Below are 57450 nucleotides of genomic sequence, written 5' to 3' on the forward strand. Positions count from 1 at the left end.
GACGCCGTCGAAGGCCATCCGGTCGGCCTTTACCGTTGCCGTGTTGGGCAACAGGCCCATCACCGCTAGCATCGCCACCGACTTGCCGGAACCGGACTCGCCGACGATCGCCAGCACTTCGCGCGGCTCTATCGACAGGTCGATGCCTTGCACGGCCATGAACGGTCCGGCCGCGGTGTCGAAGGAAACGGTGAGGTTCTTGATCTCGAGCAGAGGCATGCTCACGACCTCTTCAGCTTGGGGTCGAGCGCGTCGCGCAGGCCGTCGCCGATCAGGTTGATGGCGAAGACGGTGATCAGGATGGCGAGACCCGGGAAAGTAACCACCCACCAGGCACGCAGGATGAACTCGCGCGCTTCGGCCAGCATCGTTCCCCATTCCGGCGTCGGCGGCTGCGCGCCCATGCCGAGGAAGCCAAGGGCGGCTGCCTCGAGAATGGCGTTGGAGAAGGACAGCGTCGCCTGCACGATCAGCGGCGCGATGCAGTTGGGCAGGATGGTGACCAGCATCAGCCTGAGATGGCTGGCCCCGGCGACCTTGGCCGAGACGACATATTCGCGGGTCTTCTCGGCCATCACGGCGGCACGGGTGAGCCGGGCGAAATGCGGCTGCAGCACGAAGGCGATGGCGATCATGGCGTTGACGAGGCCGGGGCCAAGCACCGCGACCAGCACCAGGGCCAATAGCAGCGACGGGAAGGCCAGGATGATGTCCATGATGCGCATGATCAGCGTGTCGACCCAGCCGCGGCAGTAGCCGGCGAGCAGGCCGAGAATGACGCCTGAGATCAGCGCTGACGTGACGACGACGAAGCCGATGGCGAGCGAGAAGCGCGAGCCGTAGATCAGCCGCGACAGCATATCGCGGCCGACAGCGTCGGTGCCGAGCAGGAACTGCGCGTTGCCGCCTTCCTGCCAGGCCGGCGGCGTCAGGAAGAAGTCGCGGAACTGATCGTCCGGCGAATGAGGCGCCAGCAGCGGCGCGAAGATGGCGATCAGGATCAGCAGCGCAAAGACAAAGAGCCCGATCACCGCGCCCTTGTTGACGGAGAAGTAATGCCAGAACTCGCCGAACATCTGCAGCCTGGCGTCCTGCGGCTTGACGACGGTCGCGGCTTCGATGGTGGCTGGGCCTTCATTGCTCATGTCAGTTGGCCCGGATGCGTGGGTTGATGACGGCGTAGAGCACGTCGACGATGAGGTTGACCGACATGACGATCAGCGCGATCAAAAGCAACCCGCCCTGCACGGTGAAATAGTCGCGCTTGGAAATGGCGTCGATCATCCATTTGCCGATGCCGGGCCAGGAGAAGATGCTCTCGGTCAGGATGGCGCCGGTCAAAAGCGTGCCGACCTGCAGACCGATGGTGGTGACGACCGGGATCAGCGCGTTGCGGAAGGCATGCAGGCCGATGACGCGGCGCGGCGCCAGGCCCTTGGCGCGCGCGGTGCGGACATAGTCCTCACCCAGCACTTCGAGCATCGCCGAGCGCGTCTGCCTGGCGATGACTGCGAGCGGGATAGTGCCGAGCACGATCGTGGGCAGGACGAGGTGCGACAGTGCCGAGCGGAATGCGCCCTTCTGCCCCGAGATCAGCGAATCGATGGTCATGAAGCCGGTCACCGGCTTGAAGAAATAGAGAAGGTCGATGCGGCCGGAAACCGGCGTCCAGTGCAACGTGCCGGAGAACACGATGATCAGCAGCAGACCCCACCAGAAGATCGGCATGGAATAGCCCGCCAGCGCCGTGCCCATCGTCAGCTGATCGAACCAGGAGCCGCGGCGGATGGCGGCGAAGATGCCGGCGGCGACACCCAGGACAACGGCAAAGATCATGGCGAAGATGGCGAGTTCGACCGTTGCCGGGAAGCGCACCAGGAAATCCTTGAGCACCGGCGTCTTAGTTGAAAACGAGGTGCCGAAATCGCCGCTCAGGACATTCGTCAGATAGGTCAGGTATTGTTGCCAAATCGGCAGATCGAAACCGAACTGGTGCATCAGCGCCGTGTGGCGTTCGGGCGACAGGCCGCGTTCGCCCGCAAGCACCAGCACCGGATCACCGGGCAGGATGCGCACGAAGCCAAAGGCGAGGATGGTTATCCCGATGAAGGTCGGGATGATGAGGGCGAGCTTGCCGAGGATATAACGCAGCATGGCGGGCGAGTGGGGGCGTCACCACATGGTGGCGCCCCCGTTTCGCAACCTTATTCGGCGATATCGACGCCGTCGAAGCGGTGGATACCGAGCGGATCCATCGCAAAGCCGGTGACGGTCTTCTGCATCGGCATGAACACCTTGGAGTGAGCGAGCGTCGCCCAGGGTGCCTGTTCCTTGAAGATGACCTGTGCCTGTTCATAGAGCTTGGTGCGCTCGGCCTGGTCCGAAACGGTCTTGGCCTTGTTGATGAGCGCATCGAAGTCCTTGTTGCACCATTCCGCGCGGTTGTTCGAACCGACGGAAGCGCAGCTCAGGAGCACGCCGAGGAAGTTGTCCGGATCGCCATTGTCGCCGGTCCAGCCGACGATGACGGCGCCGTCGTGATCGACCGCGGAAGCGCGCTTGAGGTATTCACCCCAATCGTAGCTGACGATCTCGACGGTGACGCCGACCTTGGCGAAGTCCGCCTGGATCAGCTCGGCGGTGCGACGCGCATTCGGCATGTAGGGGCGCGACACCGGCATGGCCCAGACGTTCATCTTGAGGTCCTTGACGCCGGCTTCTTCAAGCAGCTTCTTGGCTGCATCCGGATCGTAAGGATCGTCCTTCACTTCCTTGTTGTAGGACCACATGGTCGGCGGGATCGGATTGATCGCCACCTGGCCGGCGCCCTGGAAGACGGCATCGATGATGGCCTTCTTGTTGATGGCCATGTTGAGCGCCTTGCGAACGCGCACGTCGTCGAACGGCTTCTGCTGGGTGTTGTACATCAGCGCGCCGACATTGAGGCCTTCCTGCTCCTCGACCTTCAGGTTCGCATCGGCCTGCAGGCCGGCGATGTCGGCCGGTGCCGGGTACGACATGATGTTGCATTCGCCGGCCTTGAGCTTCTGCGCGCGCACCGCCGGATCGGTGGTGATGGCGAAGACCAGATCGTCGATCTTCTGCTTGCCGCCCCAATAGTCCGGGTTGGCCTTGTAGCGGATGGCGGCGTCGGTCTGGTAGTCGACGAAGATGAACGGGCCGGTGCCGATCGGCTTCTGGTTGAACAGCTCAGGCGTCTTGTCGGCCTGCAGCTTGTCGGCATATTCCTTGGAGACGACCGAGGCGAAATCCATGCCCAGCGTCGGAATGAAGGTGATCGCCGGCTCCTTGAGGGTGAACTTCACCGTCAGGTCATCGACCTTCTCGACCTTGGTAATGTTGTCGCCGAACTGGTCATTGTAATACTGGTAGGCAATGCCCGGAATGTACTGGAACCAGGGGCCGTTCTTGTCGACCTGGCGTTCGAACGAGAACACCACGTCGTCGGCGTTGAAGTCGCGCGTCGGGGTGAAATAGTCGGTTGCGGCGAACTTGACGCCCTTGCGCAGCTTGAAGACATATTCCTTGCCATCGTCGGAGATCGTCCAGCTCTCGGCCAGGCCCGGCGAGGTCGTCGTCTTGCCGTGATCGAATTCGACAAGGCGGTTGAAGACGGTGCGCGATGACGCGTCGAACGTCTGGCCTGCGGTATACGGCGCCGGATCGAAACCTTCCGGCGAAGCTTCCGCGCAGTAGACCAGAGTTTTCGCATTGGCCATGCCGCTCAGGACGCTTGCAGCCAGCAACGCGGCTGCAAAGGTCAGCTTCTTATTCATTGAGCACTCCCTGATGTTCTTCCAAGCCCCTCTATCAGGCTCGCGAAGCGCGCATATAAGCACCGTTTTTCCGGCTTTGGAACACCCCGTTTGCTTACCCCGCGGGAAGCAGGAAAAAAATCCGCTATTCTGCCAAATTGCAGAAAAAATTAGCAGTTTCTTCCATTCACGAGATTATTAACAACCGAATTTTTTTATTGATCGCCAAGCTGACGATATAAATGTTCCCGGCGCTTCCGAGCGGCCGAGGGATGCGCCAGGACACCGCCTGGGAGCGCTGGCGGCGGCAAAGACTTTCGACGGCAAATCTTTCGCCATGTTGCCGCAAGGGCAAGACTTGCACGGTCACCAACGGAGGCAATACATAGGGTGTAGCGGCCGCAGCGGAGGGCGTCCTTGTCAATTCAGGGGCGAGCGCGGCGCGGATGAACAAGACTTGTCCAGGGAGGAACGGTTGGCAAAAGCATCAAGGACGACGGCGCCGGTGAAAGCGGGAGCCAAGGCGCCGTCGAAAGCAGCCGGTACTGCCAAGCCGAAAGCACCCGTTTCCAAAGCCGCCACGCCGAAGGCGGCCGCGGCGCCCGTAAGGGCAAGCACAAGGCCAGTGGTGAAAGCCCCGGCCAAGGCTGCGGCCGGAAAGACGGCGTCGGGAAATAAAGCGGGGGCGGCAAAGCCCGCTGCCAGGCCGGCATCGAAAGCCGCCGCGGCGATGAAGACCCCACCGGCGGCAAGGCCGGCCGACGCCACCGCCAACCGATTGCCGAAAACGCTGACGGCGCTGGCCGCCGGCTTGCCGGAAAAGCCGTGGCTCAAGAGCTATCCGAAAAACGTGCAGGCCGAGATCGGCGCCCTGCCCTACAGCTCGATCGGCGATTTCCTCGTCGCCGCCTGCAAGCAGTTTTCCGCGCAGCCGGCCTTCACCTGCATGGACAAGTCCATCAGCTACACCGATGTCGAGCGGCTGTCGGCGGCCTTCGGCGCCTACCTGCAATCGAAAGGCCTGCAGAAAGGCGCGCGCGTCGCGCTGATGATGCCGAACGTGCTGCAATATCCGGTGGCGATGATGGCGATCTTGCGAGCGGGTTATGTGGTGGTGAACATCAATCCGCTCTACACGCCGCGCGAGCTCGAACACCAGTTGAAGGATTCCGGTGCGCAAGCCATCGTCATCCTGGAGAACTTCGCCAACACCTTGCAGGCGGTGATCGCCAGGACCACGGTCAAGCATGTGGTGGTCGCCGCGATGGGCGACATGCTTGGCGGCCTGAAGGGCACGATCATCAATTTCGTCGTGCGCCGCGTGAAGAAGATGGTGCCGGCATGGTCCTTGCCCGGCCATGTCAAGTTCAATGCCGCCATGAAGGCCGGCGCCGGCATGGGCTTCAAGCCGGCCAAGGTGGAAGCCGACGATGTCGCCTTCCTGCAATATACGGGCGGCACCACGGGCGTGTCGAAGGGCGCCACACTGCTGCACAGAAACGTGCTCGCCAACGTCGCGCAGAACGCGCAGTGGATGGAGGACGCCTACACGATCAAGCCGAAACCGGCGCACCCCAACTTTATCTGCGCGCTGCCGCTCTATCATATTTTCGCGCTGACCGTGAACGCGCTGATGGGCATGCAGCAAGGCGCCCGCAATGTGCTCATTCCCAATCCGCGCGACATTCCCGGCTTCGTCAAGGAATTGCAGAAGTATCCGGTGCACATCTTTCCCGGCCTCAACACGCTGTTCAACGCGCTGCTCAACAATGAGGATTTCCGCAAGCTCGACTTCAAGCCGCTGGTGCTGACGCTGGGCGGCGGCATGGCGGTGCAGAAGGGCGTCGCCGAACGCTGGAAGACGCTGACCGGTTGTTCGGTCACCGAAGGCTACGGCCTCTCGGAAACCTCGCCGGTGGCCACCGCCAACAAGTTCACCGCCGGCGACTTCACCGGCACCATCGGCTTGCCGCTGCCCTCGACCGAGATCGCCATCCGCGACGACGACGGCAACAATTTGCCGCTCGGCGAGGTCGGCGAGGTCTGCATCCGAGGACCGCAAGTGATGGCGGGCTACTGGAACCGGCCCGATGAGACCGCCAAGGTGATGACCAAGGATGGCTACTTCAAATCCGGCGACATGGGCTTCATGGACGAACGCGGCTACACCAAGATCGTCGACCGCAAGAAGGACATGATCCTCGTCTCGGGCTTCAATGTCTATCCGAACGAGCTCGAGGAAGTCGTGGCGATGCATCCGGGCGTGCTCGAAGTGGCGGCGGTCGGCGTGCCGGACGAGCATTCGGGCGAGGTGCCGAAACTGTTCGTGGTCAAGAAGGATCCGGCGCTGACCGCCGAAGCAATCACCGCCTTTTGCCGTGAGAACCTGACCGGCTACAAGCGGCCCAAATACATCGAATTCCGCACCGAGCTGCCGAAGACGCCGGTCGGCAAGATCCTGCGGCGAGCGCTGCGCGAATGATTGCAGCCGGCGGCGCGGACGCCGTAAATGCACCTTGCCGTCCTGACCCGGCAGAATTCATCAGGACGAACATGCGCCTCGCCCCGGTGCCGTCGGTGCCTGAGATCCAGCTTTATACACCGCATCCGGCCAGTGGCCTGAGACGGCTCATAGATCCGCACCAAAGCGCTGGCGACGATGACGACACGATCGAGGCGGACAACGATGGACCCGAGCCGCAGCCGCCTTACTGGGCTTATGTGTGGGCCGGCGGCGCGGTGATTGCGCGCCACATACTGGATCATCCGAAAACGGTAGCCGGCCGCCGCGTGCTCGACCTCGGCGCCGGTTCGGGTCTTGTCGGCATTGCCGCCGCCAAGGCTGGCGCACGCGAAGTCATCGCCGCAGAGATCGACCGCAACGGCGTTGCCGCGCTCGCTCTAAACGCGGCGGCCAACGGTGTCGCCATCACCGTGATCGGAGACGACATCACCAGGGGTCCGCCGCCGGCCGTCGACCTCGTGCTTGCAGGCGATGTCTTCTACAGCCAAGGCGTCGCCGACCGCGTCATGCCTTTTTTCGAACGCTGCCTGAATGCCGGCATCGAGGTCCTGGTCGGCGATCCTAGCCGCGCCTATCTGCCACGATCACGGCTGCGCCTGCTCGCCGAACATAAGGTGCCGGATTTCGGCCAGGCGAAAGACAGCGCGCTGCAGCCAAGCGGCGTCTTTCGCTTCGAAGGCTGACGAGGCGGCCGCGTCTACCGACGGGATCAGATCGTCTCCTTGACCCGCGCCGAGAGAAAATCCGGCAGATCGGCAACGGAATCCAGGATGGCGTCGGCAATGCCGGCCAGCGATTCGCGGGTTCCGGTGCCGGAGAGCACGCCGACCGCCAGCCCGCAGCCGCCGGCACGCGCCATTTCGAGGTCGTGGCGGTTGTCGCCGACCATGGCGATTTCCGCCGGCCTGAGGCCGGTGAGATCGCTGAAGGCCAGGATCGTGTCGGGCGCCGGCTTCGGATTGGCCACCGCGTCGTAGCCATAGGCCGCGTCGAACAATTGGGCGACGCCGAGCGTGACAAGCGTCTTTTCCGCGCCGCTGGTCGAATCGTTGGTGGCGACGCCAAGCCGGTAGGACTTCCTGTGCAGTGCCGTCAGCGTGTCGACGATGCCCGGCAGCGCCACGGCCATCGCCGAGCCTTGCACCGAGGTGATCTCGTTGAAGCGGGCGACCGCCAGCATCTGATCCTCGTTGGAGAGGCGCGGAAACCACAATTCGACGACGTCGAGATTGGTGCCGGAGGCAAATATCGAGTCAGGCTTAAAGCGCTTGTTGGCGAAATCGAAGCCGGCGGCGGCCAGCAGCCTGTCGGCTTTCCAGCGATCGCCTTCGGACGCATCCATGGCCATGAAGTCGGCAACGCCGAGCCAGGTGGCGTTGAAGTCGACAAGCGTGCCGTCCTTGTCGAACAATATTCCCTTGATGTCTGCCAAGCTTTTCACTCCGAGCCACGCAAATGGTGGATGAATCCCACAAGGCCTGCGGTCGATGCGTCCCGCTTGGCGGCACTTTCCTTGCCCTCTACGACAGGCAGAAGGCCGGTGGCCAGTTCCTTGCCGAGTTCGACGCCCCACTGGTCGAAGGAGTTGATGTTGAACAGCGTGCCCTCGACGAAGACGCGGTGCTCGTAGAGCGCGATCAGCCGGCCGAAGGTGCGCGGGTCGAGTTTGCGGTAAAGGATGGTCACCGAGGGGCGATTGCCGGAGAAGACGCGGTGCGGGGCTATCTTGTCGACCTCGGCCGGCTTCATGCCCTTGGCCAGCATCTGGGCGCGGGCTTCGTCCAGCGTGCGGCCCTTCATCAGCGCTTCCGACTGCGCCAGGCAGTTGGCGAGCAGCAGATCGTGCTGGTGCTTGAGATCGGGCTCGTGGCCGACGGCCGCGGCGAGGAACTCGACCGGGATGAAATCGGTGCCCTGGTGCAGCAGCTGGAAGAAGGCATGCTGGCCGTTGGTGCCGGGTTCGCCCCAGACAAGCGGTCCGGTCGGCGTCGTTGCCGCCGTGCCTTCGAGGGTGACGCTCTTGCCGTTCGATTCCATGTCGAGCTGCTGCAGATAGGCGGGCAATCTGGACAGGCGCTGGTCGTAAGGGATGACGGCGCGCGCCGGGTAACCGCAGATGACGCGATGCCACCAGCCGACCAGCCCCAGCAGCGCCGGCAGGTTCTCCTGCACCGGTGCGGTACGGAAATGCTCGTCCATCTCATGCGCGCCATCGAGGAAGGCGCGAAAATTCCGCGGGCCGACAGCGATCATCACCGGCAGGCCGATGGCGCCCCAGAGCGAATAGCGGCCGCCGACCCAATCCCAGAAGCCGAAGACGCGATCGGGCGCGATGCCGAACTTGGCGACCAGATCGAGCGCAGTGGACACGGCGGCGAAGTGCTTGCCGACCGCTTCCTTGCCGAGCGCCTTCTGCACCCAGTCGCGCGCCGTCTGCGCATTGGTCATCGTCTCGACGGTGGTGAAGGTCTTGGAAGCGATGATGAAAAGCGTGGTCTCGGCGGACAGCCCCTTCAGCGTGTCGTGGATATGGGCGCCGTCGATGTTGGAAACGTAATGCGCGCGCGGCCCGTCATGATAGGGCGCCAGCGCCAGCGTCGCCATGGCCGGGCCGAGATCGGAACCGCCGATGCCTATGTTGACGATGTCGGTGATCTTCTTGCCGGTGGCGCCGGCCGCCTTGCCGGAGCGCACGGCATCGGCAAAGGCGCCCATGGCGTCGAGCACGGCGATGACGTCAGCCTTGACATCCTGGCCATCGACGGTGACGCCCTTGCCGGTCAGGTTGCGCAGCGCCGTGTGCAGCACGGCACGGTCCTCGGTGACGTTGATCTTCTTGCCGGCGAACATGGCGGCGCGACGAGCTTCGAGATCGGCGGCCAGGGCGAGCTTTTCCAGCAGTTCCATGGCGGTCGCATCGACCGCGCATTTCGACCAGTCGAGCAGCAGATCGCCATCGGTGGCGGAGAATTCCACGAACCGCTTGGGATCGGCGGCGAAGGCCTGGCGCATGCTGGCGGGCGCTGCAGCGCGGTGATCGCGCAAGGCGGCGAGCTGTTTTTGAAAGGACGATTGATCCACTGCCAAACTCCGAGACCTCGAGCCATCATTACGGACCGGATGTTTCCGGCGCGTGTCGTCGCGACAATCTATCGGGCCGAACTCCACCCGTTTCAATGCGCAGCGATGACGCACAGAGTCACGCAACTATGCCGCGGCGCAGCATCAAAATGGCGTGAAGGATCACTGGCATAAATCCCAACGATCAGAAAAATTGATTGGCGCAACCCGTTGTGCCACGGTTACGTTCGGCTGGTCCAGCCAAGCGAAAAAGGCTGGCCATCGAGGAAATCTCCCATGCCACAGCGAAACGACACGGCGATATGGTCCGGCCTGTTCCGGATTTCGGCTGAATCCGGCCAAACCCTGCAAGCGCAGATCCGCCAAGCCATCGTGGCCGCCATTCTGGACCGCCAGATCGCCGCTTCGATGCCGCTTCCTTCCTGCCGGATCCTGGCCGAAAAACTTGGCGTGGCGCGCGGAACCGTGGTGCTGGCGTTCCAGCAGCTCGTCGACCAGGGTTTCCTGGTGGCGCGCGAGCGGCGTGGACATTTCGTCAATCCCGATGTGCTGGCGACACCGGCCAAGCCGCACCAGAAGGCGCCCGACCAGGCCAACGAGATCGACTGGAAGGCACGCCGCAAGATCTTCGCCAGCGACATGCCGCCGCCGGCCAAGCACGAGAACTGGATCAAGTCGTCCTACCCCTTCGTCTACGGCCAGTTCGATCCGGCGCTGTTCCCTACCGCCGAATGGCGCGAGTGCAACCGCATGGCGCTGGCGGTGTTGGAAATCCGCAACTGGGCGTCCGACATGGTCGACCGTGACGATCCGCTGCTGATCGAGCAGATCCAGGCGCGGCTCCTGCCCCGGCGCGGCATCTTCGCCAATCCCGACGAGATCATCGTCACGTTGGGCGCCCAGAACGCGCTCTACATGCTGGCGACGCTGCTGATGTCCAAAGGCTCCAAGGTGGCGATGGAGGACCCCGGCTACCCCGACGCCCGCTCGATCTTCCGCCTTGCGGGCGCGGAGATACAGCCGGTGCCGGTCGACCAGTCCGGCATCGTAACCGCTTCTATTCCCAATGATTCCGGCTTCGTCTTCGTCACGCCCAGCCATCATTGCCCGACCATGGTGCCGTTGTCGGCTGAGCGGCGGCAGGATCTTCTGGCGCGGGCCAACCGCTACAACCAGATCATCATCGAGGATGGCTATGACAGCCAGCTTCTCGACGAGGCACCGCAGCAAGCGCTGAAGAGCCTCGATCGCTCCGGCCGCGTGGTCTATGTCGGCTCGATGTCCAAGACGCTGGCTCCCGGCCTGCGGCTCGGCTACATCGTGGCGTCCGCGGGACTGATCGCGGAACTCAGGGCGCTGCGCCGCTTCATGCTGCGTCATCCGCCGGCGAACAACCAGCGCGCCGTCGCGCTGTTCCTGTCGCTCGGCCACCACGAGGCGCTGGTGCGGCGGCTGTCGTCGGCCTTCGACGAACGGCGCAAGCGGCTGGTCCATGCGATTTCCGCCTTCCTGCCGGAATGGCGCTCGACCGATTCGGCCGGCGGCACGTCGCTGTGGCTCGAAGGGCCGCGCGGCACCGATTCGCGCGGGCTGGCCGAGGCAGCGGCCTCGCGCAGCGTCATCATCGAGCCAGGCGACCGTTTCTTCGATCGCACTGAAAAGCCTTCGCGTTTCATGCGGCTGGGCATCTCGTCGATCGCACTGCAGCACATCGAGCCAGGCATTCGCGAACTGGCCACGGCCGCCGGACGCAGACCCGCAGCCGCCTGATCCATCGTTGATCTCTCGTGACCGGAGCCGCTCGCAGCGGCTCCGGTATTTTAGTTCTGGCACATGGAACTGGGCCAGCTGGCCCATAGGATGGGCCAGTGCCGGCGGCATAGTCGGCGTCAGGGGAAGAAGCAGGCCGATGGTGGACCAACCGCCACGAGTTCCTGCCGACGAAGGTGGAGTGCTTCCATGCCAGTGGCTGTCGAACAGCAGGACACGCCGGCGAACCGTCGTCCACAACGCTCCGGTCTTCGCGAAACAGGACATGCCATGCGATCATCTCCCCTAGTGGAGGATACCAGACCACAGCACAAGGCCATCGAGGGCGGCGGCTACGGGCCGCTGCGCGGGGATGACCGCGAGCGTATCCACGAAGGCGTGCTGACGCTTCTGGAGACAGTGGGTTTCGCCAACGCCATTCCTTCCTGCATAAAGGTACTGACCAAGGTGGGGGCGGTCCATGGCGACGATGGCCGGGTCCGCTTTCCGCGCGCGCTCGTGCTCGACACCATCAAGCGGGCGGCACGACATTTCACACTTCATGGCCAGGCCCCCAGGCACGACATGGTGGTCCAGGGCAAGCGCGTGCACTACGGCACGGCAGGCATCGCCGTGCACCTGGTGGATATCGAAAAGCGCGAGTACCGCGAGTCCAAGCTGCAGGATATTTATGATGCCGCCCGCATCGTCGATGGGCTGGACAACATCCATTTCTTCCAGCGGCCGATGGTGGCGCGCGACATCGCCGATCCGCTCGAGATGGATTTCAACACGCTTTATGCCTGTGTGATGGGAACATCGAAGCACGTCGGAACATCCTTCACCGTGCGTGAGAACGTGAAGCCTGCGCTTGAAATGCTGTACGCCATCGCCGGCGGCGAGGAGAATTTCCGCGCCCGGCCATTCGTTTCCAACTCCAACTCATTCGTCGTGCCGCCGATGAAATTCGCCGAGGATGCCTGCGGCGTGCTTGAGGCCTGCGTTGAAGGCGGCATCCCGATCCTGCTGCTGTCGACCGGCCAGTCCGGCACCACGGCACCCGCGGCGATGGCCGGCGCCGTCGTGCAGGCGGTGGCCGAAGTGCTGGCCGGCCTGGTCTATGTCAACGCGCTCAAGCCCGGCCATCCGGCGATCTTCGGCGCCTGGCCGTTCATGTCGGACCTGCGCACCGGCGCCATGGCGGGCGGGTCGGCCGAGCAGTCGGTGGCAACGGCGGCCTGTGCCCAGATGGCGCAATTCTACGACCTGCCCGGCGGCTCCGCCGCCGGCATGACTGATTCGAAATTGCCCGATATTCAGTCCGGCTACGAAAAAGGCATCACCAATGTGATGGCCGGCCTCTCCGGCCTCAACCTCGTCTACGAGGCGGCCGGCATGCATGCCTCGCTGCTCGGCTTCTGCCTGGAGAGCCTGGTCATCGACAACGACATGCTCGGTCATTGCCTGGGCTGCGCGCGTGGCATCGACGTGACCGACGAGGCCCTGTCGATCGACAGCATCGCCGAGGTCTGCCTCAAGGGTCCGGGCCACTATCTCGACAACGAACAAACGCTCAAGCTGATGCAGACCGAGCACTTCTATCCCGCCCTCGGCGATCGTTCCTCGCCGAAGGAATGGAACGAAAAGGGCCGGCCTGATATATTGCTGCGTGCGATCACCGAGAAGAAACGCATTCTTGCCGAACGATTTCCGCGCCATGTGCCAAAACAGGTCGACGACAGATTGCGTGCCCGTTTCGGCAACCTGATCCACCTGCCGCGCACGCAAATGGGCGGCTGACCGGAGACGAGTTCGTGCAGCCATGCAGCCACCACCCAGGATCAACCATCGGGCAGAACGACAAATGAGTGTGCATCCTATCCAGCAAGCCCACACAGACGGCGACGCGATCGATCGGCTGGTGGCATCTCATCGGCCAGGTCACGGCCTGGTGCGTGCCTTCTATCATGACCAGGCAATCTTCGAGCGCGACATGGAACGTGTCTTTCGCCGCCACTGGCACTGCCTGGCCCATGCCAGCGTCATCGCGAACCCGGGCGATTTCGAGCTGTTCAAACTGGGCGACGAGGCGGTCATCCTGACACGCGGCATGGATGGCACCGTGCATGCCATGCTCAATGTCTGCCGCCACCGCGGCGCCGAGGTCTGCACCAAGGAAAAGGGCAACGCGAAGATGTTCGTGTGCCCCTACCACGCCTGGAGCTATTCCAATGACGGCTCATTGCGCGCTGCCCGCCTGATGCCGAAGGATTTCGACCGCTCGGCGCACGGGCTGAAGAAGCTTCATGTCCGCGTCGCCTCCGGGCTGGTCTTCATTTCCTTCGCCGAGACGCCGCTCGATTTCGATCCGATCGAACAGTCGCTGCGCACGAGTTGCGGCCAATATGGCTGGGGCGACGCCAAGGTGGCGTATCGTCAGTCCTATCCGCTCGACGCCAACTGGAAGCTCGCCGTCGAGAACTATGTCGAATGCTACCATTGCGGACCGGCGCATCCGGAATATTCGCAGACGCATGCGCTGGAAAAACCGGCCGAGATGATCGAGCAGCTCAATGCGGCGATGGAGCAGCGCACCTGCGCGCTCGGCATCGAGATCGGCAGCGCCAACCGCTGGCAGAACTCGGCGGCCGGTCAGGAAGCAATCGACACCTTCCGCTACGCGCTCTATGACGGCGTTTCGAGCGGCAGCCAGGACGGCTCTCCGGTGGCCCCGCTGATGGGCCGCTTCACCGACTATGACGGTGGCGTCACTTCCATCCATCTCGGCGGCACGACCTTTCTCGTCTGCTATCCCGATCACGGCATGATCTACCGATTCATCCCGAAAACGGCTGGTACATGCGAGATGGAACTGATCTGGCTGGTGCGCGGCGACGCGGTCGAGGGTCAGGATTACGATCTGGAGAAGCTGACCTGGCTATGGAAGGTCACCACCGACGAAGACAAGAAGATCATCGAGCACACCGCGCGCGGCGTGCGCTCGCACTATTTCGTGCCCGGACCTATCGCGCCGATGGAATACAACGAACTGCGCTACATCGGCTGGTATCTCGAGGAGATCAGCCGGGCCTGAACGGTTCGGCTGCCTTAGGAGGATCAGGCAGATCTTGCCTTTCGCGTCATTCCGCGCTGAGCCCGTATCGGTCGACGACTTCGGGGTTGATGAGCTTGGCATGCAGTGTCATCAGCACGATCTGCGCGTCGAGGCTGTCGCCGGTTTCAAGCGCCGCCTCGATGCGGCGCTCGGCTTCCAGCGTCCGCTGATGGCCATTGGCTTGCTCGAAGGTTTCGGGACCCGCGATGCAATAGCTGCATAATTGTGCCACCGACGCATAGGTACCCCGTGGCGGCTCGTCGGGCCAGCGATCCTTCATGAGATTGACCAGGGTAAGCTTCACGCCCTCCGGCACAAGGGCTGGATGCAGATCCGCGCCGCGCAATGCATCGTCGAGCTGCCTCAAGTCGCCCGAGCGGCCGAACATTCCGAGGAAGCCGAGGGAAGAGCGCCGTCCGGCCATGATGTCTCCTTCCGTTCCAGCCCACTTAGGTGGTGGGCAAGCGAATTACAAAGGCGGTGCTATCTAACCAGCCGCCGCCAGCAAGACCCCTGCAAGGGCGGATAGCGCGAGTGTCGCCAGCATGCCGATCTTCAGCTTCAGGATGGCGATCATGGCGGCACCCGAAAGCAAGGCCGCACGCCAGTCGATCGACGAAAGCACCGGCACATTCATGCCAAGACCCGTCGCATGCACCTCACGGAAGATGACGTGCAAGCCAAACCATAGGGCCAGATTCATAATCACCCCGACAATTGCGGCGGTGATCGCGCCCAGTGCGGCCGACAGTGCCTTGTTGCCGCGCAACGCCTCGATGTAGGGCGCCCCGAGGAATATCCAGAAAAAGCAGGGCGTGAACGTCACCCACAGGGTGAGCAACGCCCCCAGCGATCCGGCAAGCAACGGGTCCAGCGAGCCGGAGTGGCGGAACGCGGCGATGAAGCCGACGAACTGCAGCACCAGGATGAGCGGCCCCGGCGTCGTTTCGGCAAGCCCAAGGCCATCAACCATTTCACCAGGGGCCAGCCAGCCGAAGGACTGGACGGCTGCCTGCGCGACATAGGCAAGCACCGCATAGGCGCCACCGAAGGTGACGACAGCCATGAGACTGAAGAACCGGCCTATCTCGGTCCAGACGCTTGCAGAGCCGGTGAACCACCAGATCAAAAGAACAGGCCCGAGCCAGAGCGGCAGCCAGATGGCGACGGTGCGCGGCGCATGCCATTTGGTCGGTTTGACATGGGCGAGTTCGCCGCGTTCGAACATCAGGTCGACCGCTCCCTTGAAGTCGGCAACATCGTCCTTGCCATGGGCCGAGCCGGAAAACAGGCCGGGAGCAATGCGATCCCCCAGCCATCCCGTCAGGCCGGCGAACAAGACGATGAGCGGAAACGGCACATTCAACGCATAGATGGCGATGAACGCCGCGACCGCGATCGACACCATGACCCGGTTCTTGAGGGCGCGCCGTCCGATCCGGATCACCGCCTCGATGACGATGGCAAGCACCGCCGCCTTCACCCCGAAAAACAGCGCCGCGACGAGTGGCATGTCGCCGTAGAGCATGTAAAGGCTGCTCAAGACGAGCATGACCAGCGCGCCCGGCACGACGAACAGGATGCCGGCGACAAGGCCGCCGATCGTCCTGTGCAGCAGCCAGCCGACATAGATGGCGAGTTGCTGGGCTTCCGGGCCAGGCAGCAACATGCAGTAGTTCAACGCATGCAGGAAGCGCTGTTCACCGATCCAGCGCCGGTCCTCGACCAGCTCCTTGTGCATCAGCGCGATCTGCCCGGCAGGTCCGCCGAAGCTGAGCAATCCGATCCTCGCCCAGACCTTCGTGGCTTCCGCGAAGGTCGGCGCAGCCGGCGGCTCGACGGCCACCGCCTTGTTGTCGGGGACAAGAATGGTCATGACGGCTTACCCGCAGCGGGCCAGTTGTGCGTTTCTTCGGTGGCGTCGCGACACCAGCGGAAGAACGCGTCGTAGAGCAGCATGCCTGCTTCCAGTTGTTCCAGATCGTCGCGGTACATACGCGACAGACCCAGCGAGGCAGCCAGAAAACCGGCCGCCTGGGGCACCAAGTCGAGGCTTGCGGTGTCGGCCGCGCGCACGATTACGGCGAGGCGATCGAGCGCCTCGGATTCCAACCCGAACTCCTCGATCATCGTGTCGAAGGTGCAGCGTTCGCCACGATGGCTCCAGAACACATTGTCGATGTCGAACGGCACGGCCTGAAAGCGGTCGGCAACAGCCAATACTTCGGCGGGCTCGACAAACAGGAACACCGCGTCGGGGTCGAGGAAACGCCGGATCAGCCATGGGCAAGCGATGCGGTCGACCTTCGGGCGCGATCGCGTCACCCAGACGGTGGCGCCCTTTTCATTGCGCGGCGGCATTTTGGCGGTGCGGACCAGAAGTCCCCCGGCATCGCGCCAGGCCTCAAACCCGCTTTCAAGGGATTCGGCTGATATCCCCTCATGGCGCAGCCATGCAACGACGCCTTGCGAGAGCTTTTGCCCCTTCTGGCATACGACGGCCACCGGCTTGCCGGCGAATGCGGCCGCCCAGGTCGAAACGGTTTTGAAATCGCGCCGGCACGAAGCCGGCAACAGGCGCGGGTCGGCGTCGAAATCGTCATCGATGCGAACATCGATAATGACAGGCGCGCCCGGCAGACCGATGAGCCGGGACAGTTGCGATACAGTGATAGCGGTTGTTGACGGCATGGCGTCCACCTCCTGGAAGAGAAGCTTGGACGCGAACGTTGGGCTGACGCCTCACGGGGTCGTCGCGATGCACCCCTTGTCATGATGGTGGATTTGTTGGGCGCGCTTGTCAAGGACGGTGACCGTTCTCGACCTACCCGGCAACACGCTGACCGGAAAACCGACGGCGGCTTGATTTGATCAAGCCGCCATCCGTCGATCCAGAATCAATGATTGTCCCCGGAGCAATCAGTGATTGTCCCCGGAGCAATCAGTGATTGTCTCTGGGAACGCCGCTGGTGTGCGCGACGTCCTGATACTTCACCGCCGGCTTCAGCACCATTCCCTCCGAGAACTGCGCGACCATGCCGCGCTGGATCTCCTGCCAGGGTGTCTGGTGCTTGGGATAGTGGAAGCCACCATTGTTCTGCAGTTCGGCGCGGCGCCGGGTGATCTCGTCGTCGGTAACGAGGATGTCGGCCGTGCCCTTACGCAAGTCGATGCGGACCCTGTCGCCCGTCTTGAGCAGCGCCAGTCCGCCGCCGATCGCCGCTTCCGGCGAGGCGTTGAGGATCGATGGCGAACCCGACGTACCCGACTGGCGGCCGTCCCCGATGCAAGCGAGCGCGTGGATGCCCTTCTTGATGAGATAGGCCGGCGGCTGCATGTTGACGACTTCGGCACCGCCTGGATAGCCGACCGGGCCAGCGCCGCGCATGAACAGGATGGTGTGTTCGTCGATGCCTTGCGCCGGGTCGTCGATGCGGGCGTGGTAATCCTCCGGCCCATCGAAAACCATGGCGTTGCCTTCGAAAGCCTCGGGATCCTTGGGGTTGGAGAGATAGCGTTCGCGGAATTCCGGCGAGATGCCGCTGGTCTTCATGATCGCCGAATCGAACAGATTGCCCCGAAGATTGATGAAGCCGGCATTGGCCTTCAGCGGCTTGGCGACAGAGCGGATGACGTCGGGATTTTCGTTGGCGACGCCCTCGCTATTCTCACCGATCGACTTGCCGTTGACGGTGCGCGCGCCGGGATGCGGCAACAGCCCGCCCTTCATCAGTTCGGCGATGACCGCCGGCACGCCGCCGGCATGGTGGTAGTCCTCGCCAAGGTATTCGCCCGTCGGCTGCAAATTGACCAGTAGCGGCACATTGAGGCCGACCGTCTGCCAGTCGTCATTGTCGAGCTTGACTCCAAGGTGGCGCGCGATGGCGTTGAGGTGGATCGGCGCGTTGGTCGAGCCGCCAATGGCCGAATTGACGACGATAGCGTTCTCGAAAGCTTCTCTCGTCATGATGTCGGACGGCTTCAGATCCTCATGCACCATCTCGACGATGCGCTTTCCGGTCTCATAGGAAATCTGGCCGCGCTCGCGGTAGGGCGCGGGAATCGCGGCCGAGCCCGGCAACTGCATGCCAAGCGCTTCGGCCAGCGAGTTCATCGTGGTGGCGGTGCCCATGGTGTTGCAATAACCGGTGGACGGCGCCGACGAGGCGACGATGTCCATGAACTCGTCATAATCGATCTCGCCGGCCGACAGGCGCTGGCGCGATTCCCAGACGATGGTGCCGGAGCCGGTGCGCTTGCCCTTGTGCCAGCCATTGAGCATCGGCCCGACCGACAGCGCGATCGCCGGGATGTTGACGGTGGCCGCCGCCATCAGTAGCGCCGGCGTCGTCTTGTCGCAACCGATGGTGAGCACGACGCCATCGAGCGGATAGCCGTAGAGCACTTCGACAAGGCTGAGATAGGCAAGGTTGCGGTCAAGTGCCGCGGTGGGGCGCTTGCCGGTCTCCTGGATCGGATGGCAGGGGAATTCGAAAGGAATGCCGCCCATCGAGACGATGCCTTCGCGCACACGCTTGGCGAGTTCGATATGGTGACGGTTGCAAGGCGACAGATCCGAGCCGGTCTGTGCGATGCCGATCAGCGGCTTGCCGGACATCAGTTCGGCGCGCGTCAGGCCGTAATTGAGATAGCGCTCGAGATAGAGCGCCGTCATGCCCGGATTGTCGGGATTGTCGAACCACTCCTGCGAGCGAAATTTTTTCTTGTGGGTGGGGGCGCCTGCCATCATGGTCTCCGTATTTGTAAGACAAATCGATATGGCAACGCGCGGGAGCAGGCAAGAGGGCGTGCGGTCGCAACCGGACTTTGGTGCGATAGACACGCACCAAGCCGTGCGTTACGGGTTCCGACAGTCTTGTCCGGGAGGTTTTCATGGCTTTGGTGATCGAAGGCGAGGAGCGCATTGCCGCACCGCTGCAAAAAGTGTGGGAAGCGCTGAACGATCCCGAGGTCTTGAAGGCGACCATTCCCGGCTGCCAGAGCCTGGAGATGAAGTCGCCGACCGAGATGGCGGCAACCGTGGTGGTGAAGATCGGACCGATCAAGGCGACGTTCAACGGCGAAGTGACGCTGAAGAACCTGAAGCCGCCGCACTCCTACACCATCCAGGGCGAAGGCAAGGGCGGCATTGCCGGCTTCGCCAAGGGTGGCGCCGACGTGACGCTGACGGCAGATGGACCTGACGCCACGGTATTGAACTACGCGGCCAAGGCCGATGTCGGCGGCAAGATCGCCCAGCTCGGCAGCCGCCTGATCGAATCGACCTCGAAGAAACTGGCCGGACAGTTTTTTTCGTCGTTCGGCGAAAAGGTCGGCGGCTGAGCCCTCAAGCGGGCATCACTCGAACACAATACTCGGCACCGCCGCTGCCGCCGCGCCACGCTCTTCATTGACCCGGTCCCAGACCTTCGAAGCGATGTCGCGATAGATTTTCGCCTCGGCGCCGTCAGGCTTCGAGACGACAACCGGCGTGCCGGCATCCGAACTTTCGCGGATGCCCATCTCGAGCGGCACTTCGCCAAGGAAGGTGACGCCGAGGCGCTCGGCCTCGCGGCGCGCGCCGCCATGGCCAAAGATGTCGTAGCGCTTGCCGGTGTCCGGGGCGATGAAATAGCTCATGTTCTCGATGATGCCGAGCAACGGGACGTCGACCTTCTTGAACATGTTGAGGCCTTTTCGCGCGTCGATCAGGGCCAGATCCTGTGGCGTCGAGACGATGACAGCACCAGCCAGCGGCACCTGCTGGGCCATGGTCAGTTGCGCGTCGCCGGTACCGGGCGGCATGTCGACGACGAGCACGTCGAGACGGCCCCATTCGACCTCGCGCAGCATCTGCGTCAGCGCCGACATCACCATCGGGCCGCGCCAGATCATCGGCGTTTCCTCGTCGACGAGGAAGCCCATCGACATCACCTTCAGGCCGTAATTCTCCATCGGTTTCAGGATCTTGCCGTCGACGGTCTGCGGCCGTCCGTGGATGTTGAGCAGCCTGGGCATGGACGGTCCGTAGATGTCGGCATCCAGCACGCCGACGCGCAAGCCGTTGGCGGCGAGGCCGAGCGCGATGTTGACGGCGGTGGTCGACTTGCCGACGCCGCCCTTGCCGGAGGCAACGGCAATGATCGCCTCGATACCGGGCACGCCACGCTTGCCCGAGCTGTGCGAGGCCGGTGCGTGCGGAGTCGCACGCGCCGCGGCGGCAGCGGGCTGAGCCGGCGGCGCGGGCCTGGGTGCGGGGCGCGAGGGAACCGGCGCCTCCATGCCGCCGCCCTTCTTTTCGGCCGTCAGCGCGACGACGGCGCCGGCGACACCGGGGATCGCCTTGACGACACGCTCGGCGGCAGCGCGCAGCGGCTCCATCTCCTGGGCGCGGGCGGCGGGAACGGTAATCGAGAAGAAGACCTTCCCGTCGGCGATGAAAATTTCCGAAACCATGCCGAGGTCGACGATGTTGCCGGTGAAATCCGGCCCGTTGACCGTCTTCAGACGCTCGGTGACGATTTCCTTGGTGACGGACATGGCAGTTTTTCCTTACGCAGCTTGCGCCTGAGATGCAGCTTGCACCTGAGATAATGCAGTTTCCGGACAGAACCAAGCCGTGGAGCAATGGCTGTCTTGGCGTGCCTGAAAAAGCGGCGGGTCCTGTCGGATTTCATCCGCGCCAAACGTCTTCCAGATAATCGAGCGCCGATGCGGCCAACAATCAGGTCAAGCGACAGTCGTCAAACGATCGCGGCGACCTATTTCGGTGACCAGCACGGGCCGACAACCAGGAAAGGAGACCATCATGCTCGCAAACAGCAACGCAACGGCAAATCTGGCGGTAAGCGACCTGGCAAAGGCCAAGGCTTTCTACGAGGGAACGCTTGGCCTGCAACAGGTGCACGATGAGGGCGGCGAACTGATCGTCTACAAAAGTGGCGATACCACCCTCAACGTCTATCATTCCCAATTTGCCGGAACCAATAAGGCGACAGCGGTGACCTGGATGGTTGGCGACGGGATCGGCGATATCGTCAAGGCGCTGAAGTCGAAGGGCGTCGCCTTCGAGCACTATCAGATGCCGGGCCTGACACTGGAGGGCGATATCCACGTCGGTTACGGAATGAAGGTCGCCTGGTTCAAGGATCCAGACGGCAACATCCTGAACCTTGTGGACAGGTAGATTTCCTCACCTCACCTCGCCAGGCCAACCGCGAGGTAGGTGAGCGCCGAAATCAAAGCGGTGGCCGGCAGGGTGACGATCCAGGCAATGACGATATTGCCGGCAATGCCCCAGCGCACGGCCGAGACGCGGCGGGCGGCGCCGACGCCGATGATGGCGCCGGTGATCGTGTGCGTGGTCGATACGGGAACGCCGAGCCAGGTCGCGGCAAACAGCGTGATCGCCCCACCGGTCTCGGCGCAAAAACCCTGCATCGGGTTCAGCCGGGTGATCTTCGAGCCCATGGTGTGGACGATGCGCCAGCCGCCGAACAACGTACCGAGCGCCAGCGCCGTCTGACAGGTGAGCACGACCCACAGCGGCACATAGAAAGTCGCGCCGAGCATGCCTTGCGAATAGAGCAGCACGGCAATGATGCCCATGGTCTTCTGGGCGTCATTGCCGCCGTGCCCGAGGGAATAGAGCGAGGCGGAAAAGAACTGCATGACGCGGAAGGTGCTGTCGACCGCAAACGGTGTCTGGCGCACGAAGAGCCAGGAAACGGCAAGGATCAGGACAAGAGCCAGGATAAAGCCGGTCGCTGGCGACAAGACGATTGCCGCAACCGTCTTGCCAAGCCCTGTCCAGACGATGGCGCCCACGCCTGCCTTTGCCACACCGGCGCCGACCAGACCGCCAATCAGCGCGTGCGAGCTGCTCGACGGGATGCCGGCGATCCAGGTGACGATGTTCCAGACGATGGCGCCGACGAGCGCTGCAAAGATCACCGCCGGGGTGACGATGCTGACGTCGATGATACCCTTGCCCACGGTCTCGGCAACGTGGAGGCCGAAGAACATGAAGGCGATGAAATTGAAGAATGCCGCCCACAGCACCGCATATTGCGGCCGCAGCACGCGGGTGGAAACGATGGTGGCGATGGAATTGGCGGCATCGTGCAGGCCGTTGAGAAAGTCGAAGAACAGTGCGACGGCGACGAGGCCGGCCAGCACGGGAAAGGCAATGGTGGCTTCCATCACCTAGACATTCTCAATGACGATGCCGCTGATCTCGTTGGCGACGTCCTCGAAGCGGTCGACCACCTTTTCCAGCTGGCCATAAATCTCTGAGCCGATCATATAGGCCATCGGATCGCTGCTGCCGTGCTTCCTGAAGAGATCCTTCAGCCCTTGCTCATGCAGGTCGTCGGCCCGGCTTTCGACGCGCATTACCTCTTCGGCGATGGCGTTGAGGCGCACAGTATGCGTCGCGACCTTGCTGAGCAGCGGGATCGCCTCGGCCACCAGCTTGGCGGCGGCGACGATGACGCCACCCATTTCCTGCATCAGCGGATCGAACTCCTTGCGCTCGAACAGCTTCACCGTCTTGACCGTCTTGTGCATCATATCGATGGCATCATCCATCGACTGGATCAGGTCCTTGATGTCGCCGCGATCGAAAGGCGTGATGAAGGAGCGCCGCACCGCCAGCAGGACTTCCGCGGTGATGTGGTCGGCCTCATCTTCGAGATCGATGATTTTCTGGCACCATAGGTCGATATCCCTGCCCTGGAGAAGCTGCTCCAGCGCCTCGGCGCCGCCGACCACGGTGCGGGAATGTCGTTCGAACAGGTCGAAGAAGCGATCTTCGCGCGGCAAAAGCTTGCGGAACCAGCCCAGCATGGTCGATCTCCCAGTTTCATCCACATAGCGCCGCATCGCGCCGCGGGAAACAGGTAGCCGGCTTAAAGGTGTGGATGCCGGGCAATTGTGCGTGGTGCTTGCGGTAGAGCACAATTTCCCCGACCTTGCAGCGAACGACCGGAAAGATCGCATGATCGACAAGCTGGAATTCTTCATCGCGCTCGCCAGGGAGGAGCATTTCGGCCGGGCGGCGGAGGTATGCGGCGTCACCCAACCGACGCTCTCGGCCGGCATCAAGCAGTTGGAAGGCCAGCTTGGCGTCATGCTGGTTCTGCGCGGCTCACGCTTCCAGGGGCTGACGCCGGAGGGAAAACAGGTGCTGGTGTGGGCACGCCGCATCGTCGGCGACACCAGAACCATGCGCGAGGAAATGCGCGCGGCGCGCCACGGACTTTCCGGCCGTATCCGCATCGCCGCCATCCCGACGGCGCTCGCCATGCTGCCGCGGCTGACGACGCCGTTTCGCGAAAAGCATCCCGGCGTCACCTTTTCGGTGCTGTCGCGGACCTCGATCGAGGTGCTGTCGCTGCTCGGCAATTTCGACATCGATGCCGGGATCACCTATCTCGACAACGAGCCGCTGGGGCGGGTGACCAGCGTGCCGCTCTATGACGAGCGCTACCAACTGATCACCGCGATGGGGAATCCCTATTCCGACCGCGACAAAGTGACATGGGCGGAGCTCTCGAGCCTGCCGCTGTGTCTGTTGACGCCGGACATGCAGAACCGCCGCATCATCGATCAGCATCTGGCCGAAGCCGGCGTGCAGGTGCGACCGACGCTGGAATCCAATTCCATGATCGTGCTGTTTTCGCACATCCGCACCGGCAAATGGTCGTCGATCATGCCGCTCAACCTTGCGGAAACATTCGGCTTTTCCGAGCCGATCCGGGCCATTCCGATCATCGAGCCAGATGCCAGCCACACGGTCGGCCTGGTGGCGACACCGCGCGAACCGCACACACCTTTGGTCTCGGCGCTGCTGGACGAGGCAATGGCGCTGGCGGACGATTTCCACGCCAACCGTTCCGCTAGACAGAGTTAGCCAAACGGAACGATAGAAAATTTCTATCGTACAACGAAACCGCTTTATTGATTTCAGAGGTTTTCTCTGGTTTCTTAAGCACTTAGCGATAAAGCGGCACGCGCATGTCGTTGTTCCAAAACAGCTTGATGCTCTTGGCCGATAGTATGGGTCGCTACGATAGGGAGGGCGCTGCATGACAATGCAGCCTGCAAGTACCGAGATTACGTCGCGCACGGCCGCGATCATCCAGGAGATGAAGGGCCTCGAAGGCCCATTGCTGCCGATCCTTCACGGCATCCAGGAAGAGTTCGGCCATGTGCCCAAGGATGCGCTGCCGGTCATCGCCGAGGCGCTGAACATTTCCAGGGCCGAGGTGCACGGCGTCGTCAGCTTTTATCATGATTACCGCAGCCACCCGGCAGGCAGGCATGTGCTGAAGCTCTGCCAGGCGGAATCCTGCCAGTCGATGGGTTCGGACGCCATCGCCGCCAAGCTGAAGCAATTGCTGGGCATCGGCTTCCATGAGACGACCCGCGACGGTTCGGTGACGCTGGAGCCGGTCTATTGTCTCGGCCTGTGCGCCTGTTCGCCCGCCGCAATGCTGGATGGCGAGGTGATCGGGCGGCTCGATGACGAGAAGCTCGACGAGATCGTTGCAGAGGTGCGCTCATGATCCCGCGTATCTACATTCCCGGCGATTCCGGTGCGCTGGCGCTTGGCGCCGAAAAGGTCGCCAAGGCGATCGCCGGCGAACTCGCCGAGCGCGGCATCGAAGCCAAGATCGTGCGCAACGGGTCGCGCGGCGCCTATTTCCTCGAGCCTATGGTCGAAGTCGCGACAGCCAATGGCCGCATCGCCTACGGGCCGGTCAAGCCGTCCGACGTCAAAAGCCTGTTCGACAGCGGCTTCCTCACCGGCGGCCACCACAAGCGCTGGCTGGGCACGCCGGACAAGATCCCCTTCCTGGCCAAGCAGACGCGGCTGACCTTCGCGCGCTGCGGCGTCACGGATCCGCTTTCGCTCGAATCCTACAAGAAGCATGGCGGGTTGAACGGACTGACGAACGCGCTGGCGCTGACGCCTGCCGCCACCGTCGCCCAGGTTACCGAGTCGGGCCTGCGCGGGCGCGGCGGCGCAGGCTTCCCGACCGGCATCAAGTGGAAAACGGTGCTCGATACCGCAGGCGACCGCAAATACATCGTCTGCAACGCCGACGAAGGCGATTCGGGTACCTTCGCCGATCGCATGATCATGGAGGGCGATCCCTTCGTGCTGATCGAAGGCATGACGATCGCCGGTATAGCCACGGGCGCGACGAAGGGCTTCGTCTATGTCCGCTCGGAATATCCGCATGCGGTGGCGGTGATGAACAAGGCCGTCGAGATCGCCCGCAAGGCTGGCGTTCTTGGCGCCAGCGTGCTGGGCTCACCCTACGCTTTCGACATGGAGATCCGGGTCGGCGCCGGCGCCTATGTCTGCGGCGAGGAGACGGCGCTGCTCGATTCGCTCGAGGGCAAACGCGGCATGGTTCGGGCAAAGCCGCCACTGCCGGCGCATAAGGGGCTGTTCGGCAAGCCGACGGTGATCAACAACGTCATCTCGCTGGCCTCGGTGCCTGTCATCATGGACAAGGGTGCGGCCTACTACAAGGATTTCGGCATGGGCCGCTCGCGCGGCACGATCCCGATCCAGATCGCCGGCAACGTCAAATATGCCGGTCTGTTCGAAGCCGCTTTCGGCATGACGCTGGGCGAGATCGTCGACGAGATCGGCGGCGGCACGGCCACGGGGCGCCCCGTCAAGGCCGTGCAGGTCGGCGGGCCGCTCGGCGCCTATTTCCCGCGCGCGCTGTTCGACACGCCATTCGATTATGAAGCCTTCGCCGCCAAGGACGGGCTGATCGGCCATGCCGGCATCGTGGTGTTCGACGACACCGCCGACATGCTGAAACAGGCGCGCTTCGCCATGGAGTTCTGCGCCATCGAAAGCTGTGGCAAATGCACGCCCTGCCGCATCGGCTCGACGCGCGGGGTTGAGACCATCGACAGAATAGTTGCGGGCATTGAGCCGGAGAAGAACCTCGCTCTGGTCACCGATCTCTGCAACACGATGAAGTTTGGTTCGCTCTGCGCGCTGGGCGGCTTCACGCCCTATCCCGTGATGAGCTCGATCACCCATTTCCCCGACGACTTCAAGCCAGCGCCCGTGCGCGTGGCTGCCGAATAGGAGCTGGCAGATGAACATCAAGGCCGACTTCCCCTCCCTCGTCGAAGAGATCGACTACGGAACCCCCCAATCGAAGGCGCAGAAGCAGGTCACGCTGAACGTCGACGGGCGCAGCATCACCGTGCCGGAAGGCACCTCGATCATGCGTGCGGCCATGGAGGGCGGGGTCGAGATCCCGAAGCTTTGCGCCACCGACATGCTGGACTCCTTCGGGTCGTGCCGTGTCTGCCTTGTCGAGATCGAAGGACGTGGCGGCACGCCGGCGTCCTGCACGACGCCCGTCGGCGAAGGCATGATCGTGCGCACGCAGACCGAGCGGCTCGACGCCATTCGCCGAGGCGTCATGGAACTCTACGTCTCCGACCATCCGACCGGCTGGAACGAACAGGCCGGAACCGGCGCCAGCGAGTTCGATGCAGTGGCGAAGTCGATCGGCCTGATCGAGAACCGCTACGGCATCGAAGGTCGCAACCACGTCAAGCCGGAAGGTGGCGTGGCGCCCGGCCATGGCTCGCTGGCGGTCGACTACATCGCCCGCGACGAGTCCAACCCCTATTTCACCTATGATGCCTCGCAATGCATCGTCTGCTCGCGCTGCGTGCGGGCCTGCGAAGAGGTGCAGGGCACCTTCGCGCTGACCATCGAGGGACGAGGCTTCGAATCCCGGGTTTCGGCGGGGATGCACGAGGCGTTCATCGATTCGGAATGCGTGTCCTGCGGCGCCTGCGTCCAGGCCTGTCCAACCGATGCGCTGCGTGAGAAGACGGTGCTTGCCAAGGGCCTGCCGGAGCGCTCCGCCGTCACCACCTGTGCCTATTGCGGCGTCGGCTGCTCATTCAAGGCCGAGGTGAAGGGTGACGAAGTCGTTCGCATGATGCCCTATAAGGAGGGCAAGGCGAACCACGGCCATTCCTGCGTCAAGGGCCGTTTCGCCTATGGCTATGCCACCCACAAGGACCGCGTCCTGTCGCCGATGATCCGGGAAAAGGTCACCGACCCGTGGCGCGAGGTGAGTTGGGAAGAGGCGATCGCCCATACGGCCAAGGAATTCCGCCGCATCCAGTACCAGTATGGACGCACCTCGATCGGCGGCATAACCTCCTCGCGCTGCACCAATGAGGAAACTTACCTAGTCCAGAAGATGGTGCGGCAAGGTTTCCGCAACAACAATGTCGACACCTGCGCACGAGTCTGCCATTCGCCGACGGGCTACGGGCTCGGCCAGACCTATGGCACCTCCGCTGGCACGCAGGATTTCGATTCCGTCGACTTCACCGACGTCGCCGTCATCATCGGCGCCAATCCGGCTTCCGCCCACCCGGTGTTCGCCTCGCGGCTGAAGAAGCGGCTGCGCCAGGGCGCCAAGCTGATCGTGCTCGATCCGCGCCGCACCGAGATGGTCAAGTCGGCCCATATCGAAGCGGATTACCACCTGCCGCTGAAGCCCGGCACCAATGTGGCCGTGCTGACGGCGCTGGCGCATGTGATCGTCACCGAGGGCCTGTTCGACGAAGCCTTCATCCGCGAACGCTGCGACTGGACGGAGTTCCAGGATTGGGCATCGTTCGTCGCCTTGCCGGAAAACAGCCCCGAAACCGTCGGCAAATTGTCCGGCGTCGATCCCGAGCTGATCCGCGGTGCTGCGCGTCTCTACGCCACCGGCGGCAACGGCGCGATCTATTACGGCCTCGGCGTGACGGAACACAGCCAGGGTTCGACCACTGTGATGGCAATCGCCAATCTCGCCATGGCCACCGGCAATATCGGCCGGCCCGGCGTCGGCGTGAACCCGCTGCGCGGCCAGAACAACGTGCAGGGCTCCTGCGACATGGGCTCCTTCCCGCACGAACTGCCCGGCTACCGCCACATCTCCGGCGAAGCCGTGCGCGATATCTATGAGACCTTGTGGGGCGTGAAGCTGGACGACGAACCCGGCCTGCGCATCCCCAACATGCTGGACGCCGCCGTCGACGGCAGCTTCAAGGGCATCTACATCCAGGGCGAAGACATTCTGCAGTCCGATCCCGACACCAAGCATGTCGCCGCCGGCCTTGCCGCGATGGAATGCGTCGTCGTGCACGACCTGTTCCTCAACGAGACCGCAAACTATGCGCATGTCTTCCTGCCGGGCTCGACTTTCCTGGAGAAGGACGGCACCTTCACCAACGCCGAGCGCCGCATCAACATGGTGCGCAAGGTTCTTGAGCCGAAGGCGCGCTACGCCGATTGGGAGGCGACGCAGGAGCTTGCCCGCGCGATCGGGCTGGACTGGAACTATCAGCATCCCTCGGAGATCATGGACGAGATCGCGATGACGACGCCGAGCTTTGCCGGCGTCTCCTTCGAGTTGCTCGACCGCGTAGGATCCGTGCAATGGCCCTGCAACGAGAAGGCGCCGCTCGGCACCCCGATCATGCACATCGATGCGTTCGTGCGCGGCAAGGGCAAGTTCATCCGGACCGAATATGTGGCGACGGACGAAAGGACGGGGCCGCGCTTCCCGCTGCTGCTCACCACCGGCCGCATCCTGTCGCAGTACAATGTCGGCGCGCAGACCAGGCGCACCGACAACAGCATGTGGCACTCGGAGGACCGGCTAGAGATCCACCCGCACGATGCCGAGAACCGCGGCTTGCGCGACGGCGACTGGGTCCGGCTGACGAGCCGCTCGGGCGAAACGACGCTGCGCGCGCTGATCACCGACCGGGTGTCGCCCGGTGTGGTCTACACGACGTTCCACCATCCGGACACGCAGGCCAACGTCATCACCACCGACTTCTCGGACTGGGCGACGAACTGTCCGGAATACAAGGTGACGGCGGTGCAGGTCGGCGCCTCCAACGGACCGTCGGAATGGCAGCGCGACTATGACGAGCAGGCCAAGCAGAGCCGGCGCATCGCGAAGCTGGAAGCGGCGGAATAGCTTTTGGGAACCTCGCTTTCGATAAAATGAGGGCGACGTTGCAATGACGGAGGAACAAAGGTGACTCGAAAGGAAGCCTACGAAATGCTCCTTCGCCTTTGTGAGAAGCAAGGCGCCGATCTGGATCGCTTCCTAAGTGATATTCAGGGACATGCTGCCAAAGAGGATTTCGAAAAGCTTCGGAGCATCGTCGGCAAGATAATGGGCAACGGACACTACGAGGCGTTTGAAGCCATTGCCCATGATGTTCCCGAATTGGCGCCTGTTTGGATGAAGCGAACCTGATGCGTACCCGCCAGCCTCTCAGCCAAATTTCCCGCTTGGCGCATCGCGCCAGCGGCACGGCTGCTGCCGACCGCATGGTGCCGGAAGAGACGCCGGTGGCGTTCTCCTTTGCCGGCACCACCCACGCCGTGATGATGGCGAGCCCGGCCGACTTCGAGGATTTCGCGCTCGGCTTCTCGCTGACCGAAGGCATCATCTCGTTACCGGATGAGATCGAAGCGATCGAGGTCGAGGACCATGGCGCCGGCATCGACATCCAGATCCGGCTGAAGGACCGAGCCAACACTCGTTTTGAAGCGCGGCGGCGAAGGCTCGCCGGCCCGGTCGGCTGCGGGCTCTGCGGCATCGAATCGATCGAGGAAGCAATGCGCTCGGTCGATGCGGTTGGTGCTTCAAAGCTTACGCTTGATGCCGACGACATTGTCCGTTCGGTCAAGCTTCTGTCGAAAGTGCAGCCGCTGCACACCGAGACCGGAGCCGTGCACGCCGCCGGCTTCTATGTACCTGGCAAGGGCATCGTCATGGCGCGCGAAGATGTCGGCCGTCACAATGCGCTCGACAAGCTGGCCGGCGCGCTGGCCAAAGCCCGCATCGACGGCGCATCCGGTGCTGTCGTGGTGACATCCAGGGTTTCGGTTGAAATGGTGCAGAAGACGGCTTCTATCGGCTCGGCCTTCATCATCGCCGTCTCGGCGCCGACCGCACTTGCCATCCGCACGGCGCAAGAGGCCGGCATGACGCTGGTGGCGCTGGTTCGCGGCGACGATTTTGATATTTTCACCCACCCCGACCGGGTGGTTTGCGGAGTTGCCAAGCATGTCGCATGACGAAGAACACATTATGAGCACCGCCGACAAGCTGGTGCGCATGGCAAACCAGATCGCCGATTTCTTCCATTCCAAGCCGCGCGAGGAAGGCATTGCCGGCGTCGCCGAGCACATCAACAAGTTCTGGGAGCCGAGGATGCGGCGGCAGTTCTTCGAAATGCTGGACGACGGCACCGGGAACTTCAACGAGTTGGTGGTGGCCGCCTCCGCCAGGATCAGGCGGCCGATCACGCCGGCTGCGGCCGACCTCAAACTCGGACTCGAGCCCTCCCCTGCCGATGTCGCCGCCTCGCAGGAATAGTCGCCAAGCCGCGCCGGCTTATATTCTCCATCGCTAAAGTTTAGCTGCGGCAATCTGCGCTGTTCTGCTATGGTTTGACGACCAGAAATCGTCAGGCCGGGGTGGAAATCTCGTGAGGCCGATCGAGACGCGATACGCCCGTAGCGGCGATGTGCGGATCGCCTATCAGGTGGTCGGGCAGGGATCGTTCGATCTCGTCTTCGTGCCGGGTTTCATTTCCAACCTCGACCTGCACTGGGAAGACGAGGGCTATACCAGGCTCTTGAAGCGGCTTTCGGCATTCTCGCGGCTGATCCTGTTCGACAAGCGCGGCACCGGTCTTTCCGACCGCGTCGACGCGCATAACCTGCCCAGTCTCGAAATGCGGATGGACGATGTGCGCGCGGTTATGGACGCCGCCGGCAGCGGCCGTGCAGCCCTGCTCGGCTCCTCCGAAGGCGCGCCGATGGCGATGCTGTTCGCCGCCACCTATCCGGAGCGGACGCGAGCTCTGGCGCTCTATGGCGGCTATGCGCATTTCCACAAATGGGTGATGTCGCGCGAACGCCTCGACGCTTTCATCGAGATGGCGGAGACAGCCTGGGGCACCGGCGCCACGCTGCCCCATTTCGCGCCGAGCCGGGTCGACGACGCGCATTTCGCTCAGTGGTGGGCACGTTTCGAACGATTATCGGCGAGCCCGACTTCGGCGGCGGCGCTGTGGCGCATGAACGCCGACGTCGACATCCGCCATATCCTGAGCGTGATCAGCGCGCCGACGCTTGTGATACATCGCCGCAACGATGCGCGGGTCGACCCCGATGCCAGCCGCTTCCTTGCGCAAAAGATTCCCGATGCCCGGCTCGTCGAGATTCCGGGACGCGATCATCCGATCTGGACCGGCGATGTCGATGGGGTGGCCGACTTGATCGAGGAATTCCTGACCGGCGAGCGCGCCGTAGGCGAAGTGGACCGTGTGCTGGCGGCGCTGCTGGTGACACGCATCTACGACACGGCGCGGCTCGGCGACCGCATGTGGAGCGAACGCAGCCAACGCTTTCAGGAAACCTGGCAGCTGCTGGTCGGGCGCCATGGCGGGCGCTCTGTGGGCCTGCAGGGCGAGTTGATGATTTCGCGCTTCGATGGCCCGGCACGCGCCATTCGCTGCGCGGCGGCGCTGCGCGAGGCGGCGCAGGAAATCGGCGTGGCAAGCGCGCAAGGGGCGCATGTCGGCGAGATCGAAGTGCGCGGTCCGCCCGTTGGGATGACGGCGCGGGTGGCGATGCAACTAGCCGCCCATGCCGGCCGCGGCGACATTATCGCGTCGCGTCTGATCGCCGATCTAGCGGCTGGGTCGGGCCTGCATTTCACCGACGCCGGGCGCATCAGCGTCGACGAGTTGGAGGAGCCGTTGGCGCTGGTCCATGCGACGTCCGAACAACACCTGGAACCCGCCTGCCGGCCCAAACCCAAGGCTGCCGAGCCTGCCGCATTGACGGCGCGCGAAACCGAGGTGGTGAGCCTCGTCGCCGACGGCAAGAGCAATGCCGCGATCGCCGCCGAATTGAGGCTGAGCGAACACACGGTCAAGCGCCATGTCGCCAACATACTGCTCAAGCTGGACCTGCCGTCGCGGGCGGCGGCGGCGGCGTTCTCAGTCAGGCACCCTGGCCCGCACGGGCCATGAGAGCCATGGCGCTTTCGGGCGAAGCGGCCAAGGGCGGCTAGGCGCTATCAATTCTCCCATGCAGGCCAGGCGGATGTCGCCGGAAAGGTGCTGCGAACGGAGGAGGAAATGCTGACGTCGAACCAAACACTCAAATCGCTTGTGATAGCGGCAGGCATTGGAGCGCTGTTCGCCATCGCTCCGGCAAAGGCCGAGGATGCGTCCGCGGCGGCGACCTACAAGGACATTGAGGCGACGCTCGGCTCGGTGCCGGACATGTTCAAGACGTTGCCGGATGTGGCCGTCGCCGGCGCCTGGGCCGAGATCAAGGGCGTGCAGCTCAACCCGAAGACGGCGCTTGACGGCAAGACCAAGGAACTGCTGGGCCTCGCCGTCGCAGCACAAATCCCGTGCCAGTATTGCATCTATTTCCACACCGAGGCGGCCAGGCTCAACGGCGCCAGCGACGAGGAGATCAAGGAGGCGGTGGCGATGTCCGCGATCGTGCGCCACTGGTCGACGATGCTCAACGGCAGCCAGGTCGATCTGACGACCTTCAAGAAGCAGGCCGACGACGTGTTCGCGGCCGTCAAGGCGAAGTCGCAGTAAAAACCACAGCCTGGCGACAAGCGCCGGGCAGCACTTCGACCATCAACCGCCCGGAAGACGGGCCAATGGAGAATGACATGCTGACCAAGACCCAAACAGTGGATGGCGCGGCGATCAAGAAGGCCATCGAAACCCGTGACGGCAAGATGCTGTCGAGCTTTTATGCCGAAGACGCGCTGGTGCGGGTGATCGACCGCAACAACCCGCCGAGCAAGCCGCGCGAGATCCGCGGACGCGCCGCGATCACCACATTCTGGGACGACATCTGCAGCCGCGCGATGACCCACAAGGTCGATACCACCATCGCCGACGGCGACAGTCTCGCCTTCACCCAGGCCTGCGCCTATCCGGACGGCACCAAGGTGTTCTGCGCGGCGATGCTGGAGCTGAAGGACGGGCGGATCGCAAGGCAGACCGTCGTGCAGGCCTGGGACGAGTAGGCAACAGCCGGTGGATCAACCGCGGCCTGGGCCGCAAAGCTGGAGGAGAAGACGATGTTCAGCGCCAGATGGCAGATCGACGCCAAATTCGGACACAAGCAGACCGTGCTCGACCTGTTGAAGAAATGGGAACGCGAGATCGGCTCGCAGGTCGGCCTCGCCGAGCTGGAGTTCCAGATCATGACCGGTTCTATCGGCGCGCGGGAGGCGACCGTCGAGTCCCATCACCAGGTCGAAAGCCTGGCCCAGTTGGAGGCGTTCTTCGCCAAGATCGGCAAGATCGACGCGCACGCGAAATGGGGCAAGGAGATCGAGCCCTATGTCGTGTCGGGCACCAGCCTATGGAATATTTATCGCGTTGTGGAGTAGCGACTCTTCTCCCCGTGAACGGGGAGAAGAGAAAATAGCCACGCCCGGCCCTTCGCAGGCGCAGGGCGTTCGAAGCTCGAAAAGCCAAGCAATTGGCTTTTCGTTTGCTACGCGGACCACTTCTCAACCATGCGCCACCATCACATGCCGCACGGCGGTGTAGTCCTCCAGCGCATAGAGCGACATGTCCTTGCCGTAGCCGGACTGCTTCAGCCCGCCATGCGGCATCTCGTTGGTCAGCATGAAGTGGGTGTTGATCCATGTGCAGCCATATTGCAGGCGGGCGGCCGTCGCCATGGCGCGCGAGACATCCTTGGTCCATACCGAGGACGCCAGGCCGTAGTCGCTGTCATTGGCCCAGTTCACCGCCTCGTCGACCTCCGAAAAACGAGTAACCGAGACGACCGGGCCGAACACTTCGCGGCGCACGATTTCGTCTTCCTGCAGCGCGCCGGCAACGACTGTCGGCTGGTAGTAGAAGCCGGAACCCTCGCCCGGCTTGCCGCCGGTGGTGATCTCGATGTGGTTCAGTTCCGAGGCGCGCTCGACGAAGCTGGAGACGCGGTCGCGCTGGCGGCGGGAGATGAGTGGGCCGATCTCGTTTTCGGTGTCGTCGGGACGATTGTACTTGATGGTCGAGACGGCCGAGGAGAGATCGGCGACGAGTTTGTCATAGATCTTCCTGCCGGCGTAGATACGGCAGGCGGCGGTGCAGTCCTGGCCGGCATTGTAATAGCCGAAGGCGCGCAGGCCGTTGACCACGGCGCCAAGATCGGCGTCGTCGAAGACGATGACCGGCGCCTTGCCGCCGAGCTCGAGATGCGTGCGCTTGACCGACTTGGCGGCCGCCTGCAGCACTTTCTTGCCGGTGGCGACATCGCCGGTGATCGAGATCATGTTGACCTTGGGATGGTTGATCAGCGTGTTGCCGACGCTGTCGCCGCGGCCGAGCACGACATTGACCACGCCTTCCGGCAGGATTTCCGCAAGGATTTTTGCCAGCTTCAGCGCCGTCAGCGGTGTCTGCTCGGAAGGCTTGAAGACGACGGTGTTGCCGCCGGCGATTGCCGGCGCCAACTTCCAGGCCATCATCATCAGCGGATAGTTCCACGGCGCGATGGAAGCGACGATGCCGATGGCGTCGCGGCGGACCATCGAAGTATGGCCGGGAATGTATTCGCCGGCGACGACGCCGGGCATCGAACGGACGGCACCGGCGAAGAAGCGGTAGCAGTCGACGATGGCCGGGATTTCATCATTGAGCACGGCGTTGATCGGCTTGCCGCAATTGAGCGCCTCGAGCGTGGCGAATTCCTTGGCATCGGCCTCGATGCGGTCGGCGATCTTCAGCAAATAGCCGGAGCGCTGCGCCGGCGTGGTGCGCGACCACAAGACGAACGCTTGTTCGGCGGCAGTGATCGCCGCCTCAATCTGTGCCTGGCTGGCCTCGGGCAGGCTGAGGATGGTCGCCCCGGTCTTTGGATTGAGGATCGGTTCCTCGGTCTCGGTGCCCTTCTCGAATCTCGAGCCGATCAGCATCTGGGTGTCCATAAGGTTTCTCCTTAACAGGAGCGAGTAGCGAGTAGCGAATAGCGAGTAGGGTTTGACTGTCGATCTTCCCTATTCGCTATTCGTCACTCCCTATTCGCTGATTTCATTTTCCACTGCCCGCAATCTGGTCGCCGTCGCGGGTGAGGTAATGGGCGGCAAGGATGGGCAGCAGCGTCACCAGCACCACGACCATGGCGACGACATTGGTCACCGGGCGCTGGCGCGGACGGATCAGCTCTTCCAGCATCCAGATCGGCAATGTCTGCTGCTGGCCGGCGGTGAAGGTGGTGACGATGACCTCGTCGAAGGACAGCGCGAAGGCCAGCATGCCGCCGGCAAGCAGCGCCGTGGCAATGTTGGGCAGCACGACATGTCGGAAGGTCTGAAAACCGTCGGCGCCGAGATCCATCGACGCCTCGATCATCGATCCGGAGGTGCGGCGAAAGCGGGCGACGGCATTGTTGTAGACGACGACGACGCAGAAGGTGGCGTGGCCGAGCACGATCGTCCAGAACGAGAACGGAATGTCGGCGAGCGAAAAGGCCGAGCGCAGCGCGATGCCGGTGATGATGCCGGGCAGCGCGATCGGCAGGATGACCAGCAGCGAGATGGTTTCGCGGCCGAAGAATTTTGTCCGCGAAACCGCCGCCGAACAGAGCGTGCCGAGGACGAGCGCGATCGCCGTCGAGATCGCGGCAACCCTGACCGACAGCGACAATGCCTGCCAGACATCCGGCCGGTTCCAGGTGACGGCGAACCATTGCGTCGTCAGGCCGGGGGGTGGCCAGACAAAGCTCTTCTCCTCGGTGGTGAAGGCATAGACGAAGATCAGCAGGATCGGCAGATGCAGGAACAGCAGGCCGCAGGCGGCGGCGATCTTCAGGCCGAGCGGCGCCGACTGGGAACCATCAGAGCGCATCGAAGGCCCCCATGCGCTTGGCGCCCCAGAGGTAGAAGCCCATGATGACGATCGGCACCACGGTGAAGGCGGCGGCGAGCGGGATGTTGCCGGCCGTGCCTTGCTGCGAATAGACCGCCTGGCCGATGAACAGCCGCGAGGTACCGATGATCTGCGGGATGATGTAGTCGCCCAGCGTAAGCGAGAAGGTGAAGATCGAACCGGCGACGATGCCCGGCAGCGCCAGCGGGAACAGCACGTTGCGGAAGGTCTGTCCCGGAGAGGCGCCGAGATCAGACGAGGCCTCGACGAGATTGCCGGGCACGCGCTCGAGCGCCGCCTGTACCGGCAGGATCATGAACGGTAACCAGACATAGACGAAGACGATGAAGGTGCCGGTGAACGATACCGACAGCGAATTGCCGCCGACGATCGGCAGCGACAGCCAGGCGTCGAGCACCCACAACAAATGCAGCTTGGCGAGGAGCCAGGTGAGGATGCCTTCCTTGGCCAGGATGAGCTTCCAGGCGTAGATCTTGACCAGATAGCTCGACCACAGCGGCAGCATGATGCCGAGATAGAACAAGGCCTTCCAGCGACCGCGCGCATAGCGCGCCGCGTAGTAGGCGATGGGGAAAGCGATGACGGCCGAGGCCAGCGTGACCAGAGCCGCCATCGTCACCGTGCGCAGGATGATATCGAGATTGGCGGCCTGGAACAGGTCACCATAGGTCTTGAGCGTGAACTCACGGTTGATGAGACCGGAAAACTCGTCGATGGAGAAAAAGCTCTGCGCCAGGAGCGCAAACAGCGAGCCGATATAGACGATGCCCAGCCAAAGCACCGGCGGCAGCAGCATGAGCAACAGCAGGACCTTCGGCTTGCGCCAGAAAAGGTCCGACAGCGCGCCACGCAGGCCGCCGCTGCCCGGCAGGATGGCGGGCGCGGGATTGGAGCTGAGCGCGGCGGTCGTCATGATGGAGCTCTGTACTCATGGAGGATGTATGAGAGGCCGAGATCCTTCACACCCCCCTCTGTCCTGCCGGACATCTCCCCCGCAAGGGGGGAGATCAGCAGCTTGTCCGCCTCACCGGCTCTGCAGCGTTGGAAGCTGGCGAAGCCAGTGGTAACAGCCAATCTCCCCCCTTGCGGGGGAGATGTCCGGCAGGACAGAGGGGGGTGCAATGCGCAAACCTTCATCATGCCGGCTCGTCCATCAGATGCAGGTGCTCGCGGTTAAAAGTCAGCACGACCGCCTCGCCTTCCCCAGGCAAGGCCGTGCCGGCCGGCACGATGGCGTGCAGTCGAAGGCCGTCGGCGTCGAGCGCCAGTTTTGTCGTGGCGCCGAGATAGTTGGTCGAGACGAGGCGGGCGGACACGCCTTCACCACTTGTGCCCCCGCTGGCCGCGCGGCCGACGCGAATGGATTCAGGGCGGAGACTCCCCCAGCGATGCTGGCCGGAATAACGCTGGACGAAATCCGGTGGCAGTACATTCGATGAGCCGACAAAATCGGCAACAAAACGCGTCTTCGGCCGCTGGTAGATATCCTCCGGCGTGCCGATCTGCATGATCTTGCCGTCGTTGAAAACGGCGACGCGGTCGGCCATCGACAGTGCTTCGCCCTGGTCGTGGGTGACGAAGACGAAGGTGATGCCGAGCGCCTTCTGCAGCGACTTCAGCTCCTCCTGCATGTTCTCGCGCAATTTGAGGTCGAGCGCGCCGAGCGGCTCGTCGAGCAGCAGCACCTTTGGCTGGTTGACCAGCGCACGGGCGAGCGCGACGCGCTGGCGCTGGCCGCCGGAAAGCTGGCCGGGGCGGCGGGCGCCATAGCCGGGCAGCCGCACCAGTGACAGCGCCTCTTCCGCCGCCTTGTGCCGCTGAGCCTTGCCGACGCCCTTGACCATCAGCCCGTAGGCGACGTTGTCGAGCACGTTCAGATGCGGGAACAGCGCATAGTCCTGAAACACGGTGTTGACGTTGCGGCGATAGGGCGGAACGCCCTCGGCGCGTTCGCCGAAGATCGAGATCGAGCCCGATGTCGGCTGCTCGAAGCCGGCGATGAGGCGCAGGCAAGTGGTCTTGCCGGAACCGGACGGCCCGAGCATGGCGAAGAATTCCCCCGGCGCGATATCGAGATCGACCGCGTCGACGGCGCGCACGCTGCCGAAATGGCGCGAGGCTTTCTGGAAGGAGACGGCGGAGGTCATGGGCTGTCAGTCCGTTGCCGGTTTGGTGTGCTGATGTCGCGCGACGTCCTACCTCCCCCCTTATGGAGAGGTCGCGGCGAAGCCCCGGGTGGGGGTGCCTCGAAAAACGCCGAGCCGACCCCACCCCGACGCTATGCGTCGACCCTCCCCACGAGAGGGAGGGTAAGAAAAATCACCGCCCGCCGATGACGCCGATATAGTCCGACACCCAGCGGTAGTAGGGCACGCACTGGTCGTTCTGGGTGGTGCATTTCGACACCGGCGTCTTCCAGAACTTGATCTTGTCGAAATTCTCGTAGCCGTTGGTCTTGCAGCCTTCGTCGGTCAAAAGCTCGTTGCCCTTGCAGGCGGCGGGCACGACGGGCAGCGAACCGAACCAGGCCGAGACATCGCCCTGCACCTTGGGCGACAGCGAATGTTCCATCCACATATAGGCGCAGTTTGGGTTGGCCGAATCGGCTTCCATCATCGTGGTGTCGGCCCAACCGGTGGCGCCCTCCTCCGGGATGGTGGACGCGACCGGCTTCTTGGCGGCGACCAGCGTGTTGACCTGATACGGCCACGAGCCGGAAGCGACGACGCCTTCGTTCTGGAAATCGTCGACCTGAATGGCGGCGTCGTGCCAATAGCGGCCGACCAGCGTGCGCTGGACGCGCAGCAATTCCAGCGCAGCCTTGTACTGATCCTCGTTCAGTTCGTAGGGGTCCTTGATGCCGAGTTCCGGCTTGTGGAACATCAGATAGTTGGCGGCATCCGCGATGTGGATCGGCCCGTCATAGGCTTGGACGCGGCCCTTGTTGGACTTGCCGTCAGGCAGCTTCATTTCCTCGAAGACGATGTTCCAGCTCTTGGGAGCCTCCTTGAACACGTCGGTGTTGTACATGAGGACGTTCGGGCCCCACTGGTAAGGAACGCCGTAATGGGCGCCGCCGACGGTGAACCACGGCGCGTCCTTGAGGCGCTCGTCGACCGTCTTCCAGCTCGGGATGAGATCGGTGTTGATCGGCTGCACGCGCTTGCCGGCAACGAGGCGCAGCGAGGCATCGCCTGAAGCGGTGACGAGGTCGAAGCCGCCCTCATTCATCAGCGAGACCATTTCATCGGAGGTGTTGGCGGTCTTGACGTTGACCTTGCAGCCGGTCTCCTTCTCGAAGGAGGTCACCCAGTCATAACCCTTGTCGGTTTCGCCGCGCTCGATATAGCCCGGCCAGGCAACGATGTTGACCTGACCTTCGCCCTTGCCAAGTTCCTTGACCTGGGCGACGGCCTGACCGGAAAAGGTCAGCGCAACCGTCAGAGCAGTGCATGACTTCAGGAATGAATTCATTGTCGATCTCCCATTTAGGCGCCTGACCCTGAAAGCCGGTTTCGGTCTTCGCTAGGGGTCACGCGCGGACTGAAAACTGTCAGTTCGTCCGTTGGGCTTGATGCCGCTCTGATGGCGGCTTTGGTCCCTAACCGAAAGTGCTTCGAAAATTCCGGTTTCGCAAATTCATTTATCAGAAGGGCGATATCGGTTTTTCCGATAGGTGGGCAGCCGATCTCTCAGGGACGCTGGCGGACCGTCCGTTGCGACTGGGCAAGGCCGATGAAATCGCGCGCCGCCTGCGGCAGACCGGAGCCGCGCCGCCAGACCATCCCGACCTGGACCACCGGCAAGGAGCCGGAAATATCGCGCGATTCGATGCGGTCGCCTTCCAGCGACCAGGGCCGGTAGACGAGGTCGGGCAGCAGCGCCACACCGGCGCCGGTGGCGACCAGACTGCGCACGGCCTCCACGGAACGGGTGCGGAAGGCGACATGCGGCTTGGCGCCGATCGCCGTCAGCAGCTTGCCGGTATTCTCCTCGATCTCGTCGACGGTCAGCATGATCAGCGTTTCGGAGGCAATGTCGCCAATGCCGATGATGTCGGCGCCGACGAGCGGATGACCGAGCGGCAGCCACAGCCGATAGGCCGAGACTTCGAGGATTTCCGACTGCAACGCGGTGCGGTCGCGCAAATTGGAGGTGACCATGACGGCAATGTCGAGCTTGCCGCCGATCAGGAGGTGTTCGAGATAATCGCCATTGTCCTCGATGGCAGAGACCTCGACGCCGGGATAGGCGCGGCGGTAGCGGGCGAGCAGATCCGACAGCACATAGCCGGCGACCAGTGAGGTGACGCCGAGCTGCAGCCGGCCGGCCGCCACCGTCTGCTCGCCCGAGAAAGAGCGGCGCGCGTCGGAAACGTCCGCGAGAATCTTCGTCGCGTGGCGCAGGAACTGGTGGCCCTTGTGGGTGATGTTGAGGCCACGCGGATGGCGTTCGAACAGTTCGACGCCGAGATCGCTTTCGAGCTCCTTGATCGCTTCGGTGACCGACGATTGCGAGATTGACAGGTTCTGCGCGGCGCCCGAGACCGTGCCTTGCTCGGCGACTGCGATGAAGAACTGCAACTGGCGGATGGTGAAAGCCATGGCCGGACTAAACACGGCGGACGCGATGCTGGGAAGTGGCAACCGGCGAACACTTGACGCCTTCGCCAATCGTAACTAACTAAGTTACATGAAGCGCAACAGCCGACTGTCCTCGACCTTGCACATTCTCGTCCACATGGCCGAGAAGCCCGAACAGGCGCTGACCTCCGAGCAGCTTGCCACCTTCATCCACACCAATCCGGTCGTGGTCCGCCGCACCATCGCAGGCTTGCGCGATGCCGGCATCGTCACCTCGTCACGCGGGCACGGTGGCGGCTGGCTGCTCGGACGGGCGCCCGAGAAAATCTCCCTGGCCGAGATCAGCGCAGCGCTTGGCGAGACGCTGCTGCCGTTCAGCACCGAGCCGGAAAGCCCCGGCTGCCTCGTCGAGCAGGCGGTGATCGCCGTGCTCGACGATTTTCGCATCGCCGCCGAAAAGCTGCTGGCGGAGAAACTGAGCCGCATCACGCTGGCCGACCTGACCGCCGATTTCCGCCGCCGTTTTGACCTCATTGGAGTCTCCAGCCATGCAGTATGATCTTGCCGTCGTCGGCGGCAGCTTTGCCGGCCTGTCCGCCGCCATCCAGGTGGCGCGCGCAGGACGCAAGGTGCTGGTGATCGACGCCGGCCAGCCGCGCAACCGCTTTGCCGAGCATTCGCACGGCTTCCTCGGACATGACGGGCGCGCGCCCGGCGCAATCCTGGATGACGCAAGGCGGCAGCTGCTGGCCTATCCGACAGCCAGGGTTGTCGACAGGCGTGCGGACAAGGCCGTTGCTGCTGACAGCAGCGATTTCGAAATCGCCACCGACGGCGGCGAGACATTCGGCGCCACACGGCTGGTGCTGGCCACCGGGGTGCGCGATATCCTGCCGGAGGTTGCCGGTCTTGCCGAGCTCTGGGGCAGAAAAGTGCTGCACTGCCCCTATTGCCACGGCTACGAGGTTTCCGGCGGGCCGCTCGGCGTGCTCGCAACCGGCCCGATGTCCCTGCATCAGGCGCAATTGATCGCCGATTGGGGCGATGTCACGCTGTTCGGCAACGGCCTGTTCGAGCCTGACACAGAGCAGATGCGCGCGCTGGAGAGCCGAAAGGTGCGGTTTGAGCCCACCAGCGTTGCCGAGCTGCGGGAAGACGGCTCCGGCGGGTTGATCGTCCACCTCGACGATAGCCGAAAGGCCGGCGTCAGGGCGATGTTCACCGCACCGCGCAACACCATGGCCAGCCCGCTGGCCGAACAGCTCGGCTGCGGCTTCACCGAAGGCCTTCTCGGTCCGATAATCACCGTCGATGACAGGCAGCAGACGACCGTGCCCGGCGTCTACGCCGCCGGCGACGCGGCACGTTCGATGCACAACATCGCCTTTGCGGTATCGGCTGGCACCTTTGCGGGCGTCTGCGCCCACCAGTCGCTGGTGTTTAGCTAAAACCCGGCTTCCTCGTCGGCGATGCTAAGCCGCGCGCCGGCCTGCGCAAGGGCGGCGGCCAGGTCGTGCGGCGGCGAGCGATCGGTGGCGAGTTCGGAAAAGCTGTCGAAGCCGCAGACCTGGACCAGACCAAGACGGCCGAATTTCGAGTGATCGGTGATGACCAGGGACCGCTGGCCGCGCGACAGCACCATGCGGGCGAACTCGGCTTCATCCAGATCAAAATCCATGACGCCCATCACCGCGTCGACGCCGCCGGTGGAAATGATGGCGTGGCTGACCGAAAAACGACTGACAAAATCGATTGCCGAGGCGCCGAAAGCAGCGCCGGAATCGCTGCGCAGCTCGCCGCCCGCCATATAGACCTTGTTGCCGTTGATGGTGGCCAGCGTGCGGGCAATATCCGAGGAATTGGTGACGACCGTCAGGCGCCGGTGGCCAAGCAGTTCACGCGCAAGGAACGAGGTCGTCGTGCCGGTGTCGAGCATGATCGATTCGCCGTCGCGTATGGTGGCGGCGACCATGCGGGCAATGACGCGCTTGGCGTCGGCGTTCTCACGCATACGCCGCTCGAACGGCGCTTCGCCGATCATCGACGGCAGGCCGATGGCGCCATGCATCTTGAGGACAGAGCCATCACCAGTCAGTGGCTTGACGTCGCGGCGCACTGTCTCGAGCGACACGCCCAGCCGGTCGGCCAGACTGGCGATGGTGACGGTGCCCTCTTCCTGCAGGAGACGCAGGATCTCGCCGTGTCGTTTGGACTGGGCCATCTGGTTTCCCGAACTGATGCTCCTGACCGATTCTAAGGTAATTCAAGTGCTTTTAAAGGAACTACCTTATGCTTTCGGGCAAAATACCCAAAAAAAGTCACACCTTTTTATTGACAAGCGGGCAACCCGGGCGTGAAATCAAAGACATCAACAGGCTTCAGATCTGCGACTGGGGGCAGAGCCGCAACTCAGTGGTCAGGCCGTTTGGAACGTGCCTGTACAAGGAATTTTCAGATCCGCGGGGGCGGATGCCGGGCTCAAAAACCTGGCCAAGGGGCTCGTCGGTGCGGTGCGGGATACCGATCCTGGCGTCCCGCACCGACGAGAGTATTTACGTTTCTCCCCGCCGTCGTTGCGCTGTTCACGGCGCCTTGTCGAAGCCCAGCAAACCAGGGATGATTCCGTGACCGCCGAAGATCGCATCCGCGCCCTGCCCTGCTGGACCGGTGGCATCGAGATCGCACCGCTGCCCGGCGGCCTGAGCAACGCGAATTATGTGGTCACGGACGCGGCCGGACGACATGTCGTGCGCTTCGGCAAGGACTATCCGTTCCACCATGTCTTTCGCGAGCGCGAGGTTATGACCGCGCGGGCGGCGCATGCCGCCGGTTTCGCGCCAGCCGTCCACCATGCCGAACCGGGCATACTGGTAACGGAATTTCTCGGTGCGAAAACCTATCTGGCGGAAGACGTGCGCGCCAATCTCGGCCGCGTCGCGGCTCTGATGCGCGCCTTCCACCGGGAGATGCCCAATCACGTTTCCGGCGCCGGCTTCATGTTCTGGGTGTTCCATGTCATCCGCGACTATGCGCGCACGCTTGAAGAGGGCGGGAGCCGCAAGCGCAGCGACTTGCCGCGCCTTTTGACACTGGCCGACGAACTGGAGCGCGCGCAGAAGCTGCTGCCGATCGTCTTTGGCCACAATGATCTGCTGCCGGCCAACATTCTCGATGACGGCAACAGGCTGTGGCTGATCGACTTCGAATATGCCGGTTTCAACACGGCGATGTTCGACCTCGCAGGCGCCGCCTCCAACGCCGGCATGAGCGACGAGGAATCCTTCGCCTTCCTGACAGCCTACTTCATGAAGGAGCCGGACGATGCGATCCGCCGTTCGCACGCGGCCATGCAATGCGCCTCGCTGCTGCGCGAGGCGATGTGGAGCATGGTCTCCGAGCTCTATCTCGACGCGCCAGGCATCGACTACGTCGCCTACACCGAGGAAAACCTCGTTCGGCTCGACGCGGCACTTGAAAACTACCGGACAAAATACGGGATACAGAAATCATGACATTGCCGAGCCAGGCCGCCATCGTCGTCATCGGCGGCGGCATCATCGGCTGTTCGACGGCCTATCATCTGGCGCGCGACCATAAGGCTGACGTGGTGCTGCTGGAGCAGGGCAAGCTGACCTCGGGTTCGACCTGGCATGCGGCCGGCCTTGTCGGGCAATTGCGCTCGTCGGCGTCTATCACCCGCGTGCTGAAATACTCCGTCGACCTCTACAAGGGACTGGAGGCCGAGACCGGTCTCGCCACCGGCTGGAAGATGACCGGCTGCCTCAGGCTCGCCACCAATGCCGACCGCTGGACGGAGTACAAAAGGCTGGCGACAACAGCAAAAAGCTTCGGCATGGACATGCAATTGCTGTCGCCGGACGAGGTGAAAAGAATGTGGCCGCTGCTGGAGACCGGCGATCTCGTCGGCGCCTCCTGGCTGCCGACCGATGGCCAGGCGAGCCCCTCCGACATCACGCAGTCGCTGGCCAAGGGCGCGCGCATGCATGGCGCCAAACTGTTCGAGGATGTCCGTGTCACCGGCTTCGAAATGAAGGACGGCCGCATCACGGCGGTGAAGACCAGCAAGGGCGACATCGCCTGCGACAAGGTGGTCAACTGTGCGGGCCAATGGGCGCGGCAAGTGGGGGCCATGGCCGGCATCAACGTGCCGCTTCAGCCGGTGAAGCACCAGTACATCATCACCGAGAAGATCGACGGTCTGGCGACCGACGCGCCGACCATCCGCGACCCTGACCGACGCACCTATTTCAAGGAGGAAGTCGGCGGGCTGGTGATGGGCGGCTATGAGCCGAACCCGCAGGCCTGGGCGACTGGTCTCCCCGGCGGCGACGTACCCAATGATTGGGAGTTCAGGCTGTTCGACGACGACTACGACCATTTCGAGCAGCACATGAGCCAAGCGATCGCGCGCGTGCCGGCGCTGGAAACCGTCGGCGTCAAGCAGATGATCAACGGGCCGGAGAGTTTTACGCCGGACGGCAATTTCATTCTCGGCACAGCGCCCGAATGTGCCAACATGTTCGTCGGCGCCGGCTTCAACGCCTTCGGCATCGCCTCGGGCGGCGGCGCCGGCTGGGTGCTGGCGCAGTGGGTGGTCGACGGCGAAGCACCGCTCGACCTTTGGGTGGTCGACATCAGGCGCTTTTCCAACCTGCACCGCGACCGTCAGTGGGTCCGCGACCGCACGCTGGAGGCCTATGGCAAGCACTATACGATCGGCTTCCCGCATGAGGAGTATGCCAGCGGGAGGCCCCGTATCCTCTCGCCGCTCTACGACAGGCTGAAACAGCAAAATGCTGTGTTCGGCTCGAAGCTCGGCTGGGAGCGGCCGAACTGGTTCGCGCCCGAAGGCGTCGAGCCGCAGGACATCTATTCGATGGGCCAGCAGAACTGGTTCGCGGCGGTCGGCGACGAACACCGTCATGTGCGCGAAAAGGTTGGCATATTCGATCAATCCTCCTTCGCCAAATACGAGTTGAGCGGGCCCGATGCGCTGAAGGCGCTGGACTGGATCTGCGCCAACGACGTCAGCAAACCGGTCGGCCGGCTGACCTACACGCAGCTTCTCAACACGCGCGGCGGTATCGAGGCTGATCTCACTGTGGCGAGGCTGGCCGAGGAGAAATTCTACATCGTCACCGGCACAGGTTTCCGCACGCATGATTTCTCATGGATCAGCGATCATATCGGCGAAGGGCTCGACGCCAGGCTTGTCGACGTCACCGAGGATTTCGGCACGCTGTCGCTGATGGGTCCTCGGGCGCGCGACGTGCTCTCGGCGGCGACCGGAGCCGACGTGTCGAATGCCGGCTTCCCGTTCGGCCATGTGCATGAGATTGCCATCGCCGGCCACACGGTTCGGGCGCTGCGCGTCACCTATGTCGGCGAACTCGGCTGGGAACTGCATGTGCCGATCGCGGCCACCGGCGAAGTCTTCGACGCGCTGCTGGCGGCAGGCGAGAAGCATGACATCCGCCCGGTCGGCTATCGGGCGCTGGAATCGCTAAGGCTGGAAAAAGGCTATCGCGCCTGGGGCTCCGACATCACCCCCAACGACACGCCGCAGGAAGCCGGGCTCGGTTGGGCGGTCAAGCTGCGCAAGAACACCGATTTCGTTGGACGGCGCGCGCTGGAGAAGACCAGCGGCGCGGCACTGAAGAAACGCTTTGCCGGCTTCACGGTCGACGACCCCGAGATCGTGCTGCTCGGTCGCGAAACCATACTGCGCAATGGCGATCCGGTCGGTTATCTCAGCAGCGGTGGTTATGGCTACACGCTGGGCAAGACCATCGGCTACGGCTATGTGCGCAACGCCGACGGGGTGAGCGACGATTTTCTGGTCTCGGGCGACTATGAACTGGTGGTTGCGATGGAGAGGACACCGGCCAAGATCCATCTCGAGCCGATGTACGACCCGGCAGGCGCCAGGGTCAAAGCGTAGGTCAGGTCACGCGCAGTGCGAGACCGCGGCTGGGCACGGTGTCGGCTTCGCCCGGCATGGAGACGTAAGGGCGCGTTTCCTCGACGCGGGTGACGAGGCCTTGCACCTCGATCTCGCCGACACGCGTGGCAAAGCCGGCATCCCACAGCGTGTTCTTGACCGTCAGCACGATCACGCCGCCCGGGCGGCAGATGCGGATTAGCTCGTCCAGCCCCTCGACGCCGACATGGCCCGAGGTGAAGACGCCGGCCGAGATGATCCCGGCATAGGCATCATCGGCAAAGGGCAGATGACCGCCGAGCGCCAGGCAATGGAGCGCGGAATAGACGCCCTTGCGGGCCGCCTGATCCAGCATGCCTTGTGAAATATCGAGTGCCTCGACTTGCGGGTAACCAGCAATATCAAGCCATTCGCCGATGAGCCCGGTGCCGGCCCCGGCATCGAGCAGCGGTGCTGAACCGCGCGGCAGATGGCGGGCCAGCAAGGCAAGGCAGATCGTCGGATGGCGATAGCCGGCGGCCGACATGTCGGCGTCATAGGTTTCCGACCAGCGATCATAGAGTGCGGCCACCTCTTCGGGCCGCTTTGCCGCGTAGGCCGCGCCGAGCGCGCCATGATGTTTGCTGTCCGCCACTTTTATCCAGTCCGCCAATTTTTGATCTCGCAGTGATGATAGCCAAAGCGCGAAAATTGTGGAACCGTCGCTGCGACAAATAACGGCGTGGGGGCGCAGGCATGGTGACTGACGAGGCGCGTGCGGCACTGGACGCCATTCCCATGCTGGCCGGCTACAGCGGGCCGCTGGAACGGCTGGGCGGCCTCACCAACCTCGTCTTCAAGGCCGGCGACTTCTGCCTGCGCATTCCCGGCAAGGGCACCGAGGAATACATCAACCGGGCCAACGAAGCAGTGGCTGCACGCGAAGCGGCAAAGGCAGGGGTCAGTCCCGAGGTGCTGCATGTCGACCCCGGCACCGGGGTGATGGTGACACGCTACATCGCCGGCGCCGAAACGATGTCGCCGGAGAAATTCCGGACACGTCCGGGCAGTCCGGCCCGCGCCGGCGAGGCCTTTCGCAAGCTGCACGATTCAGGCGCGGTGTTTCCCTTCCGCTTCGAATTGTTCGCGATGATCGACGATTACCTCAAGGTGCTGTCCACCAAGGAGGTCGCCCTGCCCGCCGGTTATCATGACGTGGTGCGCGACGCCGAGAGCGTGCGCTCGGCGCTGGCCGCCTATCCGCTGCCGCTCGTTGCCTGCCACTGCGATCCGCTGTGCGAGAACTTTCTCGATACCGGCGAGCGGATGTGGATCGTCGACTGGGAGTATTCGGGCATGAATGACCCACTCTGGGACCTTGGCGACCTCAGCGTGGAAGGCAAATTCGACACGGGGCAGGATGAGGAGATGATGCGCGCCTATTTCGGCGGCGAGGCCAAGCCGGCGGAGCGCGGCCGCATCGTCATCTACAAGGCGATGTGCGACCTGTTGTGGACGCTGTGGGGGCTGATCCAGCTCGCCAACAACAATCCGGTCGATGATTTTCGCGCCTATGCCGACGGTCGGTTCGCGCGCTGCAAGGCGCTGATGGAGACGACGGAGTTTTCACGGCACCTGGCGGCGATACGTCAGGGCTGAGCCTACTAATTCACGCCCTTCGGCACGTTTTCGGGCGGCACCGCAGTCTCGACCACTTTCTGGCGGTGGAAGATGAACAGGCCGGCCAGAACGACGATGCCCGAGCCGATCAGTATGCGCGGGCCTGGCACGTCGCCGAAGAATGCCAGTCCGAACACCACCGCCCACAGCAGCAGCGTGTAGTGCAGCGGCGCCAATGTCGAAGCCGGCGCCAGCTTGAGCGCCCTGGTGATCATCAGATGCGCGCCGCAGGAGACGATGCCGAGCAGCAGCATGGCGCCGAGATCGAGCGCCGACGGCGTCTGCCAGGCGCCGATGGTCAGCACACCCCCGACCAGCAGCGTGCCGATAGTCTGCCATGTCACCAGATTGGTGTCGCTGGTGCCGCGCAGCCGGCGGTTGAGGATGATGGCGAAGGCGAAGGAGATGCTGCCCACCAGCGCAAAGCCCGACGACAGCGAGAACGCCGCCGAGGACGGTTTCAGCATGATCAAAACGCCGCAGAAGCCGAGCAGGATCGCCATCCAGCGGCGCCAACCGACCTTTTCGCCAAGCAAGAGGTGCGAGAGCGCCGCAACGTAGATCGGCCCGGCCATGTAGAAACTCATGACATCGGCAAGCGGCAGATAGACCACGGCGGCATAAAAGAGCGCGGTGTCGAGCGTGGTCATGACAACGCGCAGCAGCTGCAGCTCCAAGCGCTCCATGCGAAACAGCTTGGCCGTGCCTTGATGGGCAATCATCGGGCCAAGCACGAAAAAGGCGCCGATGGAGCGGATCAGCACCACCTGACCGACGGAGAAGCTGGCGACCAGCCACTTGCCCATGGCGTCGTTCAGCGCAAACAGGAAGTCGCCGGCCAGCATCAGCAGAATGCCGGCCAGAAGCACATTCCTGATCGTCGAATTCTGCGCCACGGGCTGCGTCATGCCGATCCCGATTCCTCCCTGGTAAGCCGCGTCGTAGACGGAAGCGGCGGCTTTGACGAGGAGAATTCGGGCAATGGGTAAGACCAGCGCCAGGAATCGGCTGTATCTAGCTGGATATGTGCCGCCGGTTCACCATTCCCGGCCTTCCGTCGATGGACAGCCTGGTTTCCTGCTTCGTCCGCTCCGCCACCACCTTGCCCCTGGCGATGACGCACAGGCGCTCGGCGCGCAAGCGCAGGGCTTCGACCGGATTGCCGGCATCGAGGACGACAAGGCTGGCGCGCTTGCCGACCGCCAGGCCGAGATGATCGAGGCCCATGATCGCGGCATTGACGTTGGTGACCATGTCGAAGCAGCGCGCCATCTCGGCCGGGCTCGACATCTGAGCAACGTGCAGACCCATGAAGGCGACATCGAGCATGTCGGCGGTGCCAAGCGAATACCAGGGATCGAGCACGCAATCCTGGCCCCAGCCGACGCGAATGCCGAGCGCCAGCATCTCCTTGACCCGAGTCAGGCCGCGGCGCTTCGGGAAGGTGTCGTGGCGGCCCTGCAGCATGATGTTGATCAGCGGATTGGGAATGACCGAGACGCCGGCCTCGGCGATCAGCGGCAGCAGCTTCGAGACGTAGTAATTGTCCATCGAATGCATCGATGTGAGATGCGAGCCGGCCACCCTGTTTTGCAGACCAAGGCGCTGCGTCTCATAGGCAAGCTGTTCGATGTGACGCGACAGCGGGTCGTCGGTCTCGTCGCAATGCAGGTCGACCATCAGGCCGCGTTTGGCCGCGATCTCGCACAGCTCCGTTACCGAACGCGTGCCGTCGGCCATGGTGCGCTCGAAATGGGGGATGCCGCCGACAATGTCGAGGCCCATGTCCAATGCGCGGATGGTGTTCTCACGTGCCGTCGGCGAGCGGTAGAACCCGTCCTGCGGAAAGGCGACCAGTTGCAGGTCGATATAGGGGGCGACCGTCTTCTTGACCTCGAGCAGCGCCTCGACCGCCAGCAGCCTGTCATCGCAGACATCGACATGGGTGCGGATTGCGAGCAGGCCCATCGACACCGCCCAGTCGCAATAGGCCAATGCGCGATCACGCACCGCCTCATGCGTCAAAAGCGGCTTCAACTCGCCCCATAGCGAAATGCCTTCGAGCAGCGTACCCGACGCGTTGATGCGCGGAATGCCGTATGAGAGCGTCGCGTCCATGTGGAAATGCGGATCGACGAAGGGCGGCGAGACCAGATTGCCACGGGCGTCGATCTCGGTTCGCGCGGAACCCTGCATAACGGGCTCGATCGCCGCGATCGTCTCGCCGCTGATGCCGATGTCGGCAACGCTGCCATCAGGCAGCGTGCCGCCGCGAACGATAAGGTCGAAATCCATCTGTCGTCATCCCGTCAAAAGAATCATCTGATATAGCCGAGGCTGGAAATCGCATCTCGTCGATGCCGCTTGCAACAGCGGTTTGTCCGCGGCGGCCGCGGATGGTTCCATCCGGCCGCAACTCCCTCTATAAGCCGCCTTCGTTGTCCCGGTTTCAAGGATCCGCCGTTTGTTTCGTTTCTTCCGCTCGACGGAAAACCAGCGCCTCGTTGCGAGGTTGATCCGGGAATCCTTTTACCAGCACAGGTTTGGCTACGGCGCCGCGATCTTGTCGATGCTTGTGGTGGCCGCCACGACCGGCGCCAGCGCCTGGATTCTCAAAGAGATCACCGACGAATTCGTGGTCTTCAAGCGGATTGACCGCGTCAACCTGATTGCGGCGGGGGTTGCCACGATCTTCATCCTCAAGGGTCTCGCCAACTTCATCCAGGCCTATTTCATGAGCCGGGTCGGCAACGCCATCATCGCCGATCGCCAGCGCAAGATCTACGACCGCATCCTGGCGCAAGGCATCGAATTCTACCATTCGACCTCGTCGTCCGACCTGATCACACGCATGACCAACAATGCGCAGGCTGCGCGCAACGTGCTCGACCTCGTTGTCACGTCCTATGTGCGCGACCTGTTGTCGCTGGTTGTCCTGGTAGGGGTCATGGTCTGGCAGCAGCCAGCCTTGTCCATAATCTGCTTTGTCGTCGGCCCCTTGGCTATCTACGGGGTCAACCGCATCCTCAAACGTGTTCGCAAGTTCGCCGCGATGGAGTTTCGCTCGGTCGGCCAGATCGTGCAGGTGATGCAGGAAACGGCAATCGGCGTGCGCGTCGTCAAATCCTTCAACCTCGAAGGCGCAATGCGCAACCGCATGTACAAGGCCGTGTCGGACGTCGAGAACCGGGCCAACAACATCGCGACGCTGGAGGCTGCGACAAGCCCGGTGATGGAGACGCTGGCCGGACTGGCAATTGCCGGGGCCATCTTCGTCAGCGGCTTCCTGGTCTTGCAAGGCGGCCAGATGCCTGGAAACATCATGGCCTTCATCGGGGCGCTGCTGTTTGCCTATGAGCCGGCAAAGCGCCTTGCGCGCGTGCGCATATCGCTGGAAAGCGGCATTGTCGGCGTGCGCATGATGTTCGAGCTCGCCGACCAGCCGCTGACTCTGGTAGAGAAGCCCGACGCGAAGCCGCTTCTGGCCGGACCGGGCGAGATCCGGTTCGACGCGGTCGACTTCGCTTATCAGAACGGGCCGCCGGTGCTGGACAGGTTCGATCTGACGCTTGCGCCCGGCAAGATGACGGCGCTGGTCGGGCCTTCCGGCGGCGGCAAGTCGACGATTCTAAACCTGATCATGCGCATGTACGACCCGAAGAGCGGCAAGGTGCTGTTCGATGGTCAGGATATTTCCCATGCGACGCTCGCATCGCTGCGGGAAAAGATCGCCTATGTCAGCCAGGACACGTTCCTGTTTGCCGGCACCATCATGCACAACATCCGGCTTGGGCGCGAGGGTGCGACCGACGAAGAGGTGATCGCCGCCGCCAAGGCGGCCAACGCCCATGACTTCATCAGCGCGCAGGCGAAAGGCTACGAGACGGATGTCGGCGAGAATGGCGGCCTGCTGTCGGGCGGCCAACGCCAACGGATCTCGATCGCACGCGCCATGCTGCGCAATGCCGAGATCCTGCTTCTGGACGAAGCGACCAGCGCGCTCGATGCCGAATCGGAAGCACTGTTCCGCGACGCGCTGCAGCAATTGACGGAAGGCCGCACGACGATCGTTATCGCGCACCGTCTGTCGACCGTGCACCAGGCTGACACGATCGTGGTGCTCGAAGCCGGCAAGGTGGTGGAAAGCGGCCCGCACAAGACCTTGCTCAAGCAGGGCGGGCTCTACCAGAAGCTTTATGAGTATCAGTTGATGCCGTGATGGTGTTCCGGATGTTGGAGCCAGACGCCCTCATACGGCCCTTCGGGCCACCTTCTCCCCGAGGGGAGAAGAGATCGTCAGCGCCGGCGCCAGCCTCTTCTCCCCTGCGGGGAGAAGGTGGCCGCGTAGCGGCCGGATGAGGGGGCCTGGGCGCGAACCTTATTCCGGCACAAACCTGACCGCGCCCTTGGCCGCGCTGGTCGCCATCGCGGCATAGGCGCGCAAGGCGGTCGTCACCTTGCGCTTGCGCTTTTCCTCGGGCTTCCAGGCCAGGGCGCCCCTGGCCTCCATAGCAGCACGGCGCGCTGCCAGTTCGGCATCGTCGACAGCCAGGCGGATGCTGCGGTTGGGGATGTCGATCTCGATCGTATCGCCCTCCTGCACCAGCCCGATCAGCCCGCCTTCGGCGGCTTCCGGCGATGCGTGGCCGATCGACAGGCCCGAGGTGCCGCCGGAGAAGCGGCCGTCGGTGACCAGAGCGCAGGCCTTGCCGAGCCCTTTCGACTTCAGATAGCTGGTTGGATAAAGCATTTCCTGCATGCCTGGGCCGCCGCGCGGCCCTTCATAGCGGATGACGACCACATCGCCGGCCTTGATCTCGTTCGACAGGATCGCCTTGACGCTGGAATCCTGGCTTTCGAACACGCGGGCCGGGCCGGTGAACTTCAGGATCGATTCATCGACGCCGGCCGTCTTCACGATGCAGCCGTCGAGAGCCAGATTGCCTTTCAGCACAGCGAGGCCGCCATCCTTGGAAAAGGGATGTTCGGTCGAGCGGATGACGCCTTTCTCGCGGTCGAGATCGAGTTCGTCCCAGCGGCGGTCCTGGCTGAAAGCGACCTGTGTCGGCACGCCACCAGGGGCGGCGAGGAAGAAATCGCGCACACTCTGGCTGGTCGTGCGGGAAATATCCCAATGGTCGAGCGCTTCGCCCAGCGTTCGCGTGTGCACCGTCGGCAGGTCGCGGTTGAGCAGGCCGGCATTGTCGAGCTGGCCGAGGATGGCCATGATGCCGCCGGCGCGGTGGACGTCTTCCATGTGCACGTCGGACTTGGCCGGAGCAACCTTGCACAGCACCGGCACCTTGCGCGACAGCGCGTCGATGTCGTCCTGATCGAAATCGATTTCGCCCTCATGCGCGGCGGCGAGAATGTGCAGCACGGTGTTGGTCGAGCCGCCCATGGCGATGTCGAGCGTCATGGCGTTCTCGAACGCACCTTTGGAGGCGATGTTGCGTGGCAGCGCGGTTTCGTCGTCCTGCTCGTAATAGCGCTGGGCGAGATCGACGATCAGGTGGCCGGCCTCGACGAACAGCCGCTTGCGGTCGGCATGCGTGGCCAGCGTCGAGCCGTTGCCGGGCAATGAAAGGCCCAGCGCCTCGGTCAGGCAATTCATCGAATTGGCGGTGAACATGCCCGAGCAGGAGCCGCAGGTCGGGCAGGCCGAGCGCTCGATGACCTTGACGTCCTCGTCGGAAATTCTGTCGTCGGCCGCCGCCACCATGGCATCGACCAGGTCGAGAGCCTGCGTCTTGCCGGCGAGCACCACCTTGCCAGCTTCCATCGGACCGCCGGAAACGAAGACGGTAGGGATGTTGAGGCGCAACGAGGCCATCAGCATGCCGGGCGTGATCTTGTCGCAATTGGAGATGCAGACCATGGCATCGGCACAGTGAGCGTTGACCATGTACTCGACCGAGTCGGCGATCAATTCGCGCGACGGCAGCGAATAGAGCATGCCGTCATGGCCCATGGCGATGCCGTCGTCGACGGCGATGGTGTTGAATTCCTTGGCGACGCCGCCGGCCTTCTCGATCTCGCGCGCGACCAACTGGCCGAGATCCTTCAGATGGACATGGCCCGGCACGAACTGGGTGAAGGAGTTGACCACCGCGATGATCGGCTTGCCGAAATCGCTGTCCTTCATGCCGGTGGCGCGCCAGAGGCCGCGAGCGCCGGCCATGTTGCGGCCATGGGTGGTGGTGCGGGAGCGATAGGCAGGCATGTTTTTTCCTTGGTGGCTGGCCGCAGCCAGGCATGGCGCGGCGGAGCTGAATTCGGACCGCAGGCGTTATAGACGCGCAAGCCCGGTCTGGCCACAATTTTGCAATGCGCCAGATTCTCTCAAAAAAAATGCGTGGCACTGTCGGATGGCGCACTGCATGCCCGTCCTTGGGCAGACGGCATGGAAATGGCACCGCGTTCGGAGTCAGCCGTTTCGCCGTAACGCAACCAAAACCACCCGAGGAGCACGACATGCAAAAGATCACCACCTGCCTGTGGTTCGACGGCCAGGCCGAAGAGGCCATGAATTTCTACGTCTCCATCTTCAAGAATTCGAAGGTGCTGAGCGTAATGCGCTGGCCCGAAGGCCACGCCGATGAAGGCAAGGTGCTGGTGACCACGTTCGAACTCGACGGGGTGCAGTTCCAGGCGCTCAATGGTGGACCGCAATTCAAGCACACCGAGGCGATGTCGCAGTCGATCGACTGCAAGACGCAGGAAGAGGTGGATTACTTCTGGGACAAGCTCATCGAAGGTGGCGGCCAACCGTCGCAATGCAGCTGGCTGAAGGATAAATTCGGCGTCTCCTGGCAGGTTGTGCCGGAGCAGCTGCCGCGCCTGCTGCTGGATCCGGACCGGGCCAAGGCCGGCCGCGTGATGTCGGCGATGATGCAGATGAGCAAGATCGACATCGCCAAGATCGAGGAAGCCGCTAGAGGATAGTCAAGGGTCGCGCCGCCCCTCATCTGCCCTTCGAGCACCTTCTCCCCGTGAACGGAGAGAAGGAAAAACTGGCGCCTACGCCGCTCTGTCGCGGACCTGATAGTCCTTGATCGTGGCAAACCTGATCGCCTTCCAGCGTTCCGCTTCGTAGTTCAGCGAGAAAGCGTGCTGGGCGAGGAACACCGGATCATTGTCGAGGTCGCGGGCGATGTCGCCGCGATGCGCCTCGATGAAGCGAAGCGTCTCGGCCTTGTCGTCGGCCGAGATCCAGCGACACACCGAGAAGCGCGACATTTCGAATTCGACCGGCAGCGTGTATTCGAAGTTCAGCCGTTCCTTCAGCACGTCGAGCTGCAGCGCGCCGACGACCCCGACGATGGCCGGCGAGCCATCCTCGGGCGAAAACAGCTGCACGACGCCCTCCTCTGCCATCTGGTGCAGCGCTTCCTTGAGTTTTTTCGCCTTCATCGCGTCGCCGAGGCGAACGCGGCGCAGGATTTCCGGTGCGAAATTCGGCACGCCGCGGAACAGGATTTCCTCGCCCTCGGTCAGCGTATCGCCAATACGCAGCGTGCCGTGGTTGGGAATGCCGACGACATCGCCGGCGAACGCCTCGTCGGCGGTGACGCGGGTGCGGGCAAAGAAGAACTGCGGCGCCGACAGCGACATCGGTTTTCCCGTGCGCACCAGCTTGGCCTTCATGCCGCGCTCGAGCTTGCCCGAACAGACGCGGACGAAGGCGATGCGGTCGCGGTGATTGGGATCCATGTTGGCCTGGATCTTGAAGACGAAGGACGTCATCTTCTCCTCGGTCGCCTCGACCTTGCGGGTATCGGCCTCCTGCGCGCGCGGCGGCGGTCCAAAAGCGCCAAGCGCCTCGATCAGGTCGCGGACGCCGTAGTTGCGCAGCGCCGAGCCGAAATAGACCGGCGTCAGATGACCCTCGCGGAAGGCCTCGATATCAAGGGGTCTGCACGCTTCCCGCGCGAGCTCCAGTTCCTCGATGAAGGCCTCGCGCTCGTTTTCCGGCAGCAGGCCGGCGACGCGGTTGGAATCGGGACCATTGACCGGCGTGCGTTCTTTCTCCGCGTCGCCCCTGCGCACGGCATTCAGCGCCAGATGATAGGTGCCGGCAAAATTCTTGCCGCGGCCGATCGGCCAGGTGACGGGGGCAGTATCCAGCGCCAGCTTCTGCTCGATCTCGTCCAAAATCTCGAACGGATCGCGGCTTTCGCGGTCCATCTTGTTGATGAAGGTGATGATCGGAATGTCGCGCAGCCGGCAGACTTCGAACAGCTTCAGTGTGCGCGGCTCGATGCCCTTGGCGGCATCGATGACCATGACCGCCGAGTCGACCGCCGACAGCGTGCGGTAGGTGTCGTCGGCGAAATCCTCGTGGCCGGGCGTGTCGAGCAGGTTGAAGACATTGTCTTCATACTCGAAGGTCATCACCGAGGTGACGACCGAGATGCCGCGCTCACGCTCGATCTTCATCCAGTCGGACCGCGTCTGAATCTTGTCCTTCTTGGCCTTGACCTCGCCGGCAAGCTGGATGGCGCCGCCGAACAGCAGCAGCTTTTCGGTGAGCGTGGTCTTGCCGGCGTCCGGGTGCGCGATGATCGCGAAGGTGCGGCGGCGCGCCACTTCTTCTTCTATTGCTTCGGGCATTCTCTGGGATTTCCGTGTGACAGGCCGGGCTTCTAGCAGCGCAGTGCCGGGCTGTCGACCGGTCCGACGGCTCGGAAGCTGCTGATCGCCGCCTCACCGTCAGAGCATACAGCTCAGCCGTGCTGTGGCTCCGGCCAGTGCATTGCCGCATATTTTGCGCTGCGCGATGTTGGCAAGCGGCTGCCGGGATGGCACTGGACGAACATCCCTCCGGATGGCGAGGCAGAGGAGCAAGCATGACTGCGGCGAAACAAGTGATCGTCATCGGCGCCGGCATCATCGGCGCCTCCATCGCCTGGCATCTGAGCAAGGCGGGAGCACAGGTCACGGTCATTTCCGACAGCCCCGTCGGTGGA

Annotated in this window: 51 protein-coding genes (2 of these 51 running past the window's edge); 26 read left to right on the forward strand and 25 right to left on the reverse strand. The window is 63.2% G+C overall.

The features are described from left to right. The 4 genes from NKI99_RS10680 to NKI99_RS10695 form a co-directional block, all read right to left on the reverse strand. Positions 1 to 219 carry the 5' portion of an ABC transporter ATP-binding protein gene (locus NKI99_RS10680; protein WP_352610823.1) on the reverse strand. It extends 636 nt beyond the left edge of the window, so the window shows 219 of its 855 coding nt (coding positions 1-219); the start codon lies at positions 217 to 219; its stop codon lies beyond the left edge, outside the window. A gap of 2 nt (positions 220 to 221) precedes the next feature. Then, positions 222 to 1076: an ABC transporter permease subunit gene (locus NKI99_RS10685; protein ID WP_224618710.1), complete on the reverse strand. Its 855-nt coding sequence runs from the start codon at positions 1074 to 1076 to the stop codon at positions 222 to 224. Positions 1077 to 1146: 70 nt separating this feature from the next. Further along, positions 1147 to 2154 carry an ABC transporter permease subunit gene (locus NKI99_RS10690; protein WP_352551034.1) on the reverse strand — a complete coding sequence of 336 codons (1008 nt, stop codon included), beginning with the start codon at positions 2152 to 2154 and terminating at the stop codon, positions 1147 to 1149. 50 nt (positions 2155 to 2204) lie between these two features. Further along, positions 2205 to 3797, reverse strand: a complete 1593-nt coding sequence (locus tag NKI99_RS10695) for an ABC transporter substrate-binding protein (protein WP_023811486.1) — start codon at positions 3795 to 3797, stop codon at positions 2205 to 2207. 454 nt (positions 3798 to 4251) lie between these two features. Between NKI99_RS10695 and NKI99_RS10700 the strand changes: the two genes are divergently transcribed. Next, positions 4252 to 6258 (forward strand): long-chain fatty acid--CoA ligase, encoded by a 2007-nt coding sequence (locus NKI99_RS10700; protein ID WP_352610802.1) that lies wholly within the window; start codon positions 4252 to 4254, stop codon positions 6256 to 6258. After that, complete coding sequence (locus tag NKI99_RS10705) at positions 6255 to 6983, forward strand: class I SAM-dependent methyltransferase (RefSeq protein ID WP_352610803.1); 729 nt, start codon at positions 6255 to 6257, stop codon at positions 6981 to 6983. The genes NKI99_RS10700 and NKI99_RS10705 overlap by 4 nt, the downstream gene beginning before the upstream one ends. 26 nt (positions 6984 to 7009) lie before the next feature. On the opposite strand, the gene NKI99_RS10710 is transcribed toward NKI99_RS10705, so the two are convergent. Continuing rightward, on the reverse strand, positions 7010 to 7732 hold the full coding sequence (locus NKI99_RS10710) for an HAD family hydrolase (RefSeq protein ID WP_128304850.1): 723 nt from the start codon (positions 7730 to 7732) through the stop codon (positions 7010 to 7012). 5 nt (positions 7733 to 7737) lie between these two features. After that, positions 7738 to 9387 (reverse strand): glucose-6-phosphate isomerase, encoded by a 1650-nt coding sequence (gene pgi, locus NKI99_RS10715; protein ID WP_502895826.1) that lies wholly within the window; start codon positions 9385 to 9387, stop codon positions 7738 to 7740. A 270-nt stretch (positions 9388 to 9657) separates the two neighbouring features. Between pgi and pdxR the strand changes: the two genes are divergently transcribed. From pdxR to NKI99_RS10730, 3 genes are all read left to right on the forward strand, one after another. Then, positions 9658 to 11151 carry a MocR-like pyridoxine biosynthesis transcription factor PdxR gene (pdxR, locus tag NKI99_RS10720; protein WP_023811490.1) on the forward strand — a complete coding sequence of 498 codons (1494 nt, stop codon included), beginning with the start codon at positions 9658 to 9660 and terminating at the stop codon, positions 11149 to 11151. Positions 11152 to 11340: 189 nt separating this feature from the next. Further along, positions 11341 to 12930: a trimethylamine methyltransferase family protein gene (locus NKI99_RS10725; RefSeq protein WP_352439702.1), complete on the forward strand. Its 1590-nt coding sequence runs from the start codon at positions 11341 to 11343 to the stop codon at positions 12928 to 12930. A gap of 64 nt (positions 12931 to 12994) precedes the next feature. Beyond that, the gene (locus NKI99_RS10730) at positions 12995 to 14224 is read left to right on the forward strand and encodes an aromatic ring-hydroxylating oxygenase subunit alpha (protein WP_023811492.1); all 1230 of its coding nucleotides are present in this window, start codon (positions 12995 to 12997) and stop codon (positions 14222 to 14224) included. Positions 14225 to 14270: 46 nt separating this feature from the next. On the opposite strand, the gene NKI99_RS10735 is transcribed toward NKI99_RS10730, so the two are convergent. The 4 genes from NKI99_RS10735 to NKI99_RS10750 all read right to left on the reverse strand — a co-directional run bounded on the left by NKI99_RS10735 (position 14271) and on the right by NKI99_RS10750 (position 18992). Beyond that, entirely contained in the window at positions 14271 to 14669 is a 399-nt protein-coding gene (locus tag NKI99_RS10735; RefSeq protein WP_023811493.1) for a hypothetical protein, read from the reverse strand. 63 nt (positions 14670 to 14732) lie between these two features. After that, the gene (gene chrA, locus NKI99_RS10740) at positions 14733 to 16121 is read right to left on the reverse strand and encodes a chromate efflux transporter (RefSeq protein ID WP_352610804.1); all 1389 of its coding nucleotides are present in this window, start codon (positions 16119 to 16121) and stop codon (positions 14733 to 14735) included. After that, on the reverse strand, positions 16118 to 16936 hold the full coding sequence (locus NKI99_RS10745) for a chromate resistance protein ChrB domain-containing protein (protein ID WP_127290063.1): 819 nt from the start codon (positions 16934 to 16936) through the stop codon (positions 16118 to 16120). The genes chrA and NKI99_RS10745 overlap by 4 nt, the downstream gene beginning before the upstream one ends. Positions 16937 to 17186: 250 nt before the next feature. Beyond that, complete coding sequence (locus tag NKI99_RS10750; RefSeq protein WP_023811496.1) at positions 17187 to 18992, reverse strand: IlvD/Edd family dehydratase; 1806 nt, start codon at positions 18990 to 18992, stop codon at positions 17187 to 17189. A gap of 146 nt (positions 18993 to 19138) precedes the next feature. Between NKI99_RS10750 and NKI99_RS10755 the strand changes: the two genes are divergently transcribed. Continuing rightward, positions 19139 to 19588, forward strand: coding sequence for an SRPBCC family protein (locus NKI99_RS10755; RefSeq protein WP_023811497.1), 450 nt, complete (start codon positions 19139 to 19141; stop codon positions 19586 to 19588). 15 nt (positions 19589 to 19603) lie between these two features. On the opposite strand, the gene NKI99_RS10760 is transcribed toward NKI99_RS10755, so the two are convergent. Next, positions 19604 to 20785 carry an Mrp/NBP35 family ATP-binding protein gene (locus tag NKI99_RS10760; protein WP_352610806.1) on the reverse strand — a complete coding sequence of 394 codons (1182 nt, stop codon included), beginning with the start codon at positions 20783 to 20785 and terminating at the stop codon, positions 19604 to 19606. A gap of 268 nt (positions 20786 to 21053) precedes the next feature. Between NKI99_RS10760 and NKI99_RS10765 the strand changes: the two genes are divergently transcribed. Further along, entirely contained in the window at positions 21054 to 21431 is a 378-nt protein-coding gene (locus NKI99_RS10765; protein WP_023811693.1) for a VOC family protein, read from the forward strand. A gap of 11 nt (positions 21432 to 21442) precedes the next feature. Here NKI99_RS10765 and NKI99_RS10770 read toward each other — a convergent pair whose 3' ends face one another. Then, positions 21443 to 22447, reverse strand: a complete 1005-nt coding sequence (locus NKI99_RS10770) for an inorganic phosphate transporter (RefSeq protein WP_023811692.1) — start codon at positions 22445 to 22447, stop codon at positions 21443 to 21445. Positions 22448 to 22450: 3 nt separating this feature from the next. After that, positions 22451 to 23092 (reverse strand): DUF47 domain-containing protein, encoded by a 642-nt coding sequence (locus NKI99_RS10775; protein ID WP_023811691.1) that lies wholly within the window; start codon positions 23090 to 23092, stop codon positions 22451 to 22453. Between the two features lie 151 nt (positions 23093 to 23243). On the opposite strand from NKI99_RS10775, the gene NKI99_RS10780 reads away from it, so the two are divergent. The 11 genes from NKI99_RS10780 (at position 23244) to NKI99_RS10830 (ending at position 33765) form a co-directional block, all read left to right on the forward strand. After that, positions 23244 to 24158, forward strand: a complete 915-nt coding sequence (locus NKI99_RS10780) for a LysR family transcriptional regulator (RefSeq protein WP_027039670.1) — start codon at positions 23244 to 23246, stop codon at positions 24156 to 24158. 175 nt (positions 24159 to 24333) lie between these two features. Further along, the gene (locus tag NKI99_RS10785) at positions 24334 to 24813 is read left to right on the forward strand and encodes a formate dehydrogenase subunit gamma (protein ID WP_023811689.1); all 480 of its coding nucleotides are present in this window, start codon (positions 24334 to 24336) and stop codon (positions 24811 to 24813) included. Beyond that, entirely contained in the window at positions 24810 to 26366 is a 1557-nt protein-coding gene (locus tag NKI99_RS10790) for a formate dehydrogenase beta subunit (RefSeq protein WP_128304842.1), read from the forward strand. Before NKI99_RS10785 ends, NKI99_RS10790 begins: the two co-directional genes overlap by 4 nt. Positions 26367 to 26376: 10 nt before the next feature. Beyond that, positions 26377 to 29289, forward strand: coding sequence for a formate dehydrogenase subunit alpha (fdhF, locus tag NKI99_RS10795; protein ID WP_352610807.1), 2913 nt, complete (start codon positions 26377 to 26379; stop codon positions 29287 to 29289). An 84-nt stretch (positions 29290 to 29373) separates the two neighbouring features. Next, a complete protein-coding gene (locus tag NKI99_RS10800; protein WP_155930580.1) occupies positions 29374 to 29574 on the forward strand; it encodes a thioredoxin domain-containing protein in 201 nt (66 codons plus the stop codon). Continuing rightward, positions 29574 to 30401, forward strand: coding sequence for a formate dehydrogenase accessory sulfurtransferase FdhD (fdhD, locus tag NKI99_RS10805; RefSeq protein ID WP_128304839.1), 828 nt, complete (start codon positions 29574 to 29576; stop codon positions 30399 to 30401). Before NKI99_RS10800 ends, fdhD begins: the two co-directional genes overlap by 1 nt. Then, positions 30391 to 30702, forward strand: a complete 312-nt coding sequence (locus tag NKI99_RS10810; protein ID WP_352610808.1) for a formate dehydrogenase subunit delta — start codon at positions 30391 to 30393, stop codon at positions 30700 to 30702. The genes fdhD and NKI99_RS10810 overlap by 11 nt, the downstream gene beginning before the upstream one ends. Positions 30703 to 30814: 112 nt before the next feature. After that, a complete protein-coding gene (locus NKI99_RS10815) occupies positions 30815 to 32368 on the forward strand; it encodes an alpha/beta fold hydrolase (protein WP_352610809.1) in 1554 nt (517 codons plus the stop codon). Positions 32369 to 32476: 108 nt separating this feature from the next. Next, positions 32477 to 32956, forward strand: a complete 480-nt coding sequence (locus NKI99_RS10820) for a carboxymuconolactone decarboxylase family protein (RefSeq protein ID WP_023811682.1) — start codon at positions 32477 to 32479, stop codon at positions 32954 to 32956. Between the two features lie 77 nt (positions 32957 to 33033). Further along, entirely contained in the window at positions 33034 to 33396 is a 363-nt protein-coding gene (locus NKI99_RS10825) for a nuclear transport factor 2 family protein (RefSeq protein WP_352610811.1), read from the forward strand. A gap of 54 nt (positions 33397 to 33450) precedes the next feature. Then, the gene (locus NKI99_RS10830; protein ID WP_127290045.1) at positions 33451 to 33765 is read left to right on the forward strand and encodes a hypothetical protein; all 315 of its coding nucleotides are present in this window, start codon (positions 33451 to 33453) and stop codon (positions 33763 to 33765) included. Between the two features lie 123 nt (positions 33766 to 33888). On the opposite strand, the gene NKI99_RS10835 is transcribed toward NKI99_RS10830, so the two are convergent. From NKI99_RS10835 to NKI99_RS10860, 6 genes are all read right to left on the reverse strand, one after another. After that, positions 33889 to 35316 (reverse strand): gamma-aminobutyraldehyde dehydrogenase, encoded by a 1428-nt coding sequence (locus NKI99_RS10835; protein WP_352439716.1) that lies wholly within the window; start codon positions 35314 to 35316, stop codon positions 33889 to 33891. Between the two features lie 103 nt (positions 35317 to 35419). Next, the gene (locus tag NKI99_RS10840) at positions 35420 to 36235 is read right to left on the reverse strand and encodes an ABC transporter permease (protein WP_352610813.1); all 816 of its coding nucleotides are present in this window, start codon (positions 36233 to 36235) and stop codon (positions 35420 to 35422) included. Further along, entirely contained in the window at positions 36225 to 37190 is a 966-nt protein-coding gene (locus NKI99_RS10845; protein ID WP_023811677.1) for an ABC transporter permease, read from the reverse strand. Before NKI99_RS10845 ends, NKI99_RS10840 begins: the two co-directional genes overlap by 11 nt. A gap of 223 nt (positions 37191 to 37413) precedes the next feature. After that, positions 37414 to 38424 carry an ABC transporter ATP-binding protein gene (locus NKI99_RS10850; protein ID WP_352439717.1) on the reverse strand — a complete coding sequence of 337 codons (1011 nt, stop codon included), beginning with the start codon at positions 38422 to 38424 and terminating at the stop codon, positions 37414 to 37416. Between the two features lie 172 nt (positions 38425 to 38596). Beyond that, on the reverse strand, positions 38597 to 39751 hold the full coding sequence (locus tag NKI99_RS10855) for an ABC transporter substrate-binding protein (RefSeq protein WP_023811674.1): 1155 nt from the start codon (positions 39749 to 39751) through the stop codon (positions 38597 to 38599). A 218-nt stretch (positions 39752 to 39969) separates the two neighbouring features. Then, the gene (locus tag NKI99_RS10860; RefSeq protein ID WP_023811673.1) at positions 39970 to 40881 is read right to left on the reverse strand and encodes a LysR family transcriptional regulator; all 912 of its coding nucleotides are present in this window, start codon (positions 40879 to 40881) and stop codon (positions 39970 to 39972) included. 88 nt (positions 40882 to 40969) lie between these two features. Between NKI99_RS10860 and NKI99_RS10865 the strand changes: the two genes are divergently transcribed. Both NKI99_RS10865 and NKI99_RS10870 read left to right on the forward strand, forming a co-directional pair. Further along, positions 40970 to 41419 (forward strand): RrF2 family transcriptional regulator, encoded by a 450-nt coding sequence (locus NKI99_RS10865; RefSeq protein WP_128304833.1) that lies wholly within the window; start codon positions 40970 to 40972, stop codon positions 41417 to 41419. Continuing rightward, on the forward strand, positions 41409 to 42308 hold the full coding sequence (locus tag NKI99_RS10870; protein ID WP_128304832.1) for an NAD(P)/FAD-dependent oxidoreductase: 900 nt from the start codon (positions 41409 to 41411) through the stop codon (positions 42306 to 42308). The genes NKI99_RS10865 and NKI99_RS10870 overlap by 11 nt, the downstream gene beginning before the upstream one ends. On the opposite strand, the gene NKI99_RS10875 is transcribed toward NKI99_RS10870, so the two are convergent. Then, positions 42305 to 43081 carry a DeoR/GlpR family DNA-binding transcription regulator gene (locus NKI99_RS10875; protein WP_127290028.1) on the reverse strand — a complete coding sequence of 259 codons (777 nt, stop codon included), beginning with the start codon at positions 43079 to 43081 and terminating at the stop codon, positions 42305 to 42307. The genes NKI99_RS10870 and NKI99_RS10875 overlap by 4 nt on opposite strands. A 403-nt stretch (positions 43082 to 43484) precedes the next feature. Here NKI99_RS10875 and NKI99_RS10880 point away from each other — a divergent pair, with 403 nt between their 5' ends. Together NKI99_RS10880 and NKI99_RS10885 are read left to right on the forward strand one after the other, a co-directional pair. After that, on the forward strand, positions 43485 to 44372 hold the full coding sequence (locus NKI99_RS10880; RefSeq protein ID WP_128304831.1) for a phosphotransferase family protein: 888 nt from the start codon (positions 43485 to 43487) through the stop codon (positions 44370 to 44372). Beyond that, positions 44369 to 46822 (forward strand): GcvT family protein, encoded by a 2454-nt coding sequence (locus NKI99_RS10885; RefSeq protein ID WP_352551067.1) that lies wholly within the window; start codon positions 44369 to 44371, stop codon positions 46820 to 46822. Before NKI99_RS10880 ends, NKI99_RS10885 begins: the two co-directional genes overlap by 4 nt. Before the next feature lies 1 nt (position 46823). Here NKI99_RS10885 and NKI99_RS10890 read toward each other — a convergent pair whose 3' ends face one another. Then, a complete protein-coding gene (locus NKI99_RS10890; RefSeq protein WP_352551068.1) occupies positions 46824 to 47456 on the reverse strand; it encodes a class I SAM-dependent DNA methyltransferase in 633 nt (210 codons plus the stop codon). A gap of 101 nt (positions 47457 to 47557) precedes the next feature. Here NKI99_RS10890 and NKI99_RS10895 point away from each other — a divergent pair, with 101 nt between their 5' ends. After that, complete coding sequence (locus NKI99_RS10895) at positions 47558 to 48460, forward strand: phosphotransferase family protein (protein WP_023811666.1); 903 nt, start codon at positions 47558 to 47560, stop codon at positions 48458 to 48460. Between the two features lie 5 nt (positions 48461 to 48465). Here NKI99_RS10895 and NKI99_RS10900 read toward each other — a convergent pair whose 3' ends face one another. Next, positions 48466 to 49389, reverse strand: a complete 924-nt coding sequence (locus tag NKI99_RS10900) for a DMT family transporter (RefSeq protein ID WP_023811665.1) — start codon at positions 49387 to 49389, stop codon at positions 48466 to 48468. 106 nt (positions 49390 to 49495) lie between these two features. Then, the gene (locus NKI99_RS10905) at positions 49496 to 50776 is read right to left on the reverse strand and encodes an amidohydrolase family protein (RefSeq protein ID WP_352551070.1); all 1281 of its coding nucleotides are present in this window, start codon (positions 50774 to 50776) and stop codon (positions 49496 to 49498) included. A 169-nt stretch (positions 50777 to 50945) separates the two neighbouring features. Between NKI99_RS10905 and NKI99_RS10910 the strand changes: the two genes are divergently transcribed. Then, complete coding sequence (locus NKI99_RS10910; RefSeq protein ID WP_128363991.1) at positions 50946 to 52700, forward strand: ABC transporter ATP-binding protein; 1755 nt, start codon at positions 50946 to 50948, stop codon at positions 52698 to 52700. Between the two features lie 159 nt (positions 52701 to 52859). Here the strand turns inward: NKI99_RS10910 and ilvD are convergent, their stop codons facing one another. Then, positions 52860 to 54704 (reverse strand): dihydroxy-acid dehydratase, encoded by a 1845-nt coding sequence (gene ilvD / locus NKI99_RS10915; protein WP_023811662.1) that lies wholly within the window; start codon positions 54702 to 54704, stop codon positions 52860 to 52862. Positions 54705 to 54955: 251 nt separating this feature from the next. Here ilvD and NKI99_RS10920 point away from each other — a divergent pair, with 251 nt between their 5' ends. After that, complete coding sequence (locus NKI99_RS10920) at positions 54956 to 55426, forward strand: VOC family protein (protein WP_027039696.1); 471 nt, start codon at positions 54956 to 54958, stop codon at positions 55424 to 55426. A gap of 75 nt (positions 55427 to 55501) precedes the next feature. On the opposite strand, the gene NKI99_RS10925 is transcribed toward NKI99_RS10920, so the two are convergent. Then, complete coding sequence (locus NKI99_RS10925) at positions 55502 to 57094, reverse strand: peptide chain release factor 3 (RefSeq protein WP_352439722.1); 1593 nt, start codon at positions 57092 to 57094, stop codon at positions 55502 to 55504. 236 nt (positions 57095 to 57330) lie between these two features. Between NKI99_RS10925 and NKI99_RS10930 the strand changes: the two genes are divergently transcribed. Then, positions 57331 to 57450: the 5' end (the start) of an NAD(P)/FAD-dependent oxidoreductase gene (locus tag NKI99_RS10930; protein ID WP_352610814.1), read on the forward strand. 954 nt of this gene lie beyond the right edge of the window; 120 of the gene's 1074 nt are visible here — the first part of the coding sequence; its start codon is at positions 57331 to 57333; its stop codon lies off the right edge, out of view.

The organism is Mesorhizobium sp. M0239, assembly GCF_040321815.1.
GTDB lineage: Bacteria > Pseudomonadota > Alphaproteobacteria > Rhizobiales > Rhizobiaceae > Mesorhizobium.

Excerpts from the sequence above, each read along its gene's own strand:
- NKI99_RS10685 (WP_224618710.1), bottom strand. The coding sequence starts at position 1,076 with ATGTTCGGCGAGTTCTGGCATTACTTCTCCGTCAACAAGGGCGCGGTG.
- NKI99_RS10690 (WP_352551034.1), bottom strand. The coding sequence starts at position 2,154 with ATGCTGCGTTATATCCTCGGCAAGCTCGCCCTCATCATCCCGACCTTC.
- NKI99_RS10695 (WP_023811486.1), bottom strand. The coding sequence starts at position 3,797 with ATGAATAAGAAGCTGACCTTTGCAGCCGCGTTGCTGGCTGCAAGCGTC.
- NKI99_RS10705 (WP_352610803.1), top strand. The coding sequence starts at position 6,255 with ATGATTGCAGCCGGCGGCGCGGACGCCGTAAATGCACCTTGCCGTCCT.
- pdxR (WP_023811490.1), top strand. The coding sequence starts at position 9,658 with ATGCCACAGCGAAACGACACGGCGATATGGTCCGGCCTGTTCCGGATT.
- NKI99_RS10725 (WP_352439702.1), top strand. The coding sequence starts at position 11,341 with ATGCCAGTGGCTGTCGAACAGCAGGACACGCCGGCGAACCGTCGTCCA.
- NKI99_RS10730 (WP_023811492.1), top strand. The coding sequence starts at position 12,995 with ATGAGTGTGCATCCTATCCAGCAAGCCCACACAGACGGCGACGCGATC.
- NKI99_RS10735 (WP_023811493.1), bottom strand. The coding sequence starts at position 14,669 with ATGGCCGGACGGCGCTCTTCCCTCGGCTTCCTCGGAATGTTCGGCCGC.
- chrA (WP_352610804.1), bottom strand. The coding sequence starts at position 16,121 with ATGACCATTCTTGTCCCCGACAACAAGGCGGTGGCCGTCGAGCCGCCG.
- NKI99_RS10745 (WP_127290063.1), bottom strand. The coding sequence starts at position 16,936 with ATGCCGTCAACAACCGCTATCACTGTATCGCAACTGTCCCGGCTCATC.
- NKI99_RS10750 (WP_023811496.1), bottom strand. The coding sequence starts at position 18,992 with ATGGCAGGCGCCCCCACCCACAAGAAAAAATTTCGCTCGCAGGAGTGG.
- NKI99_RS10755 (WP_023811497.1), top strand. The coding sequence starts at position 19,139 with ATGGCTTTGGTGATCGAAGGCGAGGAGCGCATTGCCGCACCGCTGCAA.
- NKI99_RS10760 (WP_352610806.1), bottom strand. The coding sequence starts at position 20,785 with ATGTCCGTCACCAAGGAAATCGTCACCGAGCGTCTGAAGACGGTCAAC.
- NKI99_RS10765 (WP_023811693.1), top strand. The coding sequence starts at position 21,054 with ATGCTCGCAAACAGCAACGCAACGGCAAATCTGGCGGTAAGCGACCTG.
- NKI99_RS10770 (WP_023811692.1), bottom strand. The coding sequence starts at position 22,447 with ATGGAAGCCACCATTGCCTTTCCCGTGCTGGCCGGCCTCGTCGCCGTC.
- NKI99_RS10775 (WP_023811691.1), bottom strand. The coding sequence starts at position 23,092 with ATGCTGGGCTGGTTCCGCAAGCTTTTGCCGCGCGAAGATCGCTTCTTC.
- NKI99_RS10780 (WP_027039670.1), top strand. The coding sequence starts at position 23,244 with ATGATCGACAAGCTGGAATTCTTCATCGCGCTCGCCAGGGAGGAGCAT.
- NKI99_RS10785 (WP_023811689.1), top strand. The coding sequence starts at position 24,334 with ATGACAATGCAGCCTGCAAGTACCGAGATTACGTCGCGCACGGCCGCG.
- NKI99_RS10790 (WP_128304842.1), top strand. The coding sequence starts at position 24,810 with ATGATCCCGCGTATCTACATTCCCGGCGATTCCGGTGCGCTGGCGCTT.
- fdhF (WP_352610807.1), top strand. The coding sequence starts at position 26,377 with ATGAACATCAAGGCCGACTTCCCCTCCCTCGTCGAAGAGATCGACTAC.
- NKI99_RS10800 (WP_155930580.1), top strand. The coding sequence starts at position 29,374 with ATGCTCCTTCGCCTTTGTGAGAAGCAAGGCGCCGATCTGGATCGCTTC.
- fdhD (WP_128304839.1), top strand. The coding sequence starts at position 29,574 with ATGCGTACCCGCCAGCCTCTCAGCCAAATTTCCCGCTTGGCGCATCGC.
- NKI99_RS10810 (WP_352610808.1), top strand. The coding sequence starts at position 30,391 with ATGTCGCATGACGAAGAACACATTATGAGCACCGCCGACAAGCTGGTG.
- NKI99_RS10820 (WP_023811682.1), top strand. The coding sequence starts at position 32,477 with ATGCTGACGTCGAACCAAACACTCAAATCGCTTGTGATAGCGGCAGGC.
- NKI99_RS10825 (WP_352610811.1), top strand. The coding sequence starts at position 33,034 with ATGCTGACCAAGACCCAAACAGTGGATGGCGCGGCGATCAAGAAGGCC.
- NKI99_RS10830 (WP_127290045.1), top strand. The coding sequence starts at position 33,451 with ATGTTCAGCGCCAGATGGCAGATCGACGCCAAATTCGGACACAAGCAG.
- NKI99_RS10835 (WP_352439716.1), bottom strand. The coding sequence starts at position 35,316 with ATGGACACCCAGATGCTGATCGGCTCGAGATTCGAGAAGGGCACCGAG.
- NKI99_RS10840 (WP_352610813.1), bottom strand. The coding sequence starts at position 36,235 with ATGCGCTCTGATGGTTCCCAGTCGGCGCCGCTCGGCCTGAAGATCGCC.
- NKI99_RS10845 (WP_023811677.1), bottom strand. The coding sequence starts at position 37,190 with ATGACGACCGCCGCGCTCAGCTCCAATCCCGCGCCCGCCATCCTGCCG.
- NKI99_RS10850 (WP_352439717.1), bottom strand. The coding sequence starts at position 38,424 with ATGACCTCCGCCGTCTCCTTCCAGAAAGCCTCGCGCCATTTCGGCAGC.
- NKI99_RS10855 (WP_023811674.1), bottom strand. The coding sequence starts at position 39,751 with ATGAATTCATTCCTGAAGTCATGCACTGCTCTGACGGTTGCGCTGACC.
- NKI99_RS10860 (WP_023811673.1), bottom strand. The coding sequence starts at position 40,881 with ATGGCTTTCACCATCCGCCAGTTGCAGTTCTTCATCGCAGTCGCCGAG.
- NKI99_RS10865 (WP_128304833.1), top strand. The coding sequence starts at position 40,970 with ATGAAGCGCAACAGCCGACTGTCCTCGACCTTGCACATTCTCGTCCAC.
- NKI99_RS10870 (WP_128304832.1), top strand. The coding sequence starts at position 41,409 with ATGCAGTATGATCTTGCCGTCGTCGGCGGCAGCTTTGCCGGCCTGTCC.
- NKI99_RS10875 (WP_127290028.1), bottom strand. The coding sequence starts at position 43,081 with ATGGCCCAGTCCAAACGACACGGCGAGATCCTGCGTCTCCTGCAGGAA.
- NKI99_RS10885 (WP_352551067.1), top strand. The coding sequence starts at position 44,369 with ATGACATTGCCGAGCCAGGCCGCCATCGTCGTCATCGGCGGCGGCATC.
- NKI99_RS10895 (WP_023811666.1), top strand. The coding sequence starts at position 47,558 with ATGGTGACTGACGAGGCGCGTGCGGCACTGGACGCCATTCCCATGCTG.
- NKI99_RS10900 (WP_023811665.1), bottom strand. The coding sequence starts at position 49,389 with ATGACGCAGCCCGTGGCGCAGAATTCGACGATCAGGAATGTGCTTCTG.
- NKI99_RS10905 (WP_352551070.1), bottom strand. The coding sequence starts at position 50,776 with ATGGATTTCGACCTTATCGTTCGCGGCGGCACGCTGCCTGATGGCAGC.
- ilvD (WP_023811662.1), bottom strand. The coding sequence starts at position 54,704 with ATGCCTGCCTATCGCTCCCGCACCACCACCCATGGCCGCAACATGGCC.
- NKI99_RS10920 (WP_027039696.1), top strand. The coding sequence starts at position 54,956 with ATGCAAAAGATCACCACCTGCCTGTGGTTCGACGGCCAGGCCGAAGAG.
- NKI99_RS10925 (WP_352439722.1), bottom strand. The coding sequence starts at position 57,094 with ATGCCCGAAGCAATAGAAGAAGAAGTGGCGCGCCGCCGCACCTTCGCG.